This is a genomic window from Deltaproteobacteria bacterium, from assembly GCA_015233135.1.
Classification (GTDB): domain Bacteria; phylum UBA10199; class UBA10199; order JADFYH01; family JADFYH01; genus JADFYH01.
This window is the reverse complement of sequence record JADFYH010000013.1, coordinates 1-56558: the sequence shown is the minus strand read 5'-3', so window position 1 is coordinate 56558 and position 56558 is coordinate 1. Positions and strand designations below refer to the sequence as shown.

Genomic DNA, 56558 nt, shown 5'->3' with positions numbered 1-56558 from the left:
TCCTTCAACTCTTCTGCCCCATTGGGCACAATTTCCTCGGCAGGCTTTAATTGAGGAGTTTGTGAATTTTCCTCAGTCTCTTTGGGTTTGGGAGGAAGCAGAACCACTTCCACTCGGCGGTTTTTATCGCGGCCTTCTTCGGTATCATTGGAGGCAATCGGATGGTACTCCCCAAAACCCACGGCCTCAAAACGCGCAGGATCCAAATTGTGATGATTCACAAATTCTTGAATAACACTCACTGCACGCAAGGTGGAAAGGTGCCAGTTGGAGCGTGAATCTCCCCGATTGTCGGTATGCGCTTCCACCCTTACCGAATTCCCCTCGCGCTGCAAAATTTCTCCAATGTCCTTCAGCACCCCCATGGCGGCGGGTGTAAGACGATCTGATCCTGCCTCAAAAGCTCCGGAACTGGTCACACCAATCACAATACCCCGGGCATCCAAACCCACATTCACTTTTACATTTCCCCCCCTCTTGTGGATCTTCAGCATCTCGATGACTTCTTGATGAATCCGCTCCATCGCATTTTGTTCTTCGGTTGGAACCCCGGTTCCCTCATTCAACTCGGGATTTCCCAAGGGTAGATCGGGTCGCTCATCTTTTACTCCAATCAGTACGGAGGGAGCCATAAAGATGGGGGTTCCTTCCTCTATCCCAATTTTGGTCTTTTTTACAGGGGCATTGGATACCGCGGGATCGGCTATAAGATTGAGTTGTCCACTCGTTTGGTTAAAAAGAGAAAAGGTGGAAAAGGCTGCTTCAATCGCCAGGGCTATTTTCTTGGTTTTACTGCGATCTACCTGTGAGGCAGAAAAAAGTACGACGAAAAAAGCAAACAGAAGAGTAATGAAGTCGGCATAAGAAATAAGCCACCTTTCATGATTGACATGCTCTTCATGTTTTTTCTTTTTAGCCATATTCTAGGCTGCCTTTTCGCCTGTTGCTGCAGCTTGTGGCTTGGCTTCTTCAGTTTTTTCTCCAAAGAAGATTGAAAGTTTATCCTGAATCACACGAGGATTGACCCCCTCGACAATGAGCATGACTCCTTCCAAAATCATTTCTTTAATAACCATGTTTTTCTTGTTTTGCAGGGCAAGCTTTCCGGAAGCAGGCAAAAAAACGATGTTCGCAGCTGCCACACCGTAAATGGTGGCAACAAAGGCCACCGCAATTCCACGCCCTACTTCCTGGATATCTTCGAGATGCCCCATAACCTGGATGAGCCCCATAACGGCTCCGATAATTCCAATGGTGGGAGAATAGCCCCCTGCACTTTCCCAGACCTTGGGGATCTTGGCCTCATCTTCCTCCATGTAAGAAAGCTGCATCTCCAGAAGTTTTTGTAATTCCTTAGGATCCGCACCATCGACGGCCATCATGATGGCTTTTTTAAAAAAGGGGTCTTGAATGTTCTTGGCATCGGCCTCCAGCGAGACCACACCATCTTTACGGGCCTTTGTCGCCAGCTTGATGATTTCTTCAATAATCGCCTCGGGCTTCATGGGGTCTGGCCTGACAATCTTTATGAAGCCTTTCATCGCAAGAATAAATACGTCGAGTGGAAATGAAACAAGCAGCGCTCCAAAGGTTCCCCCAAAGACTATCATCGCCGCAGTGGGCTGCAGGATCTGCTTTATATTCCCACCTTCTATGAGAAGGCCCCCCACAATACCTGCTAACGCAAGTACAATACCGATAATAGTCGCTAGATCCATAGAGAAACCTCTCCATAAAAAGATGCTTACCTAGGGTAGACGGTAGTTTTTGTGGGATCTTGAGTTTTTTTTTGGGGGAAGATAAGGAAAGCGAGTGGTCTCAAATTCTCTTCACCAAAATTTTTTCCGCCACCGCATAACCTTGTTTCTCCCAGAATTTGAGCCCCATTGAATTTCCTTCGGCCAGGTAGAGTTCAATAGCATTCAAACCCCTACTTTTAAACCAGGCCAGACCTTCCTGATAAAGGGATTTTCCTACGCCTTTTTGACGAAACTCGGGAGAGACATAAAGCCCATTCAGATAACCGATACGCGAGGGATCTTCTGCCAAACAGGTTTTTAGCAGACCTAGAAAATATCCAATTTGAATTCCCTCCCATTCTGCAAGGAGGAGACAAGCCTCTTCCGTTTGAGCGAGGAGTGTTTCTAGGGAAAACCTCAATTCCTCAATGCGCGAAGGATCTATTTTCCGCCAGGCAAGCAGGGGATGATGATGATTCTCTTCGGCCAAGGCCTTGGTATAGTTTTGGAGAAACCAGTTAAAGTCCTCTTTCCAGGAAGGAGAAGAAAGGAAGACGCGACGGGTGCATGTTTTCCCTTTCATAAGAATCTATCATTTTCCATCAAGAGTTAAGGTCCCAATGATAGAAAATAAACGATTGGAACTGGCATAAACCAATCTCAAGGCGGTTTCTTTGGTCATCAGATTAGTGGTGGCCTGGTCAATACTGACATCCTGAACATCCGATAAACTAGACAGGGTATTCAGCCTGTCTTGAGACAAGGAAGACTCCACTAAATCGATTTGTTGGGTGCGTGCCCCTATGTCTGCACGGGCCTGATTGATCTGATCCAGCCCCGAATCAAGTTGGGGCAGAAGCGACGTGATGGCTGTTAGATCTCCTGCACCCACCGCCGTTTGCAGGCTATCCAGGAGAGCAAAAAGATTCTGCCCCCCTCCCGTTCCGGTGAAAATTTTTGCCCCATCCGAATTCACTTGAACTTGCAAAGTACTATTCGCCTGAACATTTATCGCCGTCGAGTTGCCATTGAAAATTGTGGGAACCCCCGAAAAAGGCAGCGTGCTCGTTGCCGTCCCTCCGAAGATGTACTGATTGTCATACTGGGCATTTCCATATCCCACAAGTTGGGTCTTTAAATTGCCCAGTTGTGTTGACAATTGATTAAGCGTCGAAGAAGAGATGGTGGAGTTGTTGGCCTGCAGGGCGATGTCCTTCACCTGCGACATCAAATCGTTCACACTCGTCAATTGATCATCGGCGAAGGAAAGTTTTAATTTCGCCGTTGTCAGGTTACGCTGATACTGATCATTGTTGTTCACATCCTGTTTCAGGGAGAACAGACGCGAGATACTGGTGGGGTCATCCGACAGGTTATTGAGGCGATACCCCGTCTGAACAGGAACGGAGGCCTGTTCATACTCGCGCTGGACCTTGGCAAGGTTATTCGCAATAGACAGATTGAAGGTATTGAATGTTAATCGACTGACAGCCATATTATTTTCCTAGGTTAATGAGGGTATCAAACAAAGTACTGGCAATGGACACCAAACGTGAAGCCGCCTGAAAGGCTGCCTGATATTTGAGGAGATTTGTCTGCTCTTCATCCATCGATACCCCAGAAATTTGGTCTCGTTGCGCCTGGGCTTGCTGAAATACATCATCGGAAAACTGGGCATTGGACTGGGCACTTTTCCCATCGCTTCCTACCTGAGCCAAAAGATTTCCATAAAAGGCCCCAAAGGTTGTACTTCCACTACCAAAAGCAACGTTTGAACTGCTGAGCGCAGACAATTGTAAGGCCATATCATTTCCACCCGGTACTCCCCCCGAACTTCCTGACGCCGCAATGGCCCGGGGATGCCCATCGACCACGGGATCTAAAGCAATCGAAGCCGCAGCATCCGTGCTGCTTGCCAGATTGGTGAAAAATCTTTGGTTGTGATTCCCATCCAGATCATAACCCGTCGTGTGCAAGGTATTCACGGCACCACTCAGCCGGTAGGCCAATTCATCCAGGTTGCTTTGGTAAGCAGGAATATTTGTATCGCGCACATCCATCAATCCCTTGATGGCACCTGTTTGGAAGCGACTGCTGATATTGGTAGACGCAGCGCCTGGGGAGGGGGTGAAGTTAATATCCGACAAACCAGCATTCCCCGCGTTGGGCAGGGTGGATAAAGTAGCGGTGCCCGTATCGTTCACCAGCAACATGCCATTGGCAATGTAAACCTGAAAGGTTCCACTTCCATTCTCCACGGTGCTTACATCGGTCAGTCCCGAAAGCTCCTGCACCTTTGCATTACGCTCGTCTTTAAGCGTCAATGCGTCTGGCGCATCATTAATTTTCTGATTCAACTTATAAATATCCTGGGCCAGCGTATTGATTTTATCAACATTGTCTTTGATTTGGGTATCGAGAGAAGTGCGTATATCTTTCAGCCCTTGTGAGAGGCTGTGAAAACGATCAACCATGATGGAAGCCTTGCTGAGTAAGTCCTGACGGGCTCCCGAGGCTTGGGGATCATTGGCGACATCCTGAAAACTGCTGAAAAAATTTGAGAGGTAAGTGGAAAGGCCATCACTGCTCAGTTCGTTGAACAGTGTTCCCGCCTGCGCAATGGAATCTGAGGTTACCTTGCTTTCCGATTGCGTGGAGCTGGTATCCCGCAAGCGAAGCTCAGCAAAATTATCCACAACGCGTTCCACGCTGGTCACACTGGCCCCGCGACCTATTTCAATCCCTCCAACAATCTGTGACTCGTTGGACTGGATAACGACCCGCTGGCGTGAATACCCGGGAGTATTCGCGTTAGCAATATTTTGAGAAGCCACACTGAGGGCTTTGGCGTTAGCGTTTAGAGCGCTAATCGCGGTTTCAAATACATTAAAATCAGCCATAGGTAATTAATGCAACGCTTACACGTTGCGATCCAGTGTCACACGGGAGTTGGAATCATTGAGGATTCCACCCTGACGATCATAACACTGGAACTGCCCCTTTCCTTGCAAACTATCGAGCAACATCAACGACGATTGAATGTTGGCTAAAGAATGAACTAGATACAATTGTTGCGTTTCATTAAATTCTTTTGCCGCTTGGGCAATGGAGCGAATACAAGAGGTTAAATTTTGAATATTTTCTACCCAAGCGGTGTCGTCGATTTTCTCGAGGATCGATTCTAGTTTTGCAAGTTGGGGTTCACCTATGCTTGAAGCCAATTCCTTGAGTTTCAATTGTCGAGTTTTCTCCAAGGCTTCAATTCGAATGAGTTTGTCATTCTTTAAAGTGTACACATCCTTAATTTTCTGGAGATCAAAATCTATAATTGCCTCACGTTCTTCCCGCAGGGCATCAACAAGAGCAACGAGTTCCATTTTCAATTCTTCCAGAAGACCTGTAAATTCTTGTTGAATTATAGAATTCATATTTTCCTTAACTTTAATCTGCTCATTCTCCCTGCAGATATTTCAGTAAGGCACCGGCCACCTCGTGATAATCAGGCTTGTACTCACCCGATTCAATCGCCTGCTTCAGGTAGCTGACGCGATCTACTTTAATATCCGGAAGAGAATCATAATTGCCTTTTAGCGTCTGCATCTGCTGCGACGCCACCGATATATTTATTTGATCCCGCTTACCTCCTGAAGAGTCAATCCCACCTGAGCGAGAACTGGAACGACTTTTTGCGTTCTCACTTTTTCGGGTCTTGACCTCCTTGGGTGTCGCAGGAAGTTCAACGTCATTTATTTTCATAGGGGCCTCCAGTTTACATTCCTTCTCATAGGTTCATAACGGAGGATACCTAAAAAACTTAAGTATTATTTTTAAAAAACACCAACTTCTTGGGATCCACAGCTTTTCCATCTTTTCTTATCTCAAAATGCAGATGAGGACCCGTTGAGCGACCTGTTGACCCCGAATAGGCAATCACTTCGCCTTTTTTCACCCGAGCTCCCACCTTCACCAAATTTTCATCCGCATGGCCGTATAAACTTGTATAACCTTGATCATGTTGGATCATCACTGCATTCCCATAGCCCCCTTTTTTCCCGCTAAACACCACCTTACCCTCTGCAGCCGCTTGAATCGGGGTCCTTTTTGGATAAGCCAGATCCATTCCCTGATGGAATCGCTGATCGCCTTCTAAGGGATCTCCCCGAAACCCAAACCCGGAAGTCACTCGGGCCGCCGGTAGATAAAATTCGGGATTATTAAGCACGGGCGCTGCAAGAGGCTTAAAGTCCTGAGTCAAAGAAGGGGTCATCGGTTTTTTCCCCTTCACGATCATTTCAGCCAGTCCAATTCCATGCGGTGATTTTTCCACCTGATCACTAATCGCCTGACTGAAAAAATTCTGATAAACTTCCTGATTCACCGAATTTCCAAAATCTTCGGACTTGGGAATAGAATCCATGCCCTTTTGATAAACGAAACCCATGTAGTAAGCCTCGAACTTTTTGGCCGCCTTCCAGGCTTGCTCCGTATTAGCTTCTGTAGAAGATTTCTCCTTATCCACGAGAGGATTTGCGGCTACAGAATTTGAAATTTCGTTAAGTTTCGTAAGCATATTAAATCAACACCAACTCCCCTTGCAAAGCCCCAGCTGCCTTGATCGCCTGTAAGACTGAAATCAGGTCTCGGGCACTTACCCCCATCGAATTCAAGGCCTTCACAATTTCTCCAATGCTCACTCCCTGGGGAACAATCACCAATTTTCTTTCTTTGTCATCCGAAACCGAGATGTCGCTTTGGGGAATGATGGCGGTCTCTCCCTGACTCAGCGCATTCGGCTGAGACACCTGATAACTTTGATCGATCCGAATATTCAGACTGCCATGAGAAACTGCCACGGTGGAGATGCGCACGTTTTCACCCATCACCACCGTCCCTGTGCGCTCATTCAAAACCACGCGAGCAGTGCTATCGGGCTGAATCTCCAGGCTCTCCAGTCTTGCTATAAGCCCAACGACTTTATCCTGATACTCCCCAGGCACCTGGATACTGATAGAACCTGAATCTCCTGCATTGGCATATTTCCCTTTGAGATTTTCATTTATTTTCTGGGCAACGCGTGTGGCCGTCGTAAAATCGGGTTGATTGAGGGCCAACACCAACTCGGTACTTTTATCGAGGCCGAAATCGACTTCTTTTTCGACAATCGCTCCCCCAGTAATCTTGGCGACCGTTTGATGATTGGTCTTGACCACCGATCCCCCGGCCGGGGCTTCGGCCGTATAGCCTCCCACCGAAATAGGTCCCTGGGCCACGGCATAAACTTCCTGATTAGCCCCGCGCAAAGGCGTCATGAGCAAGGTTCCCCCTTGAAGACTCTTGGCGTCTCCAATGGAGGAAACCACCACATCCACTGTGGATCCCATCTTCGAAAAAGCAGGCAAGGTGGCCGTCACCATCACTGCCGCAACATTTTTGGATTGAAAACGCGACACGTCTGTCCCAATTCCCATCTTAGCCAAAACCTCTCCCATGCTTTTCCTCACCACCTCGGAACTGGTACTATCGCCAGAAGAATCCAGACCCACCACCAAACCATAACCAATGAGCTGGTTGTTTCGAACGCCTTTAAAATTGGAAATATCCTTGATGCGTGAAGCCTGTGCAGAGAAAGGAAATTGAGAAAGCAGAAGCAGTGCAAGAGTGGCTACAAATTTTGTTTTTTTAAAAAATATTTTATTCATTTTGTTTACACTAAAAGGGCCAGATATAATCCAGGGCCCGAGTCAACCAACCTGGTTTTTGTCTTTCAGCCACCACACCAAATCCCGAATAAGTCACTCGTGCATCCGCTATGGCTGTCGAAGCAATCGTGTTGTCTGCGGCGATGTCATAGGGGCGCACCACCCCTTCCACCACAAGGATCTGATCGTCCTTGTTCACACGAATATGCTTGTCTCCCCGGATGACCAAATTTCCGTTGTTAAGTACCTCGGTTACGGTTGCCGTCAGTTTGGCGTACAATTCGCCTTTTTGTTCGGTCGTTCCTTTTCCCTCAAACTTGCTATCCGTTTTTGCCTGAATTAAATTGCTAGGATTAAAGATCGAGGCCAGTGTGGTCAATTTGGTAAAGAGTCCACCCAAGCCACCAATCGTGTTGAGCTGATCATTCTTCTTGCTGGTATTCGTATTCCCCGTATCTTTTCCGCTGGATTGCTCGGAGACAATGATGGTGACGGTATCACCCACTCGCGACGCACGATGGATATTTTCATAGAGACGTGCAGAATAACTGTCTACCCAAAGCGAACCCTGTTTTTTTTCATGATCTTTTTGGGTCTCTCTTGCCTTGTCCCCATTAAAGTAACCCTGCTGATTCTCTGCACTCCGTCCCAGATTCTGGGCCGTCAAGGGAGCCTTCTGCATTTCCACCCCGCAGGCTGGAAGAATGAGCATACTTGACAAAAAGAGGACAAAGGAGAGATTGCTCCCCGATATTTGACAAGTGGGAATAAAATGTCGAAAAAGCCTCAGGAGCGCGGCGGACATGAACTTTTGCGGCGTTTTATCTAAAAAAAGTAGGGGAATAGTTTTCCTGGGAGCAGGCTCTGAGAGAACAGTTGCTAAAGAACTCTCAGGACGTACGTATTCCCCTACTGGAGGCGACGCTTTGAATATTTTTTTCATCATTGAACCACCTCAACTTCGGTTGAACTCAATGTTTTTGCAGTAATTTCTTTTTTAGTATCCAGATTTTCGACCAGCACCATCTCCCCATTTCCCAACACCTCTTTCACACGCGCCAAGGTTTGGATTTGAAACTGGGGGCTACGCTTGACCAAGCTGACCAAGGCTCCTTTTTGCAGAGACGTTGCCTTTTGCAGATATTCCCGCCGTAAAAGTGATCCCACTTCGAGACCTTGAGACAAATTCCAATGGGCATCTTTTAATTCGGACAAGCCTCTCACCAAGCCCTGTATACTTTCGAGGTCTTGTTGTTTTTCTTCAAAATCTTCGGGGCCAATACTTTGAGAAGGCATCAGCGCCTTCTTGGCAAGAAGCACCGAACTGCGAATCAAAACCTTTGCAGTGAATTGGGAACTCTTCAAAATCTCCCCGTTTTGACCCAGAAAATTGGCCTTCACATAGGGAGAAGTCAGTTCCACTTGCAGGCGAGAAAAACCGTCTGGGGCCGGCAAGTCTTCGGGAACTTCACTAATTTCCAGCAGAATGGATTTGGGTTCTACTTGGTGCATTTCTGCGGCCTTTTGAATCACGGCCTCCCGAATTTTTTGCAAAACCACACTCTTTGGACTCAAGGAGACTTTTTGTCCCGGTGGAGAAATCAATTGAATCTTGTTCAAGGGCGCCCCTACCTTCCCCAAAAAAACCATGACCTGAGCAGCTTGAAGGCCCGACGTGCTCACCGGAGGCAAAACCAGATTCCCATATTTCTCCAGAAGAGCGGGAGAGGTTTTCTGCTTATCCACTACTTCCTTAAAAAATAATCGCTGAGGATCCCCCAGGGTCGAGGAGCTTAAAGAAAGATTCCAGTTTTCGGCACCGTGTAGGGCAGAGCCAAAAAGCAGCAGCGATGAAAATATTTGGATTTTTAGAAATGAATTTTTCATAAAAAATTAAATAATATTGGTCGATGTTTTCATCATTTCATTCGCAGTGGTCATGACCTTTGAATTGGCCTCATAGGTTCTTTGCGCCACAATCATGTTGATCAATTCCTCTGCAATATTGACATTCGAGCTTTCCAGAAATCCCTGGTTGAGCGTTCCCGAACCTGTTTGTCCCGGAGTGACCGCTGTGGCTGTTCCCGAGGCATCGGAGGGAATGAGCAAATTTCCGCCCAAGGCCTTTAAGCCGGAAGGATTTCGAAACAGACTCACTTGCATTTTTCCAATTTCCTGGGCGGCGGTACTGCCCGCCAATATCGCGGTTACGGTACCATCTTTGGCAATCGTGACAGAAGTTGCATCGTTGGGAATAGTAATGGAGGGTTGCACCACATAGCCGGCATTGGTGACAATCACACCATCGGCATTCACTCGAAAACTTCCATCACGGGTGTAAGCCTTATCTCCATTATCCTGTGTCACTTCAAAAAAACCATTGCCTTGAATAGCGATATCCAATTCGCGGTTGCTCTGAGTCAATTCGCCTTCGGTGAAATTTTTATAAACACCCGTCAGATGTGTTCCGCTTCCAAGCTGTATTCCCACTGGAGAAATAGTATTGGCCCCATTTTTTGTCCCGGGCGCTTTTAGGTCCTGATACATCAAATCTTCAAAACTCTCTTTGGAAGCCTTGTAGCCACTCGTGTTCATGTTCGAGATGTTATTCGAGATATTATTCATCTTCGTCATCTGGGCGTCCATCCCGGTGGCGGCAGCATATAAAGCATTGAGAGACATAAAGACTCCTTTAACTGAGACGCCCTAAGGTTGCGGGCGCATCCTGATTCATTTTATCCTGCATTCGGACCACACGTTGATAGGCCTCATATTGCCGATTCACTTCAATCAATTGTGATAAATTTTTGATCGTATTCACATTCGAACTTTCCTGACTTCCCTGAACCACGAAAGGATTTTGAAGTACTTTCGGCTGAGTACCGTTTGGAGCCTGGTAGAGACTGGCTCCCACTGAAGAGAGCTTACTTTTATCGTCAAAATCCACTACCTTCAGCTTGGCGATGGATTCTCCGTTTATGGTAATTTCTCCGATCTTCGAAATATCAACCTTTCCATCCTTGGTAATTTGTATCGGTCCACTTTGCCCAATCACCTGTGCACCCGCAGCAGTTTTCAAATTCCCCGCTGCATCCGTGGTCAAGGCCCCATTACGCGTATAAAAAGTTCCCTGTTCATTTTGAACTTCTAGAAACCCTGATCCCTGGAGTGCCACATCATAGGGATTGTTGGTGGGCACCAAGGCCCCCTGACTAAAATCAATCACCTTTTCGGTTTGGGGAACATAAGTAGGATCTTTCTTTAAGGCCTCTTCCAGCTTGGCTTCAAAACGCAACTGCTCTTCTTTAAAGCCAGTGGTATTTGCATTGGCAATGTTATGAGACAGAGCCTCTAACTGACGCTCCTTCATCCCCATCACCTCAATTGCTGCTTGTACTCCTAAGCTCATAATTTTTCCTTTCAGCGCTTATCTGTGCAAAGCCCAGACCAATTTTGTTTTTTTCAACCAATGAGGTGCTAAGCATTTATAATTCATAATTTATTTTATGAAGATGAAATAAGGATTTAAGAAACCCAAAATTTCTGAGTTACTTTTTTTCCCTGAAAGCAGGGAAATATTTTCCCCGCAAAAGGGCAGAATGAAAGCCTCGTTTAAAACTGCATAAGAAAGTAAAAAGATGCCCAGGGGACTTAGGCCATTCACCTTGGCACTATCATTGCTAATTCATTGCATTATGATGAACTCGCTACCAAAAAACATGACCCTGAAAGATTACTGGGCCCAGGCTCTGCCAGTAAGAAATGTGCAACCCCATAAAGACAAAGCAGAAGGACTTAATGGCAAAAAGGAGATAAAAAATTTCGAGCAAGCCCTTCAGCTTGAGAATGCCTCCCAAGGGAATACAACTCCAGTAAAGGCAGAAATTCAAAAAGCGGTGGAAGATGCCGCCCAGGCTTTCTCTCTGCCCATCTCCCTGCTTCACTCCGTCATTAAGGCAGAATCGAATTTTAACCCCAGGGCAAGTTCTCCGGCAGGGGCAAAAGGGCTCATGCAACTGATGCCTGGAACGGCCAAGGAGATGGGGGTAAAACACATTTATAGTATTGAAGAGAATGTTCGGGGAGGGGCAAAATATTTGAGAAACATGATGGATCGTTTTGATCAAAATGTGCAACTGGCTCTAGCCGCTTATAACGCAGGCCCTGGTGCGGTCAAAAAACATGGTGGAATTCCCCCCTATAAAGAAACACAAAAATACGTTGCAAAGATAATGAAAGATTGCATCCCAAAAGCCTAGACGTTACATTCATTCTCGCTAACGGATCGACATTATAAAAAATAATTCAAAAACGACTCCTTTTTTTATGAATTTTTTCATTTCTTTTTTTGTCTTTATCGTTTTTCTTTCAAATTTATCCCTACCGAATAAAGCCTGGGGGGCCGAGCGAGCAGATTTTTCATTGATCCCCATCCTGAAAGGACAAGAAGAAATTTCTTCCGTCTCACCCAACCAGGATGCCCCTCTGGCTAAGGATTATCCACTTTATCCTGCTCGATTAAAAATATTCATGCCTTCTTACGACTGGAAAGAGTTGGGCCTGGTAGAGTTTGATTTCACCTACTACCCGAATAAACAACAGGCAAAGGTCTACGAAAACCTCATTGAACGCATCAATAGTCTCATTGAAAAACACGACCCCAGTTTAAAAATTAACCACTATTTTTTCAAAGCGAATCTGCTTCATGCCTTAAGCAACATGGAGTCTGGACGAGAAGATAGCCCCCTGGCACTTGAAGCCAGAAATGCTTACATCGATGCCCTCTCGAATTTTCCTGAATCCAGCGAATCCCTGCTGGGAACTTACCATCTTTGCGTTTTGCTGATAAAGCTGAAAGAGTACCGCGAAGCCACTCTTCTGGTGAATCGCCAGGAAGAAAAATGGACTCCCATCAAAGAATGGTCCGTTGCTTTTCGGACCGTCCTCATGGAATCTTACTTTCTAAGAAAACGATTTATCCGTGCTGAAGATTTTTTTTGGGTCGTCTCTTCCAAAATCAATGAAGAAGATCTGACCGCAGATTTTGCCCTACGCTATGGAGATTGCCTGTTTATGCAACAGCAATTTTCGAAGGCTGTAGAATGGTACAAACATGCAGAAAGATTTCTCGATTCAAAAGAAAGTTCCATTGTTCCCTATTCGAAACTCTATTATGCAGAAGCCTTGTTTCAAATAGGGGAATCGGAACAAGCCCTAAAAATTTTCAAGGAAATTCAAGAAGCCCCTTTTCATCAATCGGTCAAAGACTACATCGAATATCATATCCTCCAAATGGAATTGAAGAACACAGGTCAACTGGCCCTTTATGAGGATAAATTTAGAGACTTCCATCCCGTGGCCCCTTCCTCCAATCTGGAAAAAGCCCTCGCGGTGCAATCCGCCCGTCTAGTGCTGAAGTTAGGACTGGAAAAATACTACCCCGATTCTATCGAGAAAATGGAAAAAATCCTTACCAAAGAAGGTTCTGAAAACTACAGGGAGGAGGCCTTGTTTTTACAAAGCCTGCTTCGTTGGAAAAGCAATCAAAAAGAAGTGGTCTATGAAACCTGGAAAAACTTGGCTCATAGCCACTCTTTTCAAGATGCAAAGGACAAGCTGGTTTCAGAAATGTCCGAACAGATAGTAAACCTTTTGCTCAAGGAATCGGAAGGATACAGAGAAAATGGCGAATACACCCGCCTCCTCTCTCTGCTGGACAGTTTGGAACCCATTGTCGAAATTGCTCCGGCCACAGAAAATAAAATAAAACTCCTTCTTGCTGCAGCGAATGCCTACACCGAAATTGAAATGATCACCTCGTCCAGTCGTCTTTTGCAAAGGATGCTCTTCGAATATGACCTCAGCCCAGATTTAAAAGTGGAATTAGCCCTGGAGCTGGGAAGGAACTATGCCTTGCTGGGAGAATTCGATTTGCTTGCCCAAATTCTTTCCTACGTCCATGACATTCCCAGCCAGGAAAGAAGCCAGAAACTTTATCTCCTGAACCAGGCCGCCTTGGCTTTGAGTGAAGGGAACTACCTGCAGTGTAGTCAGAGCTTTGATCATTTATTAAAAATAAAATTGAGCGCCTACGAACTTTACAAGTATGCCATTCAGGGAACCTCCTGCGCCCGATATGCGGGATCGCTCGCTCAGGCGGAACGTTTCCTTTCTCTACTCCCGACAGATCCCAGTATCTGGGATGAAACCACACCTGAAACCAATCCAACTTCTGTTTCCAGGCTATTGGAAGCCCTGCAAAAAAGGGCCTACTTTGAAAAACTGAGCCTTCAGGTGGACCAAAACCACTCTGCAGAAACCCTGGCGGAATACGAAAAACTAAAACCCAAAATCAGGCTCGAGGATATCCCGCTGGATACCATTTTTCAACTACTGCGGGCCTATCAAAAAAATGGCCAAAATGATCAGGCAATGGAGTTGTGGAAAAATTATAGCGATAAGACTCAGGGCGATTGGGCGAAGATCCTGAATCCCGAATACCCGCAGCTGCTCAACTTTTTTGGGGATCTGGAATTGATTCCTCGTGCTTGACGGTTCTGTTTTTAACTATTGAATAAAATTTTAAGATCATACTAGGGGAAGGCTGTGAAAATTCTAGTCGCTGACAGTCAAAAAATTACACGACGCATCCTCCTGAGCAATCTGGAGAAATATCCCTTCACGGTTTTGAAGGCATCGGATGCCCCAGGTCTTGGAATTTTACTCCAGCAGGAAGCAGACTTGCTTTTTTTGGATGTGAGTCTGCTGGACAAAAACATTTTTCAGGCCCTCGAAAAAATCAATCTCGAACAACCCCAGCTGAGAGTGGTGTTACTGGCCTATCCGGAGGATCTCAAAAATTGTGAAGAGGAATTGAAGAACAGGGAAATTCAAATCTTGTACAAACCTTTTGACGAGAAACAAAGCAACCAGCTCCTAGAAAACTTACTCTCCGAAGAAGGCGGTGAAAAAAAAGAAGAAGAAACTTCAAAATATTACGACATCACCACGCTGCCCAGTGTACAAAGGAATCCGGCCATGAAAAAGGCGGTAGGCTTTCTTTTACAAGTGGCAGACAGCGATATTACGGTGCTCATCTCGGGGGAATCGGGTGTCGGAAAAGAGATTTATTCCAGGACGCTGCATCGACTTTCCCGTCGCAAAAACAATTCTTTTGTGGGAATCAACTGCGCTTCCATCCCAGGCAATCTGCTCGAATCTGAACTTTTTGGTTATGAACGTGGAGCTTTTACAGGTGCCATTGCCAAGCGCATCGGTAAATTTGAAATGGCCCAACAAGGCTCCTTGCTTTTGGATGAAATTACCGAAATGGACATACAGCTGCAAAGCAAGCTGCTACGTGTCATCCAGGAAAAAGAACTTTACCGCGTGGGGGGACATCAAAAAATTCGCCTGGATGTTCGTCTCATTGCAACTACCAACCGGGATTTAAAAGAATCGGTGAAAAATAAGGCGTTTCGGGAAGATTTATATTATCGACTCAATGTTATTTCTGTGCGCATCCCTTCCCTTCGGGAAAGACCCGAAGATATCCCTGTGTTGGCAGAGCATATTTTGAACCGCTACAATTCGGAACACCAGGACCGGCGGCTTTACTTTTCCCCTTCTGCACAGAAACAGCTCATGCAATACCCTTGGCCTGGAAACATCCGTGAACTGGAAAATATTTTGATCCGAAGCATCTATCTCAGCTCTGGAAAAACAATTGAGAATATTTGCTTTGATGAGGGGGATGAAGGAAACGGCCTGGAAATGAGGCCTGAAGCAAGATTCAACGAAAAATCGGAAACCAGTTCCAGTTTTGAAGGTTTTAACGTTCCCGTCAGTAGTATCAAGGAGATCGAGCGTCAGATGATCTACAAAGCCCTGGAACACTTTGAGGGAAACCGGATCAAGGCAGCAAGTTCTTTGGGGGTGAGTGTAAGAACCTTAAGAAACAAGCTGAAACTCTATCGGGAGGAAGGCCATTCGCTGCCGGATCACCTCAACCTGGAAGAGAATGAGACAAATTTGGAAAATGAAGAGGCCTCTTCCTTAAATTTTGGAGAATGATTGTTTTTAGTACAATTAATGTATTATGCTAAACTCTTTTTTCACAACTCATGAAGACCTGCAAGATTCAGAGATCCTTTTACTCTTTGCCAAACAGGTACGCCGTGGTTTAGGAAAATTGGAACCCCTTCATCAATATTTATTGGAACAATCCTCGCTGCCACAAGATCAGATTGAATTTCAAAAAATGAAGGAGCTTTCAGATTCGCTGCTGGCAACCACACATTCCCTGATGGATTTTTTGGAGAAGGACAATCCGGCCAATGAAGAAATCCCTTTTAGCCTGAGAACCAGCCTGGGCAAAATCATCCAACTCTACTCCCATCTTTTTTCAGAGAATCAGGGAAGTTTTGAATTTTTGATTCCTCCACTTATTCCCGACACTTTACTGGGATCTCCCGCTCAACTCAAAAGAATCGTGAGCCTGTTTTTCGCTCAGGGACTTGTCTGCAAGGGCCCTGTGTACGGCACTCTCCAGGAAGAGCAAACGCAGAAAGAATCCCTCCATTTCATATTGGAAATACCTGGAAAAGAAATGGACCTCAAATTGGACACGCTTCGTCTGGAAAATTTTCTCTATCAAAAATTGGTTAAAAAAATGGGGGGAAGAAACTGGATTGAAAGTGGCCCAAATACTTTTAAACTGCATCTGGAATTGCCGGTAAAAATTCATCCGCTTGTGGAAGAACCTGAACAAAGACGCTTTAGTCTAGCGGGCAAAAAAGTACTGGTAATCGACTCCCCTTCAGGATCTCTTCAGACCCTTTCCCAACTCATAGAATCCTGGAAGCTAGAAGTCCTCTATACCCCACTGCCTGAGGAAGCCAGAAAGGTCCTCTCAAGATCTACCCAAGAAGGCCCTCCGCTAGATTTTGTCATCGTCGAAAAAGAATTGCTGGGGCAGTCCGCCTTTGAGTGGCTTCTGGAAAAATCGACCGAAAGAAAAAATATACCCTTCATCCTCATCACCTCCAGCCCTGAAAGGGGCGACGCCGCCCTTTGTATTCAACATGGAATCCAGGCCTACTTGACACAACCCCTCCATGGCATAGAGTTGTGGGAGGTGTTGCAACATTTGCTGAATCAGGGCAAGACGGCCTCCAGCCCACTTCTAACACGACATGTTTTGCTTGAACGAGATAGACACTTTAAAATCCTGGTCTGGGATCCAAGAGAAAAAAACCGTGAAAAATTTATGCAGCTCAAAAAACAGGGGCACGCCCTTCACGAATTGAAAGACTCTAACGAACTTCCCTCCAAACTCAAACAGACAGCCTATGATTTGATTCTGATCGACTTCGAATCGTTGGAAGAGGGCTTTAGGATTTCTGACCTGAGAAGTATTGCCAGAAACCAGCGAACCCCCATTATCGGGCTCAGCAGAAAAGGAGCCTTACCAAAAGACGAAGGCTTTGACGCCTTGCTCTCTTCTCCAATCCGGGACGAAGACCTATTCAATCTGCTGGGACAGTCTTCTTGATAGTTTTTTTTCTTTGAAGCTGATTTACAAATTTAATCAGACTCTGCCGAGAGGGTTCTGAGACATTATGAAATGCAATTCCCAAAAGGTAGTAATTTTCGCGGATGCTATGAGGATTGCAGTGAATTACTTCGCAGAGAAGGGAGACACTTTCAAAAGGGTAATCCGGAAAAGTCATCAGGCAGATCAACTTCTCCCCTTTTTCAAAAGGGTGATCGGTTTCCAGATCTAGGCCTGAAGCCGAGATGTGGACCCATTCTTTTTTTGAACGAGGGAGCTTTCGCTTTTTGCTTTGTTCGCTGTACACTGCTTCCATAACCATCAGCAACTCTTCAAAAAATTCTTCCTGTGCGGGTTTTTGATATTGCAGGCGCGAGCGAAAATTCATGAACTTCAATTCGATAGGATCTAAGGATTCCGGAAGTTCCTCTCCGGGAAAGCTAAAAATACGCTTATCCTTGTCCAATTTTTCCAGACGAAGATAGACATAACCCTGCGCCCGGAAATATTGGCGATTATTTGGATCCTCTTGTCGCTTTTCAGGACTCATAAAGACATCTGAAAACTGGAATCGGAGGGAGAATAAAACTTTAAAACATGAGAGAGTTTAGACAACTGGGAGGCCACCTTCTCTTTTTCTTTCTCTAAGGTTTTGCTCAAGGCCCTCATCAAGTTCGAATTCTTTCTCGCCTGTTCCAGCAACTTTTCATTGAGAAGTTTATCTTGCACCGGATTTTTTTCCAATTTTTCCATACTCAATTCACAATGCCCAGCAATCTCTTCGAGTTGTTTCCACGACTGCATTAACTCTTCAATGGGACGCTGTTGAATTTCGCAGGAAAACTGTAGGCCCAAAATATAATAGGTTTCCATCTCGTTCAAAAGATCTCCCGCTACATGAAGAGAAGAGTTTTTCATTAGTTTCTTTCCGCAAGCTTTTGCCAGCTTTCGTGCAGAGGGCTCAAAACAGACAAAACGTTTAAAAAATGTTTGCTGGGATCAGACACCCGAGTAGACTGAACCAATTCCGATACAATGTAGGCATAGAGTCGTTCCAGATTTTTGGCGGGCTCCCCTCCCTCTTCAAGATTCAAGTGGTCCATCAAAGCCGAAGCAATATTCATGGCCTTAATCGCCGCCTCTTTGCATCGGATGGTCTGGGCGGTCCGAAAATATTCCTGGGCCTGCTTCACACGGGTAATCATCCCCTCATAAAGCATCACCATCAACATCTCGGGTTTTGCACTCAAGATACGATCTCGAAGCACATTCTGATAACTTGCCAGATACTCCATATTTCCTCCTGATCAAGGGTTACAAAAGCTGGTTAGCACTACTCGAATAGCTTGTAGTAAAGGCATCCACGGCACTTTGCTGAGACTTCAATTTGCTCATGACAATTTCCAGATTATTAAATTTCGCCTGGAGCTGTGCAGTATAACTGTCGAGTGTTGTTTGCCTCTCTGCGATAAGCTTATTGAGATTGGTAATCTGCTCATCATAGATCTGTTGACGCAGATACATGGTCCCATTCACCTTGGTGGCGGCGTCCATGTAATTATAGATCTTCTTGGCAACACCTTGAGTGTTCGTATCGCCCTGCAACAAGAGCTGTACATCAGTGGGATTGGACTGCAAGGCAGCAGTCAGTTTTGCGGAATCTACGGTTAGCGCACCACTCGAATCGGCAGAAACACCTACCTGCGCGAGCGACTTGTAATTATGCCCCGCAAAACCAGAAGTAAAACTATACATCATACTGTGAAGCTGACTATCCATGGTCTCCAGATTCATGTCTGCACCCAAAGGGCCATAGCTTTGAGTACTGGGATCGTAGGCGACCAAAGACTGTAGGGTGGAATGAAGGGTATTGTAGGCCGTGGTAAAGGCGGTAATTTTGGAAATAATGGCTGCAGTGTCCGACTGCACACTTACTTGAATCGTATCCGTGGTGTTGGTGCCTAACAAACTGAAGCTAACCCCAGAGATCGCAGAGCTAACCGTATTGGTTTTACTGGTGAAATCTACCCCATTTAATTTATAGAGGGCGTTTTGAGGTTGATTGGCAGCTGCAGCAGATGCCACCGCATCTACCGTTAAACTCGTAATCGAAGCCAGATTTTGAGTAATGGCTGTGTCGCTACCCGTATTTTTAGAAGTAAGCACCAATCGATAAGGGCTCGTGCTTCCATCATTGATGATAGTTGCCGTCACACCCACATTTGCATTGTTGATGGCAGCTTTGATTCCATCGAGGGTGTTGTTGGAGGCATCAAGGGTGATGTTGGTCGTACCCCCTTTATAAGTAATAGCCAGAGTACCTGTCCCAAACTGGGTCGTAGAAGTATCAGCCACCCCACTAAAAATAACCCGATCCGGCTGAGCCAGTTGGCTAATGTTTGTGATATTATAGGTTCCATTGACGGCCTTGCTCGAATCGACGCTGATTACAGAAACTGCGCTATCTAAGGAAGAAGTGGCCTTCTTGACGTTGTAGGCGGTATTGGTGGGATCTTTTAAGGCCTGAGCCGCTGAAGTAAAGGCATTCATGGAAGTAGAAAGGGTGCTCAAAGCCAATTTCTTTGCCTGCACGCTTGCCAGGGTACTTTGAGGTCCACTCATTAATTGAGTTTGCCGCGCCTGAGTGAGTTGCGTAATGATTGTCTGAGTATCAAGGCCTGAGGAAAGCCCATTGAAGCTGATGACTCCTGTCCCTGTCGTTGCACCCGCACTTGGAGTTGGAGTCGTAGTTGGAGTCGTACTTGTTCCCGTCCCTGTAACTGTTCCGGCCATATTATTTTCTCCTTCATTTTTCCCGAACGGCATCTTTCACTAAATATTTAGCTAAAATTCAACAAAGATGAATTTATTTGATTATTGTAACAAGTTGTTGGGGATAAAAAAAAGAAATAATGTACAAAATTATTATTTTTATTTTCTGAATTCCCACTTTATTTAACAGGGCTTAACAAGGCTTTCAGTCTATGTCCGCAGAATGCAACTGATCAATAATTTTTGAAAAAAACAAATAGCTTCCCGTACAGAGGTGCTCTCCTCCTTACTATATAAAAAGAAAAAAACAAGGCCGCTTTGAATCAAACGCAGCACCCGCACAAAAATAAACTTAAAGTTTATCGCACTTGTTCCGTCCAATTGGAGTGAAGCGAGAAAAATATCGGATCATAGAAAACGAATTTTCTCAAAAAATAAAAACAGAATTTAACAAGGAGAATTGTCATGGGATTAAGAATTAATACAAACGTATCTGCCCTCAGAGCTCAGAACAATCTGGCTCAAACCGGCAAAAAATTAAGTGCCACGATGGAAAGACTTTCTACAGGTCTTAGAATCAACCGCGGAGCTGATGACGTGGTAGGTCTGTTCAAGTCGGAAGGCTTACGTAGTAATATCCGAGGAATCACCGTCGCCGAACAGAACATTTCCGGTGCCTCCAACCTATTGGGTGTTGCTGAAGGGGGTCTTGCTCAGCTGACAGACCTCACTCAAAGCATTCGTGAAAAAGTGGTTCAGGCGGCCGATGCTACCATTTCCTCTGCAGACCGTTCAAACATTACTACTTCCATTAACGATCTCTTGAGCGAATACAGCCGCTTAGTAGCCGCGTCATCATTCAATGGAATCAAACTCCTAGATGGAACTTTCACTAACAAGGCCTTCCAAGTGGGATCTGGAGCTGCAGATCAAATTAGCACCAGTATTACAAACACAGCCAGTTCTTACATTGGTCAAATAGCCATAAAGACTATTGCTGCTTTCTCTCAGATGACTGCCGTCGCAGTAGATTTTACCAATATTACAACAATTACGATTGGCTCAACTGCCATTGGGGTTTCATCCTTTTCTTCAGATGGTGTATCCAACGTTGAAAGTACCAACAGTGCCATCGCCGTTGCAAATGCCATCAACTCAGTTGCTGGGGCCGCTACAGGTGTAACTGCAACCGCATTAGCTAACGTCGTCACTTTAAATTATTCCAACACTATCAGCGCCGCATTTGGTGGAACCTATAGCTTGGTGAAATTGAATGGGGTAAGCTTAGGTCTGGCAGGAGGCATCAGCAACTCAGACGGAGATGCCCAGACAGTCACGGATGCCATCAATAGCGTTTCCATCCAAACCGGTGTCTCGGCTACGATTGATACCACTGCAAATACTATAGTGCTTAATGCTTCTGACGGAAGAAATATTGACTTCCAATATATAAACTCAAACAACGCTAATGATAGTGCCACTAACTTCATGGGTGTTACTATCTTGTCGCAAGGCTCGGCCAGCAATATTGGATTCCGTTCCAGCGTTCGATTATCCGCTGATAGTTCCTTTACTATAACTGATGCTACCAGCGCATTGCTATCAACATCAGGTTCGGCATTAACCGTTTCACTCACCTCAGCATTGACTCTGAGTACCCTAAACGTTAGCAGTGTCAGCAATGCTCAAACGGGCCTGTTTATTCTCGATAACGTCATTAAACAACTTCAGACAAGGCGAACCGACGTCGGTTCAAAGGTGAACCGTTTCAACACCGCCCTGGCGGAAATTCAAACCCGTAAGGAAAATCTTACCACCGCGGAATCGACTATCCGCGATGCAGATATCGCCAAAGAAACCGCAGACCTTACTTCCGCCCAAGTCTTGCAGCAAGCTGGCACGCAGGTACTTGCGAAGGCAAATAGTCTGCCTCAAATTGCACTCGAACTGCTCAAGAACCTGTAAGCGCGTAGTTCTTAGAAACAAAACGGCATTCCAGAAATGGAATGCCGTTTTTTTATTTCAGTTTCATCCTAAAAAATCCGTTGTTCAGATTATGGAGATGAAGATTATTCCCATCCAAAGCAGCCCCATTGTCAGACTTTCCAGAACCCTAGTTCGAAGAAGGCAAAACAAGATTACTTCAGTAGACAAAAATAAAGAAAGCAGCCTTGTCGCCAAGGTGTTCAGCGAAGATGAACTTTATTTTGAAATGGCCGCGGAAGATCAGGAAGACGCCGAAGGCTATTCCCTATTTTACGGATCCAGTTCTAGTTCTAAATTACTTAAACTTTATCAAAAAATCCTGAAATTAAAATTCCCCTATTTGAGAACCCTGGATATTTATACTTAATTTAAATACTGACCCGTTACCTAATCTCCTCCACCGTATAGCGATGCACCGTCAGACTGCTCGACCAATAATTTTGAGGTAGGCCTGCCTTGAATTTGAGCTGGGTTAAAAATTCTTTCGCGTTTGAAATCTGCTCCCAAACCGAAGGCAAAAAAGTTCCTCGTCTTCTTCCTTCGCTTAAAATAAGTCCGTCTACTCCTACCCGAATTTGTTGGAGCAAGGCTTCTTCTGATTCAAAGTGCATGCGGATGGGGACAGACAAAATGGAAATGGAAATTTCAAGCAAAGGAAATTCTTGAGGGCTGACGGGTTCAAAGCGCGAATCTTGAAAGGCGGCGGCATAGGCATTTTCGGCCACATCCACCACCAGAGGACGAAGGGCCTCGAGCATGCCGATGCAGCCTCGCAACTGTTGCTGAAGATGCAGGGTGACAAAGGTGGCGCGGATTTCCTGGAGTTCCTGGGGAAAATCTTGGAGCTTCACAGCCAGCGGGTTTCCGTGTTCGAGGCCATGAGCAATGGATTTTTTGGCAATGTCCAAAAGAGTATTTTTATTCATAAATCCTTCAAGACTGAAAAGGGGTTAACCAGCTCCGCAGGGATGGATAAAACAGGAAAAAAATAAAAAGTAAATAATCCAATTTCGCCTGTCATAAAAAAACATACCTTTTTGTCATACGAATTATGATAGACTTTTGGAACTTATGCCTATCAACAATCGGCTCGCTATTATTCTATTTGGTATAATTGCTGGGGCGGCGTTTACCCTCAACCTCATTGGTTCACAAGCCTTTCTCCTCAGTGTTACGGAACCTATTTATACTTTTCACATCAGTATTTTCTCGGGGATTTCTCTTTCATTTTTTTTGGCGCATTTTCGATTAAAAAAAATGAAATTTGCCACTTTTTCCATTTTTTCCATTTTTATTTACTCGTTAGCACTTCTTTTACTTATCCTCGTTTTTCACTCTCCTTTTTTGAAAGCCCTTATTTGGTTTTTTCTTGCCTGTTATGGGATCGCATTTTTTCGGTGGATAGGCACCGAACTGGTGATGAATCACTTGGATCCCGCAAGATCCCAGCCCTATTTTTCCTACCTTGCCAGCTCTTTTGAAATTGGAGCCTTGTTGGTTATCATTTTTTTGAAGCTATCCAAATTATCCCTGACACCGGACCAGATGATTCTCACGGAAATTTGTATTTGCCTGAGCCTACTTTTTTTTACAGCGCTTCAATTTTATCCGACCAAAAATATTGAAATTAAATTTTCAAAAAAAATGGATGAGGCACCCATTTTAAAAACGGATATTTTCAAGCATTTAAAAGTTGTATTCCTAGTGGTTTCACTTGGGTTTGGCGCGCTTAAAATTTCGGAAGAATATTTGGTAAAGTTGGTTTTAAAACAGGAGTTGCATTCTTTTGAAGCCATTAAAAATATGACGATGGATTATATCTTTGTTGCAAGTGCCCTTGTCATTCTTGCCAGTTTAACCACAGGGCGTTTAATCCAAAGAAAACGTGTTTCACCTATTCAACTCTTTCACATTCAAATTTTTAGCTTTTTAATGGTGAGCGTACTTGCCTTAGTCACGCAGTCGTTTTATGCCTTTATTTTCCTTGAGATCACCAAACGGGTAACTGAAAATTGCCTTTACCTCCCTTCCAACCAAATGATTCTTTTTTCTTTTGTAGGTCATTTCAGAAACAAGCTTCGTTCTTTACAAAGTTTTTTTTACTATACCGTTGCGGGAATTCCTTTCTTTTTCATCCTTCCTTACGCACAACAGTTGGCTCCTTTGCATCAAAGAAAATTCATTTTAGGAATTATTCTCGCGTGTCTGATTCTTGTTTTTCTTGCTGTCCTGCGATTTAGACGAAGATTTATCCAAACCATGTATCAATTCGTGGAAGCAGGACATAAAACAGCGGCCATTATTGCGGTTCAGGCTTTATCTTTTTTACGCCCAAAAAGTTATCTCAAAAAAATGAAAAACTTGTTGGAAGGAAATCCCAAAAAATTACTTCGAAAAACAATTATCTTAGGACTTGGTTATTCCCAGCATGAAGATTCTCTGGAAAATATAATGAAAGAATTTCGCTCAGACAAAGAAGAGATTCAAATTGCTGTTCTAGATGCATTGAGTGTCTCCCAACAGTATGGGGCCGTTCAATTCATGATCAACGTAATATTAGCCCAAGAGAAAGTAAAATCCCTCCGTGTACGCCTCAACGCTACGGCACTCTTGGTCAATATGTATGGAAAAAAAGCCATCCCCTTTTTATTAAATGGGTTGGAAGATTCGGATGAGCGCCTCATCGCCAACACACTTGAAACTCTTAGTCTTTATAACGACAAGTCCCTTATCCCTTATTTTAAAAAGCATCTCTCTTCCTCTAATAACCGAGTGAAAGCCAATGCCTACATGGGCTTGGCACGCTTCAGAAGCACGTACTCACTGTATTTAAATTTTGTTCAAAAAACTTTAAAAGAACAAACACCCGATTTGCTCGGATCTGTTTTATATATCATCGGACAAGTAAAAGACTTCCGTTTCAAAAAGGAGGTAGCTCAGCTCAGTTCTTCAGCGCTTAGGGACGATCCCATGATAAAAAGATGTCTGGCTTGGGCCCTCTCTCAGCTGAGAGATCCTAAAGGATTTGATCTTTTTGGCGAACTCTTTGAGACTCCTTTTCAAAAAGAGAAGGAAGCACCGTTTATGCATTTTTTTTCCCAACTTCAACAAGAACAACGCTTTGATATAACGAAGCATCTTGTAAACACTCGAGGAACAGATAAAACGTTTATAAATAATATGGGAGATCATCTAAGATATTCAAAATTTGATTTTCACGAGGAAATTGAATATTTTCATTTAATCAGAAGTGCTCAGAAGAAAACTTAGACATGCGTCATTATTTCATCAGAGTAGTTAAGGACATCGACCAGAAGATAATGCGGGGGCCAGTTCCATTCCTTGAATTCCAAATTTCACGACGACGGGATTGCTGACTGTAGCGCCATTGGCGGGTTCTACAATGAATATCTTGGCCCCTGTGGGAGATTTTGCCCTGGGCAAATTGATCGAACTTGAAGGGGCAGTTTAAGTGGCGACGTTTTCTTTTGAATAGCCTGTATTCAAAAGGGTTAAGCTAAGAATTGTTGCAAGAGTAAGTATTTTCGTTTTCATAGAAATAGAAGGCTCCATATCCTACCACCCGATTTTTATCCCCCGCGGTATCGCCCGAATTTCTCAGGGCCAGGGTTTTTACCTGGAGATGTTTTTTTTGAGCCTCCAGTAATAGCCCTCGAAGTGGGAAAAATCCGCAGGCCTGATCGTCTTGTAGTCGTCTCCAATCCAGTTTTTCAATTTTATCCGCCGTGGCACGATCTATTTTTTGAGCGCTTGCGTAATCCAGATAATGACTCAAGTCGGAGCTCACTACAATTAAAGTTTCCTCTCCCCCCCATAATTTTTCCAAAACCTCCGCCACGGCTTCGGGGCTGCTCCAACCCACCACCAGCGGCGTCAGCTTGAAATCTCCCAAGGCCATTTGTAAAAAGGGAAGCTGCACTTCCAGGCTGTGTTCTCCCTGATGGGCCTCGTCCAAGCGAACTACTTGCGGAAGATTTTGAATCAGTTTCAGCTTTTCCTGATCGATACCAATACGCCCCAAAGGAGTTTCGAAATAATCGGCACTGGGGATGGCCAGGCCTTCAAATCCCAAACGGTGTGCCGGCCCTAAAAGCACTACCTGTTGAATGGTATGAGAGAGGGAAAACAAGGTTTTATAGGCCGAAGCAGCAATGGGGCCCGAATAAAGGGTGCCTGCATGAGGAACAATCATGGCCTTGGGCCTTGCTGTGCTGTCAGGGGCCACTTGAAAATAATGACCCAACTCCTCCCTTAATTCTTCACTTTGGGCAGGGTAAAAAGAACCCGCGACCGAGGCTTTTTGAATTTTAATCATAAAATCTCCCTTGTTTTTTGTCTTTTGCTTCTTATCTTGCCAAACATGGCAACTCTTCAGACAAAATCAAGGGACACTTCTTCATGGCCCACAAAATATTGGCATCTCCTGGAGGATGGGCGTGTGCAATGCGACGTTTGCCCCCGGGCCTGCAAACTGCAAGAGGGCCAACGGGGCCTGTGTTTTGTGCGAGCCTGCGAAGGACAGCAGATTGTTTCAAAAACCTATGGTCGATCCAGCGGTTTCTGCGTGGATCCTATTGAGAAAAAGCCACTCAATCATTTCTACCCTGGAAGTTCCATCCTTTCCTTTGGAACCGCGGGCTGTAATCTTTCCTGCCAGTTCTGCCAGAATTGGGACATCAGCAAATCGCGCGAGATGGATACCCTGCAGGATGAGGCCTCGCCGGAGAAAATTGCCCAAAGTGCCAAGGAGCTGGGTTGTCGTTCCGTGGCCTTTACTTACAATGATCCGGTGGTGTTTATGGAATATGCCATGGATGTCGCGCAGGCCTGTCGGGAACAGGGAATTAAATCGGTTGCAGTGACCGCAGGATATATGTGTGCGGAGCCCCGAAAAGAGTTCTATCAATATATTGATGCCGCCAACGTGGATTTGAAGGGTTTCACCTCTCGTTTTTACAGGGAGCTGACCAAGGGAGATCTGCAGCCTGTGTTGGATACCCTCGTTTACTTAAAAAAAGAGACCGGCGTCTGGTTGGAAGTTACGACTTTGCTTATTCCCGGAGAAAATGATTCGGAGGAAGAATTGGAAGAAATGACCCAGTGGTTTTATGAAAATCTGGGCCCGGAAGTTCCCTTACATGTTTCGGCCTTTCATCCCGATTATAAAATGAGGGATAAAATACATACGCCTCAAACAAGCCTAAGCAAGGCAAGAGAAATTGCCCAAAAAAATGGCCTCTTTTATGTCTATACAGGAAATGTACAAGACGAAGAGGGCCAATCGACCTATTGTTCGCAATGTCACACAAAACTCATCGGGAGAAATGGGTACCAGCTCACTTCCTGGAATCTGGACCCCCAGGGAAAATGCCAGAACTGCGGAACAAGGTGCGCAGGTTTTTTTGATCGCGCCCCGGAAAATTGGGGAGCGCGAAGGAAAAGGGTGTTGCTATACGAGGCGGGTTAACTCCAGAAGGAATGTTCTAAAAGAATTTTTTTTGCCTCCTCCGCAAGCACAGAAACTCGAAAAGGTTTTTGGATAAAAGGAAAAACGCCCAGTACGGGAACTGAGGTCCATTCTCTTAAGGTTTCTAGATTATACACAGCGGAAGTATCCACTTCCGCCTGAGTTTGATTCAAGATCAGCCCCAACACCTCCACCTTTTCTCTTTCCAAGTGCGCCAGGCTTAAAAGCGTGTGATTCAGGGTTCCCAGTCCATTGCGAACAATCAACAATACCGGGATTTCTAACTTTTGAATCAGGTGGACATTATTTTGTGCTTTACCCAACGGCACCATCAAGCCGCCCGCCCCTTCCACCAAGGTGATTTCATGGCGCGCTTCTATTTCTAAAAATTGTCTCTTAATTTTTTCTAAATCGATTTCCTTGTTCTCCAACTGAGCCGCCAGACCAGGTGCTAAAGGCGCTGCAAAGCGATAGGGATTAATCTCTTCAAGGGAATCGGACGAGGCGGACATTTGTTTGAGAAACAGGGCATCGGCAGGGATCAATTCGCCCCGTTCATTTTTGGAACAACCCGATTCACAAGGCTTAAAAACGCCCACATTTATTTTTTTTGACCGGAGGAAAGCCGCAATCGCTGCCCCCACCAGGGTCTTGCCTACGTTCGTATCGGTGGCCGTAATAAAAAGAGATTTCATCCGCAGACCTCGTCGATGGATTCTTTTAAAACCTTCACCAACAAATGGATTTCTTCTTCCGTAATCGACAAGGGCGGCATCAAGACGATGACGGAACCCAAGGGTCGTATCACCACTCCTTTTTTTCGGGCCTGTAAAATGACGCGGTTCCCGATGCGTTCGGCGAGTTCATATTCTTGATTATTTTTTTTATCTTTGATCAACTCTACTCCTATCATGAGGCCCATTTGACGCACTTCTTTGATATGGGGATGGTTCGGAAAATCCGCAAGCAGCTCTTGAAACAATTTGATTTTTGGCTGAAGGGCCTCGATGGTTTTTTCTTTTTTAAAAATTTCCAGATTGGCCAAGGCCACGGCACAGGCCAGAGGATTACCGGTATAGGTATGGCCATGGAAAAAAGTCTTGAGTTGCACATAATCGGTATAAAACCCCTCATAAATTTCCGGAGTCGCTAGCGTGGCTGCCAGCGGCAAATAGCCACCGGTAAGCCCTTTGGCGACACACATCAAATCGGGTTGGACTTGCTGATGTTCGCAGGCAAACATCTTTCCCGTGCGACCAAAACCGGTAGCCACTTCATCCACGATCAGTAAAACCCCATATTTTTGAGTGAGCTTCCGCAGTTTTTCAAGAAATCCTGGGGGCTGCAAAAGCATGCCTGCCGCCCCTTGGATGAGAGGTTCTATAAACACCGCTGCAATCTCCTGGGCCTTTTCTTTCAAGAGATTTTCGGCCCAGACCAGATCAAAATTCTTTATTTTATAGGACTGAAACAAGAGTTGTTTGTAGACCGAATGAAAGAGATCAATCCCTCCCACACTCACCGAACCAATCGTGTCCCCATGATAGGCGTTTTCAAGCGTGACAAATTGCGTTTTCTTTTGGGTCTCGGGCTTATTCTGAAAATATTGATAGGCAATCTTCAGGGCAATCTCCACGGCCGTAGAACCCGAATCGGAATAAAACACCTTCTTTAAATTCTGCGGAACAATTTTCAACAAGGCCTCGGCCAGCAAGAGTGCAGGGGTATTGGAAAGCCCCAGCAAAGTAGAGTGCGCAATTTTATCAATCTGTTTTTTTAAGGCCTCATCCAATTCCTTCTTACGATGCCCATGCACCGTCACCCACAGAGACGAAACCCCATCCAGATATTTTTTACCTTCAATATCGATGAGCCAGTTTCCTTCACCGCTTTCAATAATGAGAGGATCTTCGGCCTCGTATTCCTTCATTTGTGTAAAGGGATGCCAGAGGCATTCGTGATCGAGATTTTTCAGGTTTTGGCATTTGATAACGTCGCGGATTTCGTTATCTTGGAGTTTCATAGAACTGCCCTTATACTTTACTGAAATTCAAATTCAATCGTTTATCTACTTCAAAGCAACCTGCAATTGTGTAAGAACTGAGACTATTATTTAGCAACGAAACAAATGAGGAAAATATGGAAAAGGAGATAATTGTAAAGCTTCACGGGGAGTTTGAACAACAGGCCCGTGTTGAAAATGACGTGGAGTATTCAAACCACCTTCTTAAGCAATTTACACGGATCACTTTTTAGTAATAGGTTTTCTGCTCTTACCCACCTTAGTTTCAATAGCCTTCAAGTCTTTGTCGTCTTCAAAGGCCTCTTGTTTCGATTCTTGAAGCAAGCGATTTTGATGATAAATTTCGTATTGATGCAGTGCCAGTTGATCGGCAACAGCCTTGGCAACTTTTCCAGAGTTATTCAGAATATCGCGTTCATTAAATTTGAGAAAGGCGTCCAACTTTTCGCGCCAGTCTTTCATGAAAATTTGTTTATGGCGACGGGCTTGGTCCTCGGCATAATCTAGATACATAGTCACAATACGATTGAGTTGGGATACTTCTTCCTCGCTCAGATAATTTTTAGCGATAGTGACATCGATCTTGCGAATTTTAGCGCCTTGCCAAGAGGTCAATCCCATGTTCGCTTTGGAAGCGTTGGCCCTTTCAGAAATCAGCTCTGCCGCGGTTTTTCCCGATATCGCGAAATGCAGCTTATTCTGGACAATCTGGAAGAATTCCAGTGTTTCTTCAGCCTTGGGATCATAATCCGCAGCCAGTTTGTAGATATCCCTAATTTTTTGGTAAAAGCGCTTCTCGCTGGAACGAATATCGCGAATCCGCGCCAGCATCTCGTCAAAATAATCCGATCCGATATTGGAGACCTGCTTCAATCTGTCATCATCCATAGTGAAACCCTTGACGACGTATTCGTTCAAACGCTCAGTCGCCCAGCGGCGAAATTGAGTGCCTCTCGAAGAACGAACCCGGTAGCCTACGGAGATAATGGCTTCAAGATTATAGAATTTCGTCTGGTAATTTTTTCCGTCCGCGGCAGTTGTCAAGTGATCCTTGACAACTCGAAACTCATCCAACTCGTTGTCTTCAAATATATTTTTAAGATGTAGACTGATGTTTTGCTTCGTGGTTTGAAACAATTCCGCCATGCCTATTTGAGTAAGCCACACCGTTTCCTCGGCTAACTTCACCTCAAGTTTTGTTTGCCCATCCTCAGTTTGATAGAAGAGAAGTTGACCTTGAGCATCTGTTTTTGAAAGGGATTGGGTCATAAAGTTTTTTTCTACGATTGAATTCGCTCCAGATTTTCTAGAATCCTTTTATTCAATATTGTTTCTTCTTTCATTTGATCTTCAAGCTCGGCCTTCAATTGGCTAAAGCGTTCGGCAAAATCAAAATCATCCTCCACATCTTCTAAACCCACATAACGCCCAGGGGTTAAGACGTAATCGAGCTTAGCGACTTCTTCGATGCTGGCTGATTTACAAAAGCCTTTTATATCTTGATACTCATTCCATGGCGCATGGCATACGATCAAGTAATCTGCATTGAAACCCCAGTTTGCTAGAACCGACCTATACTTCCTGAAATTCAAATTCAATTGTTTATCTACTTCAAAGCTGTCACCAATTGTGCAAGAGCCTCGATATGAATATCCTCCTCCACACCGCCATCCCCCTCGCTGAACAAGCCGCTTTGGCAATTACACAACTCACTCGAAATTCCACTAAAGACCAACGCAAGGCCGACCATTCGATTGTGACCGAAGCGGATTTTATCGCGAACCAGATCATTGTCGAAGGCTTGCAAAAGGCCTTTCCGGATCATGCCATCTTAAGCGAAGAAACGGGGCTGAGTGGAAATATAAACTCCGAATATGTCTGGGTGATTGATCCTCTGGATGGCACCAAGGCCTATGCCAAAGGGATTCCGGGTTATTCGGTGATGATAGGCCTTTTGAAAAATAGAAAACCCTATCTGGGTATCGTGAAAGATCCCTTGGAAGGGCATCTGTATGCCGCGGTAAAGGGAGAGGGAGCCTCGCATACCTGGAAAGGTAGAAAACAAGGGCTTCGAGTTTCTTCGAGAAATCTCATCCAACAAATGCCGCTCATTCTCTCACCCGGATTTCCTGAAAACGAATTGAATGAAATTCGTCAAAAGCTGACCGGTCCGCTCATCCCTCCCATCAACAGCGTAGGCATCAAGGTCGGCTTATTAGTTCGACAGATCGGTGACATTTACCTCAATCATCATTCCGTCAGCTATTGGGATACGGTGGCCCCCCAGATTATTTTGGAGGAGACAGGGGGAGTGTTTAGCACTTGGGAGGGCAACGAGTTGAAATATGACCTAGAAAAAGCGATCTATGATCACGGAACAAAAACAATAGCGAGTAATAATCAAATTCATTCCTTCATTCTGCAAAAAATTTCGTCTTAACCCAGAAAAAAGTTCTGCATATTTTTGGGATAAGCGGCAAGATCCGTTGCCCCTTAGTAGTCATTGACATTCAAGAACCAGGCCACTAACATTTCCCCAGGTTTACTCTTATGGCCCTAGAGATTCGACAAAATTTAAAACTTTCTCAACGCCTTGTAATTACTCCGCAATTACAACAATCCATCAAACTCCTTCAGCTTACGCGTTTAGAATTACTCGAAACCGTTCGGGAAGAACTCTTAGAAAATCCCGTGTTGGAAGAAGTCTCTGAAGGGGAAGAAATAAAGGTAGAGCATAATCCTGTAGAGGAATTTCAGGAGAACGAAAATCCTTTGGAGAAAAACCCGGAGGCCCCCAGCGCTGAGGTAATGAATCAAAAAGAGGGGGAAATTAAAGAACCCAAAGACTTTGACTGGGAAAACTACTTTAATACCTACAATAATTCCTCGGAAGGGTTTTCCTCTCCTCCAGAGGATGCAACCACCTTTGAAAGCACACTTTCCCAAAAAAGCAACTTGAACGAGCACCTGATGTGGCAATTGCAGCTCTCTAATTTTGATCCTGAGCAGGAAAATTTGGCCGCTTTGCTAATCTCCTCTATCAACGAGGACGGTTATCTACAAGATAGCCTGGAAGAACTTTCAGATAAGGCAAACTGTGCCGTTGAAACCCTGGAAACCGTTTTGGAGAAAGTACAAAAATTTGATCCCCCCGGAGTAGGGGCCCGAACAGTCCAGGAATGTCTCTTGCTACAAATTCGTTATTTTGGTTACGAAAAACAGGCTCTGGAACACATCGTTAAAAATCACCTCCACGAACTCGAACGCAAAGATTATCGCAACATCGCAAAAAACATGAAGATCAGTCTCGACAAGGTGATTGAGCTGGCTAAGATCATCCACGAATTAGAACCCAAACCAGGCCGGTCTTTCTCCGATAGTTCAGCGGAATATATCACCCCGGATGCCTACATCTACAAGATTGGAAGAGAATGGGTCGTGGTACTCAATGAAGATGGTCTGCCCAAGCTGCAAGTCTCCTCTTTCTATAAAAAACTCGCCCATACCGAGCAAGCCAAGGGAGATGCCAAAGATTACGTCCAAAATAAGCTGCGTTCCGCCGTGTGGTTGATCAAAAGCATCCATCAACGCCAGCGAACCTTGTATAAGGTTGTCAAAGCTATTCTTAAGTTTCAGCGTGATTTTCTGGAAAAAGGAGTGGAGTATCTGAAACCCATGGTACTCAAGGATATCGCCGAAGAAATTGAAATGCATGAATCGACTGTTTCTCGGGTCACCACCAATAAGTATCTACATACACCTCGTGGTCTTTTTGAATTGAAATATTTTTTTAATAACGGAGTCTCCAATGAAGAGGGCAATTCTATTGCAAGCGAATCGATCAAAAACAAGTTGAAGCGAATTATCGAGCAGGAAAATCCTCGATCTCCTTATTCGGATCAGCACATTGTGGAATTGCTCAAGCAATCTAAAATGGATTTGGCACGTCGTACGGTTGCAAAATATAGAGAGATGCTGGGAATTCTCCCTTCATCAAAACGTAAACAACTCTTCTAAAGAGGAGGCTCTTATGCAGATCCACGTAACTTTTAGACATCTAGAAACCTCGGAGGCCCTTCGCGACCATGCGGACAAGAAAATGGAAAAATTCAAAAAATATCTTCATGAGCCCATCGAGGTTCATTTGGTGTTTTCAGTTCAGAAAAAAATCCATCAAGTGGCGGAGGTGACGATAAAAGCCAAACATTTTCATTTTCATGGGATAGAAGAATCGGAAGACATGTACACCTCCATCGACAAGCTGGCTTCAAAAGTGGAGCGGCATTTAGTGAAACATAAAGAAAAAGTAAAAGATCACCGAGCCCTTCCCACTCATGAAGCCGCCCCTTTGCTGTCAGAAAATTAGAGTAGGCCCATGAAACTCACCCAAATTTTCAGTTTAGAATCTATCCTCCCTCAATTGAAGGCCAAATCCAAAAACGAGGCCATGGGTGAGATTGCGACGAAATTGGCCGGTTTGGAAAGTGGTCTGCACAGAGAACAGATCCTCTCCGTATTGATGGAGCGTGAAAAGTTGGGGAGCACCGGTATTGGAATGGGGGTGGCCATTCCCCATGGTAAATTGGCCGAGGCAAAAAAAATCGTCGCCTGCTTTGCTCGCAGCACTGCTGGGATTGATTTCGAGGCCCAGGATGGCGAACTGGTTCACCTGTTTTTTGCCATCCTGGCCCCTGAAAATGCAGCAGGGATGCATCTGAAGATATTGGCTAAACTTTCCCGTCTGTTAAAAGAAAAAAACTTTCGAACCGCCTTGCTGCAAGCAAACGATAAGGCCGCACTTTTTGAACTGTTTTCACAAGAAGAAGAGTCATTTTGAGCTTAACAAGCTTTGCTTCCCGCTAATTCCCCTCCCCCTTGAGGGGGGAGGGTCAGGGAGAGGGTGATTCCGAGTGTACTTATAGTTCCACCCTCTCTCCAGCTCTCTCCACTTAAGGGAGAGAGGGTTGCAGAGTGAAATCAGGTTACGGAAATACACATGATTGGCATATTGGTTGGAGACCTGCTTCAAGACCATGATTATCAATTAGGGCTTAGTCTGGTCTCGGGAAAGAAAGGTCTTCATAAAAAAATAAATATTCCGCGCATTCAAAAGCCCGGACTTGCCTTGACCGGTGACGTTTCTAACCTGCATTCCGGGCGTGTCCAGGTGTTTGGAAAATCTGAAATTGCCTATCTCAATTCCTTGAACCCTAAAAAAGTAAGGGAAATTTTAGGAAAGATTTGCGCAGTGGAACTTGCCTGTATTGTGGTGAGTCGGGGGAATAAAGTTCCTGTCGCCTTGTCTGAAGAAGCCGAAAAAAAGCAAATTCCAATTTTTTCCACTCAGCTACTTACCAGCACTTTTATTAATCGGGTTACCAAATTTTTGGAAGATAAACTCACCGCCACCACTTCCATGCATGCGGTACTGGTAGATGTTTTGGGAGTGGGTGTACTCATCGTTGGAAAAAGTGGTATGGGAAAAAGCGAATGCGCCCTCGATCTGGTGCTACGCGGACATCGCCTGGTGGCTGACGACGTGGTGGAAATTAAGAAAAAACCTCCTGCAACCCTTTCTGGAAGAGGATCCGGGGTGATTAAACATCACATGGAAATCAGGGGGCTGGGCATCATCAACATCAAGGATTTATTTGGCATCGCTTCCACGCGTGATCAAAAAATCATTGAGATGGTGGTGGAGCTGGTCGAGTGGAACCCTCAGGAAGAATACGACAGGTTGGGTATCGATGAACAAAACTACAATATTTTGGAAGTCAAAATCCCTCATTTGAAAATTCCGGTGCGACCCGGAAGAAACATGACAACGCTCATCGAAGTGGCAGCCAGAAACCATTTGCTCAAAATCAAAGGCCATTTTTCCGCCCGGGAATTTCAAGATCGGCTGCAACGTGAAATTCTCAAAAAGGAACATTTGAACCAGTTTCTATGGAATTCATTGGAATAAAATGACCAAAACCACACCCCAATCTCTCTTACTCATTACCGGACTTTCGGGTGCCGGGAAATCCACCGCAATGAGCTTTCTAGAAGACTGGGGTTATTTCTGCATCGACAATCTTCCTACGGCATTGGTGCTTCCCTTGCTTCAAAAAGAATTTCCAAAGAAAAAATTCAGCCAATTGGCCATTCATATGGATGCTCGAGACCCCGATTTTTTTTCATTTTTTGAAGAAAAAATTCCCCTCTTGAAAAAGGAATTTCCTGAACTGAAAATTCTTTTTTTTAGCGCTTCTGAATCGGTGCTTACCCGACGTTTTTCCGAAACACGGCATCTGCATCCCTTGGCAAAAAAAGGAAATCTTCAGGCGGGAATTCAAAAAGAAATCCAATTTTTTGAACCCATCAAACAACTGGCAGATCGGATCATCGATAGCTCTCGGCTGAACGTCCACGAGCTGAAAAAACTGCTCAAGCAATCTTTATTCGTGGAGAGCCAATCTAAAAAAATTCCCATTCATCTCATTTCTTTTGGTTTTAAATTTGGTCTCCCTTCCTACAGCGATCTAGTGTTTGACCTTCGTTTTTTGCCTAACCCCTATTTTGAAAAAACTCTTAAGAATAAAGATGGGACCGGTAAAGCGGTACAACACTTTGTGTTTTCGAATTCCGAAAGCCAAAAAATGATTCGTAAGCTACAAGGATTATTTGCTTTTTTAAGCCCCCGCTATTCACAAGAAGGCAAATCCTATCTAACCGTCGCTTTTGGTTGTACGGGAGGTAAGCATCGTTCTGTAAGCTTTGTTGAATATTTTAAAAGTTTTTTTCATAATAAGGGGCATCCGGTAAGCTTGGAACATCGTGATTTGGAGCGATAATGAATATTGGAATTGTTCTGATCAGTCATGCTACACTGGCCAGCGAGATCAAAAAAGTGATAGAATTCATCCGAGGGGAGGAGTCTTCCTTTTTATGTGTGGATGTGGAAGATTCAGATCACACCGAAGGCATCAGAAAAGAGCTGGAAAAGGCTATAAAAGAGGCCCAGCGGGGGGACGGGGTCTTGATTTTAAGTGACCTCTTTGGCGCAACCCCCAGTAATTTGTGCTTGGGTCTGCTTAAAAAGGGTGAAGTGGAGTTGATTTCTGGTTACAATCTGCCCATGCTTCTGAAGTTGAGTCAGATACAACAAAACTTAAGTTTAGAGGAATTACTTCTCTTTTTAACAGAATACGGAAGAAAACATATTTTTTGTCCTACACGACAGTGCCCGACTCCTTGAGTCTGAACCCCTGGCAACCGCGCAGGATAAGTCTTTGATAAAGGACCCCTATGAATCCAAAATTGGAAAAAACCCTGGTCGTTAAAAATAAATTAGGCTTGCACGCACGAGCCGCCGCACAGCTGGTAAAAACATTGAATAGTTTTCGCTGTGAAGTTCAACTGGAGGCGAACGGCCAGAAAGTAAATGCTAAATCAATTATGGGGGTACTCATGCTCGCTGCTTCTAAGGGGACCTCCGTAAAAGCTTTTTTTGAAGGAGAGGATGCAAAAGAAGCCTTGGAGGCGTTGGTTTACCTATTCGAAAATAAATTTGGAGAAGAATAGAATTGTGAACACAAAAGGCAGAGAAAAACCTATTCGGAAATCCCTTCACCTGAAGGGAATCGCTGCCGCTCCTGGAATTGCCATGGGACAAGCCTTTGTCCTGGAGAAAAGCCCACTCCAAATTCCGCAATACTGGATTCCCGTCAAAGAACTGAATTCGGAGATTCAGCGCTTTCAGGAAAGCATTCTCAAAATTAATGAAGATTTTCTGAGAATCAAAGAAAGGCTCTGCAAATATGAGGGCCAAGCACAGATTCATATTTTGGAATCTTATGGGATGATTTTGCAGGATGAACTCCTCGTCCAAAACACCATTGATCATATCAAAAGTGAACACATTAATGCAGAATGGGCCCTGCAAAAAACTCTCACACGCATCAAGAGCGTTTTTTCAAACTTCGAAGAGTCTTATTTTAGGGAACGCCAGTCCGACATCGATTATATCGGCCAAAAGATCATTGAACATCTGGTGGTGGGAAACACCCAGGAACCCATGTCCAATCTCCCTCTCAATTCCATTCTCGTCGCACAGGACTTGTCTCCTGCAGAAACTTCGGAGCTTCACAAATACCGCATCAAAGGTTTTGTCACCGAAGTGGGGGGAGAAACTTCCCACACGGCCATTGTCTCCCGTGCCATGCATTTACCGGCGGTATTGGGTTGTAAGCAAATTACCCAAAAAATAAAAAATGGGGAAACCCTCATCCTGGATGGTGAAGCGGGAATTGTAATTTTACATCCTGGCCCCGAGGAGCTGGCTCACTATCAATCTTTGCAAAAAGAAAGTGTGCAGGCCGACAAAAAACTGCTCAAGCAAATTCATCTTCCTACAGAGACGCTTGATCATTTTCGTCTTCATTTGTTGGCCAATATCGAATTGGTAGAGGAAATCGATTCTCTCAAAATGCAGGGTGCCGAGGGAATAGGCCTGTTTCGCACCGAATTTTTATTTTTAAATCGTGCGCAGGCCCCTTCGGAAGAAGAACAATTCCAGATCTACAAAAAGGTAGTAGAGTCGGTTTATCCCCTACCAGCCACCATTCGTACCCTGGATATTGGGGCAGACAAGATTCCTACCCAGCACAAATATAAGAGCGAACCCAATCCTGCTCTGGGTTTAAGGGCCATACGATTTTGTCTGAAGGAAAAAACTCTTTTTAAAGCCCAATTGCGGGCCCTTTTGAGAGCCAGCGTTTTTGGACGACTGAAGGTCATGCTTCCCATGATTTCTTCGCTTTCGGAAGTGGCTCAAGTCAAAAAACTTCTTGAAGAAATCAAGGAAGAACTCTCCGCCAAAAAAATCGATTATGATCCTCATCTGCCCTTGGGGGTGATGGTGGAAACCCCTTCCGCGGTTATTCTTGCTCGCGAAATTGCCCGTGAAGTAGATTTTCTGAGTATCGGAACAAACGATCTGATTCAATACAGCCTGGCTGTAGATCGCATCAACGAAGGCGTTGCCCATCTTTATAAGCCCTTGCATCCTACCGTTTTACGTCTCATGAAGATGACTGTACAAGCCGCTCAGGAAGCCCACATCCCAGTAGGAGTCTGCGGCGAAATGGCCAGCAGTCCTTGGTATATTTTAATCCTGCTAGGCTTGGGCTTCAGTCAATTGTCGATGAATGCCCTGTCTATCCCTCGAGTGAAAGGAATGATACGCGCACTTTCTTTTCGTGAAGCCAAGGCGGTTTTTGAACACGCCCTTACTTTTGAATACGAGCAAGATCTGGAAAGTTTTGTGCGTAAAGAACTCAAGCGGTTAGTGGATGTAGATGCCTTGAAGATTTCGAGGATATAGAGGTGCCCTATAAATTTGAGTTCCTATTTTTCACCAGACGCTCGGCCCAAAAATAGTGTCAAAACTTTCAAATAGACTTTCCCTATGGCTTTATCCTAAAGGGCTTAAATGCCCAAAAAAGAATCTAAAGAAATTAATTTCGAAATGGCCTTGGCGCAGTTGGAGGAAATCGTTAAGAAAATGGAACAAGGGAATTTAACTCTTGATCAATCTCTCAAACTTTTTGAGGAAGGCAGCAAGCTGGGTCAATTTTGTGAAAAGGCCTTGCAGGAAGCCCAGGGGAAGATTGAAATATTGGTGAAGGATCAAAATGGCAACAAAACCAGGGTAGCCTTTTTGTCGGAATGATTCAGCCATGTCTACTTTTGAACTTAAAAAATATCTGGTCGAAAAGAGAGCTTCTGTCGAAGCTGCCCTTGAAGAATTTTTGCCCGGAGAAAAGCTTTGGCCCTATAAACTTCACGAGGCCATGCTCTATAGCATTCGGGCAGGCGGAAAAAGGCTGAGACCGATCTTGACGATTGCAGCTTGCGAGGCCCTGGGAGGAAAACCCGAATGGGTGATGCCTATCGCTTGCGCCTTGGAGATGATTCACACCTATTCGTTAATTCACGATGACCTGCCGGCCATGGATGACGATGACTTACGCCGTGGGAAACCCACCAATCACAAAATGTTTGGAGAAGCCATTGCCATTTTAGCGGGCGATGCCTTGCTCACCGAGGCCTTTCGCATCATGACGCGCTTTCGACATCCTCAAATTCAATTGGCAACCTTACTCGAAGTGGTGGAAGAGATTGCTGATGCCTCTGGCTCTCAAGGAATGGCGGGCGGGCAAGTGGCCGATTTGGAAAGCGAGCATCAGCAAATTAGTTTGCAGGATTTAGAGCGATTACACCGTCACAAAACCGGTAGGCTCATCAAGGTATCCCTTGAATCGGGAGCAAAATTGGCTGGGGCCAAACCAGATCAATTGGCGGCTCTCAGTAAGTATGGAGAATGTATTGGCCTTGCCTTTCAAATTGCCGACGACATCTTGGATATCGAAGGGGGCGAGGAAATTGGAAAAGATGTGGGCTCCGATCTCGAAAAAGACAAGGCCACTTATCCGCGTCTGATGGGAATGGAAGCCTCAAAAAAATTAGCACAAAAGCTCATCGAAGAGGCCCTAGAGTGTTTAACCATTTTTGATGAAAAAGCCGAACCGCTTCGAGCCTTGGCCCTCTATATTATCCAAAGGAAAAATTAGTATGCCTGCAAGATATGCGGAGTTGGTTTTTGAAACAACGGAACCGCTTCAAATCATTGATATCAGCACCCAGGTCCAGTGGGTTTTTCAGGAAAGTAATGGCGGAGATTGTGATTTACTGCATTTAGCCAGCCTTCATACCACTTGTGCTCTCATAATCAACGAGCGCTGTGAACATCTTCAAAAAGATATGCTCGATTTTTTGCAGCGTTTGACCCCTCCCCAAGTCTCTGAATATCGCCACGATAAAATCGCTATCGACGGCCGTCCCAATACTCATAGCCATTTGTTGGGGATGTTGTTACCGAGCAGTCAAACCTTAGTGATCAAGAAAAGGGAAATTCAATTAGGCATTTGGCAGTCCATTTTTTTAGTGGAGCTGGATGGCCCTCGTAAGGAAAGAAAAATTCAGCTGAGTTTTTTTCAAAATTAGTGCAGGTTTTTTATGCTCTCCGAAGAAGACATCCCCCATTTTTTTGCAGATCCCCAAAAAATCAAACTCGATGAGTATGTAACTTTCACTTATCTATTTGAAACAGAGATCAATCCAAAACTTGCCGCAGCTCAGCTTTGCAGTGAACAGTCTACCGCGCAATGGGCCAGGCCTGGGGTACAAGAGGATTATCGGCCGGAGTTTGCGGCGAAGGTGATTGATTTGACCCCTCTCCCACAAGGGGAGAGGGGACGTATTTTTGAAGTGGTGGTGGCTCATCCGCATAAAAACTTTGAGGCGAAAATTCCCAATATTCTTTCGGCTGCAGCGGGGGAAGGTCCTTTCTACTGTCCCGGGATTACTTACATCAAATGGATTGATTTTGATGCACCCGCTTCCTTCCTGAATCAATTCGAGGGCCCTCAATTTGGGGTAAAAGCGCTGCGTGATTTGCTCAAGGTGTACGAGAGGCCATTTTTTATCGGTGTCGTGAAACCCAATATAGGCCTGGCTCCCCAAGATTTTGCGGATATTGCCTACGAAGCCTGGATGGGCGGTTTGGATATCGCGAAAGACGACGAGATGTTGGCGGATGTGGCCTGGTCGCCGTTGCAGGAAAGAACCCGCGCTTGTGCCAAGCTTTGCAAACAGGCAGAAAAGGAAACAGGTCATCCCAAAATATATCTCGCTTCCATCACCGATGAAGTCGATCAAATGCTGCGCCTGCATGATGTGGCCGTCCGCGAAGGGGCGGGGATGGTGATGATCAACACCATCTGGATGGGGCCTTCGGCACTGCGCATGTTGCGACGTTATTCAAAAGTTCCACTCGTGTCTCATTTTACGGGAATGGCAGCCTTGTCACGAATGCCCAATTTTGGAATTTCCTCCCTCGTTTATACCAAGCTGCAACGCCTTGCCGGGGCGGATATTATTGTGCTTGCCGGTTTTGGACCGCGCATGCACACGTCCGAGCAGGAGGTGATTGCAAATACTCAAGCCTGCTTAAAACCCTGGGGTAAATTAAAGGCAGCACTTCCTGTGCCCGGCGGGAGTGATTGGGCGGGCACCCTCCCTTCCATTTATCAAAAATTAGGGCACATGGATTTTGGTCTCATTCCAGGTCGCGGAGTTTTTTCTCATCCTGCTGGCCCCCGCGCCGGCGCGCAAAGTCTACATCAGGCCTGGGAAGCAATCATAGAAAAAAAATCTTTAGAAGAGAAGGCTAAAGAAAACGGCTGTAGGGCTTTGGATGAGGCTTTGAAAGAATGGCCTTCTCCTGCCATTTTCAAGAAATCTCATACAATCTCAACTTTTCATACAGAGTAGACTTCGCTATTCCCAAGGCTCGAGCAGCTGCCGTTCTATTATTGCCATTGCTTTTTAGCTCTCGAAGTATGGCTTGTTTCTCCATTTCCTGCAGACTGGCAGAGCTGGGAACAGGATTCGAGGAAGAAGTAGCCGAGGCGAAGCCAAAAGATTTGAGGTCTTCTGCCTGAATCAGATCTCCCGCACATAAAACCACAGCGCGTTGGATTACATTTTTAAGTTCTCGTACATTCCCTGGCCAATTTTGGATTTCTAAAAACGAATTCGCTGAGGCAGCGAGTTGTAGGGATTTTCCAGGAGGAGACATCTGTTTGACAAAGTGGGCGGCAATGAGAGAAATGTCTTCGCGTCGTTCGCGTAGAGCAGGAATCAGCAAAGGAAAAACATACAAACGAAAAAATAAATCTTCCCTAAATCTTCCTTCCCTCACCGCTTGAGTCAAATCTCGATGGGTGGCGCAGACGATGCGAACATTCACCGGAATTTCCTGGGTTCCGCCCACGCGGCGGATCTTGCCCGTTTCTAACACTCGAAGCAGGGAAGGTTGTAAATGGAGAGGGAGTTCACCCATTTCATCCAAAAATAAAGTGCCGCCATTGGCCTGTTCGAAAACGCCGTGGTGTTGTTGTTGCGCCCCAGTAAAGGAGCCCTTTTCATGTCCAAAAAGCTCACTTTCAATCAGCTCGCGGGAAATAGCGCCACAGTTGAGGGCGACAAAAGGTTTCAGGCGACGCCCCGACAAATCGTGAACGGCCCTTGCTACCAACTCCTTTCCAACCCCGGTTTCTCCCAGTACACAGGCCGTAGCCTCGGTGGCCGCCACGCGCTGAATCATGGCGTAAAGCTCTCGCATGGCGTTGGATTTCCCAACCATGGGACCAAAAGACGAAACTTCCAAAGGCCTGATTTTTTCTTCTTTGAGCACTTGATTGAGCGAAAGCTCCGTTTGGCCTAGCTTCAAGCGTGCATCGTCTTCGAGTTCTGCTTCTTTTATTTTCACACCGTTGATAAAAGTTCCATTCGTTGAACCCAAATCCAAAACACGGATCTTTCCCTGACGCAGAATAATTTTTGCGTGCACTTCCGAGCAAAAAGAATCTTCGAGCAGCAAATCGCAAGAACGTTTTTTACCGACTGTGGTAACCTCTTGACTCAAACGGAAAGTTCTGGAATTTTTTCCAGGTTCTTGAATCAAAAATTCAAAGAAAGAGGAAATGCATTTGCCATTGGCCTGTGCGAGTTCCATCACCTGAGTGCCCTCTCCCGCCACCGACACATAGGTCTCATCGAAATTTTCTTCGGTATTTTCAGTTGAAAATAAAATCTCCCAATCGAATAAATGAAAGCGGTCGCTGGGCTTGAGAGGCTTAGATTGTATGGGTTTGGAATCGTAATAAAGAGGGGCTTTGCCAATATTCTTCAAAAGATAAATGCCTTCCACAAAATAAATGGCGATTTGTTCACGAGAGATTTGGTCTTCTGTCAGTGTAATTTCGCAGTCGCCGCTTCGTCCTATCCGAGTGCTTGTCGAGTCTAAAGGAAAGCGTAAAAGGGATTGTCCACCTTTAGAAAAAATAAGTTCGGGCATAAAAAATCCTTCGAAAAAAAGTTGAGGTTAGTCTAGGCCTAACAACAAATACAGGAATCATGCCAGTGAGAAAAGGAGGAAATTTAAAGGTTTTTTGACGCAGGGTGTGAAAAAGTGGTTTGAATTTCAAACAAGGGTTCGAAAAATGGACCTGGGCTACCCCTCCGGTTCCGCCACCTCCTCCTGAGGCGGAAGATTCTCCACCGTTACCCAAATTTCATCCTGGATGACTTCCAAAGGAAAATTTCTCACTCTTAAGGCCCTGCCTACATGCCCACATCTACCGATTTTGACGCAACGACCATCCCGAATATCAAAGCGCCAGTTGTGTGAAAAACACATCACGACATAGGGAGATACCAGCTTACCGAGAGACAGGGGATAGTCTGCATGGGGACAGGCATCTTTAATCGCGTAAAATTCATCTCCCGTGCGGAACACCGCGACCGTAAATCGGTCGAGATGAAAAGTTTTGGCCCTGTCTTTTTCATAATCGGAAACCTTGCCCGCAAAAATTTTTCCGTCCACGACAGGGCTACGTTTAGATTTTGGAATATAGTCCACCCCAAATCCGGCATGCCCCTCCAGGGCATTGAATTGGGCATCTTTGTTCTGCTTTTTATCCTGCATAGTAAGCCTCTTGACGGCATGGATTTAAAATCGATAGGAGAGACTGTCATACTCATTTTTAAAAAAGAAAGGAAGGCTCTTTAATGCCCATGGATCTTCAGGAGCTACAAAAGAAAATAGAAATGGCCTTGCCTGGCTCCCAAGTTCAAGTGGTGGATTTAGTGGGAGATGGCGATCATCTACAAGCCACGGTTATTTCCGAACTGTTTGTCGGTAAAAGCTTACTGCAGCAACATCAGCTCGTAAATGGCGCTCTTCAGGACGTGTTTAAAGATCAGCTCCATGCCTTAGCTTTAAAAACCTTTACCCCAGACCAGTGGAATAAAAAATAAAAGGAGATTTATTTATGTCCGATATCCAAACCCAAATCCAAAACGTGATCCAAAATAACAAAGTAGTGGTCTTCATGAAGGGCACACCCGAGTCCCCAATGTGCGGCTTTTCAGCCCAATCGATAAGGGCCTTGCGGGAAGCTGGGGCCCAGAAAATTGAGGGAATTAACGTCATGGCCGATCCGAATATCCGGCAAGGCATCAAAGAGTTCACCAATTGGCCCACCCTTCCTCAAGTTTTCATCAATGGAGAATTCATAGGTGGTTGCGACATCGTGACCGAGATGTTGGAACGTGGGGAGCTCAAAAAAAAATTGGGTACTTAAAATCTGCTTATAAGAGACGCTAACCCCGAAATCAGCAAATTAATAACTTTCCACCAGATCGAATGGAAAATTTTCCAAATACCCTTTCAAAGCCTCAATCAATTGAATGGCCTCTGCCCCATCAAAAACCCGATGATCGAAGCTTAGGTCTAAGGTGCTGATTTCGCGGATATGAATTCCTTCGTCCAGTACCCAAGGCCTTTTTTGGATTTTATTCAGCGCCACAATTCCTACCAGAGGTTTGGGTAAAAGTTGATGGGATCGGTTTCCTCCCAAGGCACCGGGATTATTCATGAGAAAAGTTCCACCCGAAAGCTCATCAACGCTCAATTGACCTAATCTCGCTTTTTCTTCCAAGGCCTTGATGCCTTGAGCCAGCTGAAGGAAGCTTAAATTCTGTGCGTTCTGTAATACCGGTGTCATCAAACCTTGAGGGGTGGAAGCGGCAAAACTTAGATTAATACGGTGAAATTGTTTGATTTTTAGTGAGGCATTTTCTTGAATCAAGTGGCTATTCCAGCGGGGAAGTTTTTGAAGTAAGTCCTTCACCGCCCAGGCAAAGAATAAAAAGGGGCTTAGACTAAAACCTTGGTTTTTTTTAAACTCTTCGGACTTGAGTTTTCGAAATTCCATGATTGCAGTCAAATCGACCTCCACCGAGGTAGCGGCCTGCGGAATTTCGTGGATGGATTCGGTAAGGTGTTTTGCAATGCGTTGGCGGATGGGGCTGAGGACGTGAAGTGTGAAGAGTGAAGAGTGAGGCGGTTTGGGGGATAAATATTTCAACACATCTTCTTTACTCAATCTTCCTTCAAAACCGCTGTGAGGAATTTTGGAAACTTCTTCTTCACTCAGATGATTTTCTTGAATGAGTTTTCGGAGGTAGGGGGATAACAACTCCGAATGCAGGCCCCCCTCACCCTGCCCTCTCCCCAAGGAGAGGGGAACTTCTTCTCCCTTCTCGGCCCTACTTTCCTCGGGCCTCTTCCTTTCCCCTTCTTCCCTCTCCCCTCTTCCCTCTTCCCTCCCCTCCCCCCTCACAATCCCCACTCCCAACATCTCATACTTCGCTCCATCTTCGGCATTCACCTCAAACAAGGCAATCTTGGTTCCCACGGGAGTGTTTTCATTAGCGGAAACCAGAATTTTTTTGAGCGCCCCCCGAAAAGGAGATTCAAAGGTAAACACCGCCTTTTCGGTTTCCAGTTCCACCAAAGGCTCTTTCTCATTCACAAATTCGCCCTCTTTTTTGAGCCACTGAATAATAAGCCCTTCGCGGATGGTTTCACCAGGTTTGGGTAGGGTGAGGTAGAGTTGCATAAAATTTCGTAAGACACCTTGATCTCCCTCTCTTAAGGTAAGAGAGGGTTGGGGTGAGTTATGTTTAATATCTCATTAACCCTCTCGCCCCCTCCAGAATATCCTGAAGGCTAGGGAGATAGGCATCCTCCAAAGTAGGCGCCACGGGCACGGGACAAAACTTTGACGCAATTCTCAAAGGGGGCGCAGCCAGATCATCAAAGCATTTTTCGACGATAAGGCTCACCAGTTCTCCGCCAATGCCACCCCGCTGAACGGCCTCGTGCAGCACGATGACCCGATTCGTTTTTTTGAAGGATTGAAACAGCGCTGCTTCATCCAGCGGAGTCAGACTGCGCAGATCCAGCACTTCGAGTTCAATCTTTTCTTTCTCCAATACTTGGGCGGCCTTCAAAGCCAGATGCACCATGCTTCCGTAGGTGACGAGGGTGATATCTTTTCCTTCTCGTTTGAGGTCGGCCTTGCCCAAAGGGAGCTCGTAGGCCTCTTCGGGCACTTCGCCCTTGATTTCCCAATAGAGTTTTTTCTCTTCAAAATAAATCACCGGGTCGGGATCACGAATCGCCGCAATCAGCAAGCCTTTGGCCTCATAAGGGGTGGAAGGGCAGACGATTTTTAACCCGGGTGTATGAAAATAATAGGCCTCCGGACATTTGGAATGAAAATTTCCAATACGCATGCCTCCACCATGCGGTGCCCGTAGCGTCAAGGGAAGCGAGGTGTTGAATCGGTAATGATAGCTGGCTGCTGCATCGATTATCTGACTAAAGGCCGTGGTCATAAAATCTGAAAATTGAATTTCCGGCACGGGTCGGAGCCCCGCCAAAGCCGCCCCTATCGCCTCTCCCATGATGGCTGCCTCGGACAAAGGCGTATTGCGCACGCGCGTATTGCCAAATTCTTCCAGTAGTTTTTGGGTGACTCCAAACACACCTCCATAACCGGCCATGTCTTCGCCAAACACATACACGCGCTCATCGAGTCGCATTTCGCTCGCAAGGGCAGATCGAATGGATTCTCCGTAGCTAAGAATAGGCATTTATTTTACCCCCTCTTAAGCTAAGAGGGGGTCAGGGGGCGTTATGGCAATTGGATCCAATGGACATAACCCCTCCTAACCTCCCCTTAGCTTAAGGGGAGGGATTTTAAGTAAACACTCCCTCCAACACCGACCTAGCCTCTGGCACCGGCTGCTCAGCCGCCCAGCGAATGGCTTCATGCAATTCCTGATCGATGCCTGCGATTAAGACCTGTTCTTTTTCTTCATCCCAAAGCTGCTTTTCTTCCAAAAACTTTCTTAGGAGCAAAACGGGATCTCGCATCTTCCAATAATCTTTCTCTTGTTGAGGAATATACGGCGAAGGGTCATGCGTACCATGTCCCCCCATTCGAAAAGTCTTGCATTCCACCAATGTGGGCCCCCCTCCGCTACGGGCCTTGTCTAAAGCGGCTTTGACCGTTTCGTAAACTTGGAGCACCTCATTGCCATCGATCGTAATACCTTCAAAACCATAACCCGCCGCACGCGTAGCAAGATTTTCAATGGCCATTTGATCTTTCACCGGAGTGGAAATCGCCCAACGATTAAAATTACAGACAAAGACGACGGGAAGTTTGAACACCGCAGCATAATTCATGGCTTCATGTACACAGCCCTGACTGGAGGCCCCATCACCAAACATTGTCACGACGGCATAATCTTCTTTTTTGTACTTGGCAGCCCAAGCCAAACCATTCGCAATGGGCAAAGCGGCCCCCATGTGACTGATAAAACCCACAATCTTTCGTTCCGCAGAACCAAAATGGACATTACTGTCCCGCCCTCGAGTTAAGCCCGTGGTCCGACAAAAATATTGGGCAAAGATTTCTTTGAAGGTGATGCCTCGAGCCAAATGCAAACCCATATCCCGATGGGAAGGAGCGGCCCAATCCTGAGGCTGTAGGGCAAAAGCGGAAGCTACCGAAATGGCTTCTTGTCCCGTAGACAAATAGCCTTTACCGATAATGAGAGGCTTTTCTGGATTTTGATGATGGTAGAGATAATAGATTTGATCTTCAAGCACCCTTGTTCTTTTGAGGGCTTGATAAATTCCAAGCAAGAGGGAGGGCTGATGTCTCATACCTAGATGATAGCAAAGTCGGCCCTGTTATGTGAGAAGAAAAAACAATCGGTAAAAGGAGTAAAAACTGCGTAATAAAATTTGAAAATAATAGGCCAAAAATGCTAATTTTTCTATTGCAACGCGTCAAAATATGCTTAAAGCTTAGCATTGACGAGTTCCAAAAATTGAATATAGTGAAAAAGTCAATGGCTCTTAAACCCTTAGCTCTGAAAAAAGGCGATTTGATCGCAGTAGCCGCAACGGCCTCGCCTTTTGACGTGCCGGAATTTGAAAAAGGGCTGGTGACTCTAAAAGAGTTGGGTTTTCGAGTTACTTATCGCAAAGACATCTTTGAAAAAAGAGCTTTTCTTGCCGGCACTGATGAACGACGGGCAGAGGAGTTGAATCAACATCTTGCCGACCCAGAGGTAAGGGCGATTTTGTTTGCCCGGGGAGGATGGGGTACAAGCCGTATACTTCCCTTGTTAAAAAAAGATTTGTTTGAAAAAAAACCAAAGATTGTTTTAGGATACTCGGATCTCACCTCCTTATTACTCTATTTGCAAAAGCTCGGCTGGACGGTGTTTCACGGTCCAGTGGTAGCAAAAGGCCTGGGAGAGAATTTTTCAGATCGAGGGAAAAATTCTCTCCTGAGGGCCTTTCTTCAAAAAGTTGCCTTGGGCCCCATTTCCAACGAGGGACAGCATTTTATCCTCCCCGGAAAATCAAGAGGAATCCTGATTGGAGGCTGCCTGTCTTTACTTATTTCCAGCCTAAAAACTCCCTGGGAACTCGATTGTGAAAACAAAATTTTGTTTATAGAAGACATAAATGAAGCTCCTTACAAAATCGATCGCATGCTGACTCACCTGAGCTTGGCAGGCAAATTTGAGGGACTAAAAGGAGTGATCTCTGGCCCCTTTCATTCTAAGGCCTCCGAAGAAGAGGTCTATGTATCCATCTTAAGAGAACACTTTGGTAAATTAAAAATTCCAGTGGTCTATAATTTCCCATCCGGGCATCTGAACAACATGCTGACCATCCCTTTTGGTGTTGAGCTAGAATTGGATTCAAACGAAAGCCGCATTGAATTTTTAGAAGGAGCTCTCCATGCCGCCTAGCAAAAAAATTGATCACGCCTTTGAAGAAGCCTTAAACGCCAGCATCTTCCCAGGTGCCGCGGTAGCAGTGGGCACTGCGAAGAAACTATGGATGAAAGAAGTGTATGGTCTTGCGGAAACACTGCCTCTCAAAAGAAAACTTTTTCAAAAAACTTATTTTGATTTGGCCTCACTCACCAAACCCCTTTCCACGGCCTTTATCTGTATGAGGCTAGTGGACGAAGGGAAATTAAACCTGGAAGATCCCGTCTCCAAATTTTTTTCACGCTGGAAAAAAGAGCCTTACAATGTCATCACTCTCAAACATTTACTGCAACACACTTCGGGCCTAGCCGCCTACAGACCCTACTACGAAGACCTTATTCCGGGTCTTTTAGCCGGAAAAGAAGACCTGGAAGAAATTCAAAAAAGTCTGACCGCAAAAATTCTGGTGGAAAAACTGGAATACAATACGGGTGAGCTGCGGGTATATAGCGACCTGGGTTTCATGTTGCTGGGTTTCATTTTAGAAAAAGTTACCTCTAAAACCTTGGACAAACTTTTTGCCGAACTGATCGCCAAGTCCTTAAAGCTAAACCATACTTTTTTTATCCGGCATTTCTCAAAAGGAAAAAAACTTCCTCGCACGGATTTTGCCAGTACCCGCAAATGCCGATTACGACGCAAGGTGCTGGCAGGCGAAGTAGACGATGAACACGCCTGGGTTTTGGGAGGGGTAGCAGGTCATGCCGGATTATTTTCCAATCTGGAAGATCTCATTAAAATGGCCGATGAAATTTTGAAAATTGAAAATGGTAAAAGCAATTTTATCAGCCCCAGGACCTGGAAGCAGTTTACCCAAAGCAAACCTGCCTTGGGCTGGGATAAACCCGAACTCGAGGGTTCCCAAGCCGGCAAACATTTCTCCAAGCAAAGTATCGGGCACCTAGGATTTACTGGCACTTCAATCTGGGTTGATTTGGCTAAACAATTCTACGTTATTCTGCTGACCAATCGTGTACATCCCGAAGGAAAAAACGAGGCGATTAAAGAATTTCGCCCCAAGATTCATGATTTGCTGGCCGAGGGCTTTAAGTTGGACAAATGACATGAACCATCGCCAAGAAAAAGATTCCTTAGGATCCAAGAAAATTCCCTCCCAGGCCTATTACGGTGTGCAGACAGCACGCGCCTTGGAGAATTTTCCCATCAGTGGATGGACGGCTCATCCCGGTTTTTTGGAAGCCACAATCCTTGTTAAAAAAGCCGCGGCCTTGGTCAATGCCCAGCTGGGGCTCATTCCCCCCAAACTTTCCAAAACTATTGCAAGAGTCTGTGACGAAATTCTGAAAGGTAAATGGCGGGATCAATTTGTCGTGGATGTGTTTCAAGCCGGTGCGGGCACTAGCCATAACATGAATGTGAATGAGGTGATTGCCAATCGCGCCAATGAAATTTTGGGAACTGCTCGAGGCACTTATTCGCCGATACACCCCAACGACCATGTGAATCGCTGCCAATCTACCAATGACATGATTCCCACGGCGATTCGTTTGGCTGCTCTTCAAGAATTGCAAAAGTTTTTACCCACCCTCACCCAATTGATTCAAATTTTTAAAAAGAAATCCAAGCAGCTAAATTCGGTGATCAAATCGGGACGCACCCACTTGCAAGATGCCACGCCCATCCGCTTGGGCCAGGAATTTTCAGGTTATACCCAATGTCTGGAAAATCATCTTCAGAGAATTCAGGCCACAAAAAAAGACCTTCTAAAAATTGGCCTGGGAGGCACAGCGGTTGGAACTGGAATGAATACCCATCCCCAATATCGAAAAAAAATTGCGCAAAAATTGAGTCAATTGAGCGGAGAGAAATTGGTTCCTGCCTCCAATTTTTTCGAAGCCATGCAAAGCCTGGCGCCTTTTACTCATCTCTCGGGCACTTTAAGAAATTTAACTTTGGATCTGATTCGCATTGCCAATGATTTACGCCTGCTCGCCAGCGGCCCCCGTACCGGATTGGCGGAGATTCAACTCCCTGCCGTACAACCCGGATCCTCGATTATGCCTGGAAAAGTGAATCCCAGCATCGCAGAGATGCTCAACATGACCTGTTTTTTTGTTCTGGGGCTGGATGAATCGATCAAACTCGCTTCACAGGCTGGTCAGCTGGAACTGAATGTCATGATGCCGCTCGTGGCTTATTCTCTACCTTGGTCTGTGACCCTGCTCACCAATGCCCTCAAAATTTTTGGAGAACGTTGCGTTGAGGGAATTCAAGCGGACAACGAACGCTGTCTATTTTATGCCGAGAACAGCACTTCCATCGCCACTGCCCTTGCCCCGAAACTCGGCTATGCAAAAACTGCGGAGCTGATTAAAGAAGCCATTCGCAGTAAAAAAAATGTGCGAGCCATTTTAATCGAGCAGCATATTTTAAGCCCTGAAGAAATAGAAGAGCTGTTTCATTTATTGCCGCTGACCGAAGTAACGGGTTCTGTATGAAATCAAAAAAAATATTATCTTTCACACTCATTATTCTTGGTCTTGTTATTCTGGGTCTAATAATTATGACGCAGTTTGGCCTATTGAATAAATGGATTCCTAAAAATGCTACTGTAATAAATTTGTCCCCAACTCTCCAGAAAGATCCCCTTCAAAATGGAGACCTTCTCTTTGATTTTAGAGCAGAAGAACCCCAAAACATATTTGAAACAGTGAGCGCTGAAAAAGAATCAGAACTTTTTAAAAAACATTTAAGCTCAAGAATGCCCTAAAACTCCGCCAGACGATTATTTGAAAAGTGGCCAATTTGTGCCGACTCTCAATGGAAAACTGGAAGGCTCTTTCACTCAAGCGGGTATGGAAGAAACTCTTTATTCCATTACCATTGATAATTGTTCGGGCTCATTACCCGTTTGGAATCCAGAACTGGTGGCTATTTTTTCAAAAGACAAGAAGGTGTTTGAAGCCTGGATAGACCCTATGGAAGAGAACGAGGACGCGATCTTTTTCGGGCAGCCCCTGCGAGTAGTCGATTTAAATCAGGATAAGCAAAACGAAATTTTGTTAATGGGTGGCGGCGCGGGCCAAGGCATTTCTGTAGAAACCGCACATCTTTTAAAAGTAGAAAATCAAAAACTGGTTTATGTAAAAGATTTTGGAACCGTGTATGAAGACCAGTGCGATGCAGGCTTTGAGCAACCCTACGTTTTAGCTTCGGTGATTTATTTTTCAGGATTAAATTCCCAAAATGAACCGCAATTCAAAATAGAAAATTTTGAAAAAAGTTGTGCTGAGGAATCTGAGTATAAAAAGAGCGATAAAAAGTTTGAGGAGTAAAATGAGAAAATCTAAAATGTACTCATTTCCCCCTCACCCTGCCGAAAATGTTCCCACATTTTCCCCCCAAGGGGAGAGGGGAATTCGTTTTTAGTCCACTTTTAATTTTTAGATGGCTTAGATGGCATCGTATAGAGAAATATTGACTTTAAAAAGAATAAATTCATAATTAACTTGTAACAATTACCTTTTTTTTAGAGGATTCCCATGAGTATTTCTTTTGAAAAATCAATTTTACCTATGTCCGAATTAAGAACTGATTTACACAAAGTAAAAACACAGCTTAAAAAAACCCCCATCCTTATCACCAACAATGGCAAGCCTGATTTTGGAATCTGCGACCTTGAAACGTTTGAGATTGCGGTTCAAATCAAGAACTTGAAAGACCTGCTACAACACCGCTTAAAAAACAAAAATAAATCTGAAAACGTCGCAGCAGTTTTTAGCCGGCTCAACAAAAAATATAATGAGTAATCTTTACTCTGTTAAAATTCAAAAAGAAGCCATTAATGAATTAGATCAAATCTTTCGCTTCATTTTTCAAGGGGCTCCCACTCAAGCCAAAAAGTTTGTGAAGGAACTGGAAAAAAAAGCCCTGAGTCTCGCTCAATTTCCTAATCGAGGAAGCCGAATAAAAATTCTCGAAGAAGAAGATGAAGAGATTGAAGAAATCCGCTTTATCGAACACAAACGGTATTTGATTTTTTACACCCTCGAGGAAGTAAGACAGACGGTAACCATTCTTCACTTTTCCAGTCCGGGTCGTAATTGGATAGAACTGTTTTTGAACTGATTATCTGGAACATCCAATTGGTGACAGAGGAAGATTCATTTTCACTCCCCTTACGCAGAAACCAAACAGATTTGTCGCCCCCAAAAAAATGTCTTTAGAATAAGAATGAAATGCCGTTGTGAAGTTTAAGGCGTACTTCGGACCTTTTATGACTCAAGACCTAAATTCATCGAAAGAAACAGAATCTCAAATTCACACTACAGACTCCTTCGCCCTTTATTTAGCCAAGCTCTTTATTGCAAAAAAAGGATATAGCATGACTTGCGTGCCCGAAGCGGAGGCCTTGGCTGCAAGCTGTGACTATGTGCTGACCTTGGCGGATGGGATGAGTTTTTCTATGATCTGTATCGTCGATGCAGAAAAAAATCCCTCCCGTCGATTTGAACTCGAGCGCAATCAATTGATTGAGATTTCTAAAGTTTGTCGAGAGAATTATTCGGGACGTATCTCCGCTTCAAAACTCCCCGCTCAAATTGAAATTATAGAGGTACGCAAGCAGGTTTCGCCCGAAGATATCAAAAGGCTCAAACTATTACAGAAGCGCTTGAGCACTCCCATCCTTACTTACGCAATTGCAATTGATGCTCCACAGACTGATTTTTTTAAGCAGGCTGATTTTTCCCCCCGGTGGCCACCCAAAATCCCCCAGTAGTGGCCACTTGAAAATCCCCCATCTGTCCGCGGTGTAGCGGATACCAATAAGATCCAGCGACAGGGCGTTTGTGTATTCCTCCTGCAAAAGGAGGGATAGGAGATGAACGTCTTGAAAGCATTTAAGAAAACAACCGTACTCACCCTGATTCAAAATCAGGTGTCCCAACACGAGATTTGCCGAAGTACCGGGGTGGATCGGAAGACCATCCGTAAATATCAAAAGTCGAAGTCTTCAGAGATTTCAAATTCCCCCATGGCCACCGGCTTTGTGACGCAGAAGGAGCTTTTGAAAGCTTCCCCGGCTTCCATTCCCAAGCAAGCCCGTTCGGCTTGTTTGCCCTATCACGAATGGATTGTGGCAGAAGTGAACAAAGGAAGGAATGCGACGGCCATCTACCAGGATCTGGTGGATCAGTTTGCCTTTAGTTTCCGCTACAACTCGGTAAAACGTTACGTGCGGGGTCTTAGAAAAAAAGACCCCGAACAATACGACCGCCTGGAGTTTCTTCCCGGAGAAGAGGCCCAGGTGGATTATGGCCAGGGAGCTTTTACCCTCCATCCAAAGACTGGTAAAAGAAGACGCCCCCGTTTGTTTGTAATGACCCTGCGCTACTCCCGCCGTTCCTTTCGTAAAGTCGTCTGGAACTCTTCCCAGGAAAGCTGGGCAAGATTACACGAAGAAGCCTTTCGATATTTTGGAGGCTGCCCCCAATACATCGTTTTGGATAATCTCAAAGAAGGGGTTTTGAAGCCCGATCTCTATGAAGTGGAACTTAACCCTGTTTATGCGGCCCTGCTTTCTCACTATGGGGTGGTGGCCGATCCTGCCCGAGTGAGAGATCCCGACCGAAAAGGAAGTGTTGAGAATGCCATCCAGCACACCCAGAGCACGGCTTTAAAAGGAAGAGAGTTTGGCACGATAGAAGCCCAAAACGAGTACCTTCTACACTGGGAGGAAAACTGGGCCTCCAAGCGCATCCACGGGAGAAGCAAGAGACAGGTAGAGGAGATGTTTATGGAAGAAAAACCCTCTCTTAGAGCCCTTCCTTTGCAGGGGTTTCGATACTTTGAGCAAGGGCTGCGCAAGGTTTGGGATGACGGCTGTATTGAGGTGAAAGGGTCTTTTTACTCCGCCCTTCCGGCCAGACTCTATAGTGAAGTGCTGGTTCGTATTTACGATTTAGAGATCGAGATCTACGACAAGCAAACGCTCACTTTAATCCGCAGACACACGAGAAGCTACCGAGCTGGCACTGTGAAGATGGAGGAAGGCGACCATATTTTTAATCCTTCCCGCATGACCGAACAGTTTCTGTTGCAGGCAAAAGAGCTGGGGCCCAAGACTTTGGAGTTGTGCGAGCTTTTTTTCAAGGAAGAGGGTCGCTTGGGGCAAAGACGAATCCGGGCCCTTCTTTCACTGGCGAAAAGGCATGCAGCAGCCCGGATTGAAAAGGCTTGTGAGATGGCTATTTCCCATCAGGTGAGATCCAGCAAAACAGTGAGGGAGTTGTTGGAGCGTCTGGAGAGAGAAGAAAAAAAAGAAGAAAAAATGGAGCAAGAAAAAAAACAAGCTCAAGATTCCAAATTTCCCCAAGCCACCCAGCTTTCTTTTCCCCTGCTGATCCAGACCCATTCTTTGATTCGTTCCCCAAGCGAATATGCTGCTTTCTTTGAAAAACATGCCCAGCAAGAAAAAACGACGCATTTAAATCACCCAGGAGAAGCGATCTCCCTTCCAGCCGAAGGAAGGCCTTCCCTAAAAACCAAGGAGATCCCTCCCGACTTTGACACCAGAAAATAAAAAGGTTTTATATTTCAAGTTGTTGTAGGCGAAGGGTTTCCTTGTGCCACTACATTTTTGATTTTTTAGATAAACTGAGGAGTTTGGGAGGGACTTTAAGTCCAATGGCTGAGAAGAGTTTAGCGGCGTTACCGTTGATGTCTGTTCTTACCCACATAGTGCTGGACTTGATTTGTACAGGAATCGCTCTCACTTCTTGAAGTTCCCGCATCGCTTCTACCACTGTGAGGGCTCTCGGTTTGATCGTTTCTTTTTGGATGGCCGGGCTTTCCAACATCAGCTTTTTTTCTCTGAGGGCTTTGGTCATCAGCGCTTCACAAAGATAAGCCAAAAAACACATTGTTAAATGACCCACAATGTTTTTGTCGCTCCAATGAAACACTGGTCTGGCTCTCAGATTCCCTTTGATTTCACCAAAGGCATCTTCGATGATCCATAAACTCTTGTAGTGGTCTACAAGCTCCGTGGCAGCCTTATCTTTGATGTTAGTAATCACTCCAAAAAATCCATCCTTCTTCGCTGCTTGTTCTATTGCTGTAGAGTTGAGCTTGGGAGTCTCTCCCTCACTGAGTCCTGTGAGATATTTTTGATAATTGGAGTTGGAAACAAAGTTTTTTGCAGTGACCTTTTTGGCAGATAGCTTTTTGGATATCTTTGCCAGGATATCCGCCCTGGCCTTGCTGTCTCGCTCCGCTCTTACTTTTGACCAGGTGATGAGGCAGCGATCTCCTTCATGCTCCGTTTCAAAAACAGCCAGCTCCTCGTTGATTCGTTTGAACTTGGAAAGATCGTAGAACTCCTCATGACGCTTCTGTAATAGTTTGAGCCTTTTGATATCTTCGGGCGAAACCTGCTTGCGTACCTCTATAATTTCAATTTGAGCGGGGAGTTTTGAAGCGGAGATACGTCCCGAATAATTCTCTCGACAAACTT

General features: G+C 45.1%; 61 protein-coding genes and 1 pseudogene (1 of these 62 running past the window's edge). 32 read left to right on the top strand and 30 right to left on the bottom strand.

Features of this window, described 5'->3' with window-relative positions:
- The 13 genes from HQM15_06145 to flgF form a co-directional block, all read right to left on the bottom strand.
- Positions 1-920, bottom strand: the 5' portion of a protein-coding gene (locus tag HQM15_06145; protein MBF0492345.1) for an OmpA family protein. The gene continues 547 nt to the left of window position 1, outside the view; only the first 920 of its 1467 coding nucleotides appear in the window; it begins with the start codon at positions 918-920; its stop codon lies off the left edge, out of view.
- Positions 921-923: 3 nt separating this feature from the next.
- Positions 924-1718 carry a flagellar motor protein gene (locus tag HQM15_06140; GenBank protein MBF0492344.1) on the bottom strand — a complete coding sequence of 265 codons (795 nt, stop codon included), beginning with the start codon at positions 1716-1718 and terminating at the stop codon, positions 924-926.
- 100 nt (positions 1719-1818) lie between these two features.
- On the bottom strand, positions 1819-2322 hold the full coding sequence (locus HQM15_06135; protein MBF0492343.1) for a GNAT family N-acetyltransferase: 504 nt from the start codon (positions 2320-2322) through the stop codon (positions 1819-1821).
- 9 nt (positions 2323-2331) lie between these two features.
- Complete coding sequence (gene flgL / locus HQM15_06130; protein ID MBF0492342.1) at positions 2332-3234, bottom strand: flagellar hook-associated protein FlgL; 903 nt, start codon at positions 3232-3234, stop codon at positions 2332-2334.
- 1 nt (position 3235) lies between these two features.
- Positions 3236-4639 (bottom strand): flagellar hook-associated protein FlgK, encoded by a 1404-nt coding sequence (gene flgK, locus HQM15_06125; protein MBF0492341.1) that lies wholly within the window; start codon positions 4637-4639, stop codon positions 3236-3238.
- Positions 4640-4657: 18 nt separating this feature from the next.
- Positions 4658-5167, bottom strand: coding sequence for a flagellar export chaperone FlgN (flgN, locus tag HQM15_06120; GenBank protein ID MBF0492340.1), 510 nt, complete (start codon positions 5165-5167; stop codon positions 4658-4660).
- 22 nt (positions 5168-5189) lie between these two features.
- Positions 5190-5495, bottom strand: a complete 306-nt coding sequence (gene flgM, locus HQM15_06115) for a flagellar biosynthesis anti-sigma factor FlgM (GenBank protein ID MBF0492339.1) — start codon at positions 5493-5495, stop codon at positions 5190-5192.
- A 58-nt stretch (positions 5496-5553) separates the two neighbouring features.
- Positions 5554-6309 carry a peptidoglycan DD-metalloendopeptidase family protein gene (locus tag HQM15_06110; GenBank protein ID MBF0492338.1) on the bottom strand — a complete coding sequence of 252 codons (756 nt, stop codon included), beginning with the start codon at positions 6307-6309 and terminating at the stop codon, positions 5554-5556.
- A 1-nt stretch (position 6310) separates the two neighbouring features.
- Positions 6311-7438: a flagellar basal body P-ring protein FlgI gene (locus HQM15_06105; GenBank protein ID MBF0492337.1), complete on the bottom strand. Its 1128-nt coding sequence runs from the start codon at positions 7436-7438 to the stop codon at positions 6311-6313.
- 10 nt (positions 7439-7448) lie between these two features.
- Positions 7449-8150, bottom strand: a complete 702-nt coding sequence (locus HQM15_06100) for a flagellar basal body L-ring protein FlgH (protein ID MBF0492336.1) — start codon at positions 8148-8150, stop codon at positions 7449-7451.
- 230 nt (positions 8151-8380) lie between these two features.
- A complete protein-coding gene (locus HQM15_06095) occupies positions 8381-9325 on the bottom strand; it encodes a flagella basal body P-ring formation protein FlgA (GenBank protein MBF0492335.1) in 945 nt (314 codons plus the stop codon).
- 6 nt (positions 9326-9331) lie between these two features.
- Positions 9332-10120, bottom strand: a complete 789-nt coding sequence (gene flgG / locus HQM15_06090) for a flagellar basal-body rod protein FlgG (protein ID MBF0492334.1) — start codon at positions 10118-10120, stop codon at positions 9332-9334.
- A 10-nt stretch (positions 10121-10130) separates the two neighbouring features.
- Positions 10131-10847, bottom strand: a complete 717-nt coding sequence (flgF, locus tag HQM15_06085) for a flagellar basal-body rod protein FlgF (protein ID MBF0492333.1) — start codon at positions 10845-10847, stop codon at positions 10131-10133.
- A 229-nt stretch (positions 10848-11076) separates the two neighbouring features.
- Here flgF and HQM15_06080 point away from each other — a divergent pair, with 229 nt between their 5' ends.
- The 4 genes from HQM15_06080 (at position 11077) to HQM15_06065 (ending at position 16991) form a co-directional block, all read left to right on the top strand.
- Positions 11077-11697 (top strand): lytic transglycosylase domain-containing protein, encoded by a 621-nt coding sequence (locus HQM15_06080; GenBank protein MBF0492332.1) that lies wholly within the window; start codon positions 11077-11079, stop codon positions 11695-11697.
- Positions 11698-11764: 67 nt separating this feature from the next.
- Positions 11765-13990 (top strand): hypothetical protein, encoded by a 2226-nt coding sequence (locus tag HQM15_06075; GenBank protein MBF0492331.1) that lies wholly within the window; start codon positions 11765-11767, stop codon positions 13988-13990.
- 54 nt (positions 13991-14044) lie between these two features.
- Complete coding sequence (locus HQM15_06070) at positions 14045-15511, top strand: sigma-54-dependent Fis family transcriptional regulator (protein ID MBF0492330.1); 1467 nt, start codon at positions 14045-14047, stop codon at positions 15509-15511.
- Positions 15512-15536: 25 nt separating this feature from the next.
- Positions 15537-16991, top strand: a complete 1455-nt coding sequence (locus tag HQM15_06065) for a hypothetical protein (GenBank protein MBF0492329.1) — start codon at positions 15537-15539, stop codon at positions 16989-16991.
- Here HQM15_06065 and HQM15_06060 read toward each other — a convergent pair.
- The 4 genes from HQM15_06060 to fliD are packed head-to-tail and all read right to left on the bottom strand — an operon-like array spanning position 16966 to position 19784.
- Complete coding sequence (locus HQM15_06060) at positions 16966-17541, bottom strand: PilZ domain-containing protein (GenBank protein ID MBF0492328.1); 576 nt, start codon at positions 17539-17541, stop codon at positions 16966-16968. The genes HQM15_06065 and HQM15_06060 overlap by 26 nt on opposite strands.
- Positions 17538-17909, bottom strand: a complete 372-nt coding sequence (locus tag HQM15_06055; GenBank protein ID MBF0492327.1) for a hypothetical protein — start codon at positions 17907-17909, stop codon at positions 17538-17540. The genes HQM15_06060 and HQM15_06055 overlap by 4 nt, the downstream gene beginning before the upstream one ends.
- Positions 17909-18286: a flagellar export chaperone FliS gene (gene fliS / locus HQM15_06050; GenBank protein ID MBF0492326.1), complete on the bottom strand. Its 378-nt coding sequence runs from the start codon at positions 18284-18286 to the stop codon at positions 17909-17911. Before fliS ends, HQM15_06055 begins: the two co-directional genes overlap by 1 nt.
- A 19-nt stretch (positions 18287-18305) precedes the next feature.
- Positions 18306-19784, bottom strand: coding sequence for a flagellar filament capping protein FliD (gene fliD, locus HQM15_06045; GenBank protein ID MBF0492325.1), 1479 nt, complete (start codon positions 19782-19784; stop codon positions 18306-18308).
- A 444-nt stretch (positions 19785-20228) separates the two neighbouring features.
- On the opposite strand from fliD, the gene HQM15_06040 reads away from it, so the two are divergent.
- Both HQM15_06040 and HQM15_06035 read left to right on the top strand, forming a co-directional pair.
- Positions 20229-21728 (top strand): hypothetical protein, encoded by a 1500-nt coding sequence (locus HQM15_06040; GenBank protein ID MBF0492324.1) that lies wholly within the window; start codon positions 20229-20231, stop codon positions 21726-21728.
- A gap of 91 nt (positions 21729-21819) precedes the next feature.
- A complete protein-coding gene (locus HQM15_06035) occupies positions 21820-22116 on the top strand; it encodes a hypothetical protein (protein MBF0492323.1) in 297 nt (98 codons plus the stop codon).
- A gap of 16 nt (positions 22117-22132) precedes the next feature.
- Here HQM15_06035 and amrA read toward each other — a convergent pair whose 3' ends face one another.
- Positions 22133-22675, bottom strand: coding sequence for an AmmeMemoRadiSam system protein A (gene amrA / locus HQM15_06030; GenBank protein ID MBF0492322.1), 543 nt, complete (start codon positions 22673-22675; stop codon positions 22133-22135).
- A 145-nt stretch (positions 22676-22820) separates the two neighbouring features.
- Between amrA and HQM15_06025 the strand changes: the two genes are divergently transcribed.
- Positions 22821-25019, top strand: coding sequence for a HEAT repeat domain-containing protein (locus HQM15_06025; protein MBF0492321.1), 2199 nt, complete (start codon positions 22821-22823; stop codon positions 25017-25019).
- A gap of 27 nt (positions 25020-25046) precedes the next feature.
- Here the strand turns inward: HQM15_06025 and HQM15_06020 are convergent, their stop codons facing one another.
- Complete coding sequence (locus tag HQM15_06020) at positions 25047-25193, bottom strand: hypothetical protein (protein ID MBF0492320.1); 147 nt, start codon at positions 25191-25193, stop codon at positions 25047-25049.
- Between the two features lie 73 nt (positions 25194-25266).
- Positions 25267-26085 (bottom strand): AmmeMemoRadiSam system protein B, encoded by an 819-nt coding sequence (amrB, locus tag HQM15_06015; protein ID MBF0492319.1) that lies wholly within the window; start codon positions 26083-26085, stop codon positions 25267-25269.
- Positions 26086-26130: 45 nt separating this feature from the next.
- Between amrB and amrS the strand changes: the two genes are divergently transcribed.
- On the top strand, positions 26131-27237 hold the full coding sequence (gene amrS / locus HQM15_06010; GenBank protein MBF0492318.1) for an AmmeMemoRadiSam system radical SAM enzyme: 1107 nt from the start codon (positions 26131-26133) through the stop codon (positions 27235-27237).
- Here amrS and bioD read toward each other — a convergent pair.
- The 4 genes from bioD to HQM15_05990 all read right to left on the bottom strand — a co-directional run bounded on the left by bioD (position 27234) and on the right by HQM15_05990 (position 30960).
- Complete coding sequence (bioD, locus tag HQM15_06005; GenBank protein MBF0492317.1) at positions 27234-27932, bottom strand: dethiobiotin synthase; 699 nt, start codon at positions 27930-27932, stop codon at positions 27234-27236. The genes amrS and bioD overlap by 4 nt on opposite strands.
- A complete protein-coding gene (gene bioA / locus HQM15_06000; GenBank protein MBF0492316.1) occupies positions 27929-29260 on the bottom strand; it encodes an adenosylmethionine--8-amino-7-oxononanoate transaminase in 1332 nt (443 codons plus the stop codon). Before bioA ends, bioD begins: the two co-directional genes overlap by 4 nt.
- A gap of 222 nt (positions 29261-29482) precedes the next feature.
- A complete protein-coding gene (locus HQM15_05995) occupies positions 29483-30529 on the bottom strand; it encodes a virulence RhuM family protein (GenBank protein MBF0492315.1) in 1047 nt (348 codons plus the stop codon).
- A gap of 11 nt (positions 30530-30540) precedes the next feature.
- Positions 30541-30960: an SAM-dependent DNA methyltransferase gene (locus HQM15_05990; GenBank protein MBF0492314.1), complete on the bottom strand. Its 420-nt coding sequence runs from the start codon at positions 30958-30960 to the stop codon at positions 30541-30543.
- Here HQM15_05990 and HQM15_05985 point away from each other — a divergent pair.
- The 13 genes from HQM15_05985 to HQM15_05925 all read left to right on the top strand — a co-directional run bounded on the left by HQM15_05985 (position 30906) and on the right by HQM15_05925 (position 41638).
- Positions 30906-31700 (top strand): inositol monophosphatase, encoded by a 795-nt coding sequence (locus tag HQM15_05985; GenBank protein MBF0492313.1) that lies wholly within the window; start codon positions 30906-30908, stop codon positions 31698-31700. The two genes, HQM15_05990 and HQM15_05985, sit on opposite strands and share 55 nt — an antisense overlap.
- A gap of 110 nt (positions 31701-31810) precedes the next feature.
- Positions 31811-33277 (top strand): RNA polymerase factor sigma-54, encoded by a 1467-nt coding sequence (gene rpoN / locus HQM15_05980; protein MBF0492312.1) that lies wholly within the window; start codon positions 31811-31813, stop codon positions 33275-33277.
- Between the two features lie 13 nt (positions 33278-33290).
- The gene (gene raiA, locus HQM15_05975; protein MBF0492311.1) at positions 33291-33626 is read left to right on the top strand and encodes a ribosome-associated translation inhibitor RaiA; all 336 of its coding nucleotides are present in this window, start codon (positions 33291-33293) and stop codon (positions 33624-33626) included.
- 9 nt (positions 33627-33635) lie between these two features.
- On the top strand, positions 33636-34097 hold the full coding sequence (locus tag HQM15_05970; GenBank protein MBF0492310.1) for a PTS sugar transporter subunit IIA: 462 nt from the start codon (positions 33636-33638) through the stop codon (positions 34095-34097).
- Positions 34098-34256: 159 nt separating this feature from the next.
- A complete protein-coding gene (gene hprK, locus HQM15_05965) occupies positions 34257-35225 on the top strand; it encodes an HPr(Ser) kinase/phosphatase (GenBank protein MBF0492309.1) in 969 nt (322 codons plus the stop codon).
- A 1-nt stretch (position 35226) separates the two neighbouring features.
- Positions 35227-36096: an RNase adapter RapZ gene (gene rapZ, locus HQM15_05960; protein MBF0492308.1), complete on the top strand. Its 870-nt coding sequence runs from the start codon at positions 35227-35229 to the stop codon at positions 36094-36096.
- Positions 36096-36500 carry a PTS sugar transporter subunit IIA gene (locus tag HQM15_05955; GenBank protein MBF0492307.1) on the top strand — a complete coding sequence of 135 codons (405 nt, stop codon included), beginning with the start codon at positions 36096-36098 and terminating at the stop codon, positions 36498-36500. The genes rapZ and HQM15_05955 overlap by 1 nt, the downstream gene beginning before the upstream one ends.
- Positions 36501-36550: 50 nt before the next feature.
- Positions 36551-36826, top strand: coding sequence for an HPr family phosphocarrier protein (locus HQM15_05950; protein MBF0492306.1), 276 nt, complete (start codon positions 36551-36553; stop codon positions 36824-36826).
- A gap of 4 nt (positions 36827-36830) precedes the next feature.
- Positions 36831-38627 (top strand): phosphoenolpyruvate--protein phosphotransferase, encoded by a 1797-nt coding sequence (gene ptsP, locus HQM15_05945; protein MBF0492305.1) that lies wholly within the window; start codon positions 36831-36833, stop codon positions 38625-38627.
- A 108-nt stretch (positions 38628-38735) separates the two neighbouring features.
- Positions 38736-38975: an exodeoxyribonuclease VII small subunit gene (locus tag HQM15_05940; protein MBF0492304.1), complete on the top strand. Its 240-nt coding sequence runs from the start codon at positions 38736-38738 to the stop codon at positions 38973-38975.
- A gap of 7 nt (positions 38976-38982) precedes the next feature.
- On the top strand, positions 38983-39876 hold the full coding sequence (locus HQM15_05935) for a polyprenyl synthetase family protein (protein MBF0492303.1): 894 nt from the start codon (positions 38983-38985) through the stop codon (positions 39874-39876).
- Position 39877: 1 nt separating this feature from the next.
- A complete protein-coding gene (locus HQM15_05930) occupies positions 39878-40309 on the top strand; it encodes a YjbQ family protein (GenBank protein ID MBF0492302.1) in 432 nt (143 codons plus the stop codon).
- 12 nt (positions 40310-40321) lie between these two features.
- Positions 40322-41638, top strand: coding sequence for a ribulose 1,5-bisphosphate carboxylase (locus HQM15_05925; GenBank protein MBF0492301.1), 1317 nt, complete (start codon positions 40322-40324; stop codon positions 41636-41638).
- On the opposite strand, the gene HQM15_05920 is transcribed toward HQM15_05925, so the two are convergent.
- Together HQM15_05920 and HQM15_05915 are read right to left on the bottom strand one after the other, a co-directional pair.
- The gene (locus HQM15_05920) at positions 41598-43226 is read right to left on the bottom strand and encodes a sigma 54-interacting transcriptional regulator (protein MBF0492300.1); all 1629 of its coding nucleotides are present in this window, start codon (positions 43224-43226) and stop codon (positions 41598-41600) included. The genes HQM15_05925 and HQM15_05920 overlap by 41 nt on opposite strands.
- Positions 43227-43382: 156 nt before the next feature.
- Positions 43383-43856: a Rieske (2Fe-2S) protein gene (locus HQM15_05915; protein ID MBF0492299.1), complete on the bottom strand. Its 474-nt coding sequence runs from the start codon at positions 43854-43856 to the stop codon at positions 43383-43385.
- An 83-nt stretch (positions 43857-43939) separates the two neighbouring features.
- Here HQM15_05915 and HQM15_05910 point away from each other — a divergent pair, with 83 nt between their 5' ends.
- Both HQM15_05910 and grxD read left to right on the top strand, forming a co-directional pair.
- The gene (locus HQM15_05910) at positions 43940-44188 is read left to right on the top strand and encodes a BolA family transcriptional regulator (protein MBF0492298.1); all 249 of its coding nucleotides are present in this window, start codon (positions 43940-43942) and stop codon (positions 44186-44188) included.
- Positions 44189-44202: 14 nt separating this feature from the next.
- Positions 44203-44514, top strand: coding sequence for a Grx4 family monothiol glutaredoxin (grxD, locus tag HQM15_05905; GenBank protein MBF0492297.1), 312 nt, complete (start codon positions 44203-44205; stop codon positions 44512-44514).
- 39 nt (positions 44515-44553) lie between these two features.
- Here grxD and HQM15_05900 read toward each other — a convergent pair whose 3' ends face one another.
- The 3 genes from HQM15_05900 to HQM15_05890 form a co-directional block, all read right to left on the bottom strand.
- A complete protein-coding gene (locus tag HQM15_05900; GenBank protein ID MBF0492296.1) occupies positions 44554-45834 on the bottom strand; it encodes a 2-oxo acid dehydrogenase subunit E2 in 1281 nt (426 codons plus the stop codon).
- A gap of 64 nt (positions 45835-45898) precedes the next feature.
- Positions 45899-46873 carry an alpha-ketoacid dehydrogenase subunit beta gene (locus HQM15_05895; GenBank protein MBF0492295.1) on the bottom strand — a complete coding sequence of 325 codons (975 nt, stop codon included), beginning with the start codon at positions 46871-46873 and terminating at the stop codon, positions 45899-45901.
- A 106-nt stretch (positions 46874-46979) separates the two neighbouring features.
- Positions 46980-47954, bottom strand: a complete 975-nt coding sequence (locus HQM15_05890; GenBank protein ID MBF0492294.1) for a thiamine pyrophosphate-dependent dehydrogenase E1 component subunit alpha — start codon at positions 47952-47954, stop codon at positions 46980-46982.
- Between the two features lie 188 nt (positions 47955-48142).
- Here HQM15_05890 and HQM15_05885 point away from each other — a divergent pair, with 188 nt between their 5' ends.
- The 9 genes and pseudogenes from HQM15_05885 (at position 48143) to HQM15_05845 (ending at position 55484) form a co-directional block, all read left to right on the top strand.
- Positions 48143-49057 carry an LD-carboxypeptidase gene (locus HQM15_05885; GenBank protein MBF0492293.1) on the top strand — a complete coding sequence of 305 codons (915 nt, stop codon included), beginning with the start codon at positions 48143-48145 and terminating at the stop codon, positions 49055-49057.
- Positions 49047-50144, top strand: a complete 1098-nt coding sequence (locus HQM15_05880; GenBank protein ID MBF0492292.1) for a serine hydrolase — start codon at positions 49047-49049, stop codon at positions 50142-50144. The genes HQM15_05885 and HQM15_05880 overlap by 11 nt, the downstream gene beginning before the upstream one ends.
- A 1-nt stretch (position 50145) precedes the next feature.
- A complete protein-coding gene (locus HQM15_05875) occupies positions 50146-51540 on the top strand; it encodes an aspartate ammonia-lyase (GenBank protein ID MBF0492291.1) in 1395 nt (464 codons plus the stop codon).
- Positions 51537-51812, top strand: coding sequence for a hypothetical protein (locus HQM15_05870; protein ID MBF0492290.1), 276 nt, complete (start codon positions 51537-51539; stop codon positions 51810-51812). The genes HQM15_05875 and HQM15_05870 overlap by 4 nt, the downstream gene beginning before the upstream one ends.
- Positions 51813-51849: 37 nt before the next feature.
- Complete coding sequence (locus tag HQM15_05865) at positions 51850-52377, top strand: hypothetical protein (protein ID MBF0492289.1); 528 nt, start codon at positions 51850-51852, stop codon at positions 52375-52377.
- 240 nt (positions 52378-52617) lie between these two features.
- On the top strand, positions 52618-52851 hold the full coding sequence (locus tag HQM15_05860) for a hypothetical protein (protein MBF0492288.1): 234 nt from the start codon (positions 52618-52620) through the stop codon (positions 52849-52851).
- Positions 52844-53170: a type II toxin-antitoxin system RelE/ParE family toxin gene (locus HQM15_05855; GenBank protein MBF0492287.1), complete on the top strand. Its 327-nt coding sequence runs from the start codon at positions 52844-52846 to the stop codon at positions 53168-53170. The genes HQM15_05860 and HQM15_05855 overlap by 8 nt, the downstream gene beginning before the upstream one ends.
- A gap of 148 nt (positions 53171-53318) precedes the next feature.
- The gene (locus tag HQM15_05850) at positions 53319-53822 is read left to right on the top strand and encodes a hypothetical protein (GenBank protein ID MBF0492286.1); all 504 of its coding nucleotides are present in this window, start codon (positions 53319-53321) and stop codon (positions 53820-53822) included.
- 102 nt (positions 53823-53924) lie between these two features.
- A pseudogene (locus tag HQM15_05845) lies at positions 53925-55484 on the top strand (IS21 family transposase).
- A gap of 190 nt (positions 55485-55674) precedes the next feature.
- Here HQM15_05845 and HQM15_05840 read toward each other — a convergent pair.
- Positions 55675-56558 (bottom strand): hypothetical protein (locus HQM15_05840; protein ID MBF0492285.1); only part of this gene is annotated, 884 nt, incomplete at its 5' end.

Coding starts and splice junctions, on each gene's coding strand:
- HQM15_06140 (MBF0492344.1), bottom strand. CDS start 1,718: ATGGATCTAGCGACTATTATCGGTATTGTACTTGCGTTAGCAGGTATT.
- HQM15_06135 (MBF0492343.1), bottom strand. CDS start 2,322: ATGAAAGGGAAAACATGCACCCGTCGCGTCTTCCTTTCTTCTCCTTCC.
- flgL (MBF0492342.1), bottom strand. CDS start 3,234: ATGGCTGTCAGTCGATTAACATTCAATACCTTCAATCTGTCTATTGCG.
- flgK (MBF0492341.1), bottom strand. CDS start 4,639: ATGGCTGATTTTAATGTATTTGAAACCGCGATTAGCGCTCTAAACGCT.
- flgN (MBF0492340.1), bottom strand. CDS start 5,167: ATGAATTCTATAATTCAACAAGAATTTACAGGTCTTCTGGAAGAATTG.
- flgM (MBF0492339.1), bottom strand. CDS start 5,495: ATGAAAATAAATGACGTTGAACTTCCTGCGACACCCAAGGAGGTCAAG.
- HQM15_06110 (MBF0492338.1), bottom strand. CDS start 6,309: ATGCTTACGAAACTTAACGAAATTTCAAATTCTGTAGCCGCAAATCCT.
- HQM15_06105 (MBF0492337.1), bottom strand. CDS start 7,438: ATGAATAAAATATTTTTTAAAAAAACAAAATTTGTAGCCACTCTTGCA.
- HQM15_06100 (MBF0492336.1), bottom strand. CDS start 8,150: ATGCTCATTCTTCCAGCCTGCGGGGTGGAAATGCAGAAGGCTCCCTTG.
- HQM15_06095 (MBF0492335.1), bottom strand. CDS start 9,325: ATGAAAAATTCATTTCTAAAAATCCAAATATTTTCATCGCTGCTGCTT.
- flgG (MBF0492334.1), bottom strand. CDS start 10,120: ATGTCTCTCAATGCTTTATATGCTGCCGCCACCGGGATGGACGCCCAG.
- flgF (MBF0492333.1), bottom strand. CDS start 10,847: ATGAGCTTAGGAGTACAAGCAGCAATTGAGGTGATGGGGATGAAGGAG.
- HQM15_06080 (MBF0492332.1), top strand. CDS start 11,077: ATGCCCAGGGGACTTAGGCCATTCACCTTGGCACTATCATTGCTAATT.
- HQM15_06075 (MBF0492331.1), top strand. CDS start 11,765: ATGAATTTTTTCATTTCTTTTTTTGTCTTTATCGTTTTTCTTTCAAAT.
- HQM15_06065 (MBF0492329.1), top strand. CDS start 15,537: ATGCTAAACTCTTTTTTCACAACTCATGAAGACCTGCAAGATTCAGAG.
- HQM15_06060 (MBF0492328.1), bottom strand. CDS start 17,541: ATGAGTCCTGAAAAGCGACAAGAGGATCCAAATAATCGCCAATATTTC.
- HQM15_06055 (MBF0492327.1), bottom strand. CDS start 17,909: ATGAAAAACTCTTCTCTTCATGTAGCGGGAGATCTTTTGAACGAGATG.
- fliS (MBF0492326.1), bottom strand. CDS start 18,286: ATGGAGTATCTGGCAAGTTATCAGAATGTGCTTCGAGATCGTATCTTG.
- fliD (MBF0492325.1), bottom strand. CDS start 19,784: ATGGCCGGAACAGTTACAGGGACGGGAACAAGTACGACTCCAACTACG.
- HQM15_06040 (MBF0492324.1), top strand. CDS start 20,229: ATGGGATTAAGAATTAATACAAACGTATCTGCCCTCAGAGCTCAGAAC.
- HQM15_06035 (MBF0492323.1), top strand. CDS start 21,820: ATGGAGATGAAGATTATTCCCATCCAAAGCAGCCCCATTGTCAGACTT.
- amrA (MBF0492322.1), bottom strand. CDS start 22,675: ATGAATAAAAATACTCTTTTGGACATTGCCAAAAAATCCATTGCTCAT.
- HQM15_06025 (MBF0492321.1), top strand. CDS start 22,821: ATGCCTATCAACAATCGGCTCGCTATTATTCTATTTGGTATAATTGCT.
- amrB (MBF0492319.1), bottom strand. CDS start 26,085: ATGATTAAAATTCAAAAAGCCTCGGTCGCGGGTTCTTTTTACCCTGCC.
- amrS (MBF0492318.1), top strand. CDS start 26,131: ATGGCAACTCTTCAGACAAAATCAAGGGACACTTCTTCATGGCCCACA.
- bioD (MBF0492317.1), bottom strand. CDS start 27,932: ATGAAATCTCTTTTTATTACGGCCACCGATACGAACGTAGGCAAGACC.
- bioA (MBF0492316.1), bottom strand. CDS start 29,260: ATGAAACTCCAAGATAACGAAATCCGCGACGTTATCAAATGCCAAAAC.
- HQM15_05995 (MBF0492315.1), bottom strand. CDS start 30,529: ATGACCCAATCCCTTTCAAAAACAGATGCTCAAGGTCAACTTCTCTTC.
- HQM15_05985 (MBF0492313.1), top strand. CDS start 30,906: ATGAATATCCTCCTCCACACCGCCATCCCCCTCGCTGAACAAGCCGCT.
- rpoN (MBF0492312.1), top strand. CDS start 31,811: ATGGCCCTAGAGATTCGACAAAATTTAAAACTTTCTCAACGCCTTGTA.
- raiA (MBF0492311.1), top strand. CDS start 33,291: ATGCAGATCCACGTAACTTTTAGACATCTAGAAACCTCGGAGGCCCTT.
- HQM15_05970 (MBF0492310.1), top strand. CDS start 33,636: ATGAAACTCACCCAAATTTTCAGTTTAGAATCTATCCTCCCTCAATTG.
- hprK (MBF0492309.1), top strand. CDS start 34,257: ATGATTGGCATATTGGTTGGAGACCTGCTTCAAGACCATGATTATCAA.
- rapZ (MBF0492308.1), top strand. CDS start 35,227: ATGACCAAAACCACACCCCAATCTCTCTTACTCATTACCGGACTTTCG.
- HQM15_05955 (MBF0492307.1), top strand. CDS start 36,096: ATGAATATTGGAATTGTTCTGATCAGTCATGCTACACTGGCCAGCGAG.
- HQM15_05950 (MBF0492306.1), top strand. CDS start 36,551: ATGAATCCAAAATTGGAAAAAACCCTGGTCGTTAAAAATAAATTAGGC.
- HQM15_05940 (MBF0492304.1), top strand. CDS start 38,736: ATGCCCAAAAAAGAATCTAAAGAAATTAATTTCGAAATGGCCTTGGCG.
- HQM15_05935 (MBF0492303.1), top strand. CDS start 38,983: ATGTCTACTTTTGAACTTAAAAAATATCTGGTCGAAAAGAGAGCTTCT.
- HQM15_05930 (MBF0492302.1), top strand. CDS start 39,878: ATGCCTGCAAGATATGCGGAGTTGGTTTTTGAAACAACGGAACCGCTT.
- HQM15_05925 (MBF0492301.1), top strand. CDS start 40,322: ATGCTCTCCGAAGAAGACATCCCCCATTTTTTTGCAGATCCCCAAAAA.
- HQM15_05920 (MBF0492300.1), bottom strand. CDS start 43,226: ATGCCCGAACTTATTTTTTCTAAAGGTGGACAATCCCTTTTACGCTTT.
- HQM15_05915 (MBF0492299.1), bottom strand. CDS start 43,856: ATGCAGGATAAAAAGCAGAACAAAGATGCCCAATTCAATGCCCTGGAG.
- HQM15_05910 (MBF0492298.1), top strand. CDS start 43,940: ATGCCCATGGATCTTCAGGAGCTACAAAAGAAAATAGAAATGGCCTTG.
- grxD (MBF0492297.1), top strand. CDS start 44,203: ATGTCCGATATCCAAACCCAAATCCAAAACGTGATCCAAAATAACAAA.
- HQM15_05900 (MBF0492296.1), bottom strand. CDS start 45,834: ATGCAACTCTACCTCACCCTACCCAAACCTGGTGAAACCATCCGCGAA.
- HQM15_05895 (MBF0492295.1), bottom strand. CDS start 46,873: ATGCCTATTCTTAGCTACGGAGAATCCATTCGATCTGCCCTTGCGAGC.
- HQM15_05890 (MBF0492294.1), bottom strand. CDS start 47,954: ATGAGACATCAGCCCTCCCTCTTGCTTGGAATTTATCAAGCCCTCAAA.
- HQM15_05885 (MBF0492293.1), top strand. CDS start 48,143: ATGGCTCTTAAACCCTTAGCTCTGAAAAAAGGCGATTTGATCGCAGTA.
- HQM15_05880 (MBF0492292.1), top strand. CDS start 49,047: ATGCCGCCTAGCAAAAAAATTGATCACGCCTTTGAAGAAGCCTTAAAC.
- HQM15_05875 (MBF0492291.1), top strand. CDS start 50,146: ATGAACCATCGCCAAGAAAAAGATTCCTTAGGATCCAAGAAAATTCCC.
- HQM15_05870 (MBF0492290.1), top strand. CDS start 51,537: ATGAAATCAAAAAAAATATTATCTTTCACACTCATTATTCTTGGTCTT.
- HQM15_05860 (MBF0492288.1), top strand. CDS start 52,618: ATGTCCGAATTAAGAACTGATTTACACAAAGTAAAAACACAGCTTAAA.
- HQM15_05855 (MBF0492287.1), top strand. CDS start 52,844: ATGAGTAATCTTTACTCTGTTAAAATTCAAAAAGAAGCCATTAATGAA.
- HQM15_05850 (MBF0492286.1), top strand. CDS start 53,319: ATGACTCAAGACCTAAATTCATCGAAAGAAACAGAATCTCAAATTCAC.